Annotated in this window: 53 protein-coding genes and 1 pseudogene (1 of these 54 running past the window's edge); 34 read left to right on the top strand and 20 right to left on the bottom strand. The window is 61.1% G+C overall.

The window, feature by feature from the left end; translation table 11 throughout:
* Positions 1–365: 365 nt before the first annotated feature.
* Complete coding sequence (gene ycaO / locus QY76_RS09405; protein WP_045424498.1) at positions 366–2126, bottom strand: 30S ribosomal protein S12 methylthiotransferase accessory factor YcaO; 1761 nt, start codon at positions 2124–2126, stop codon at positions 366–368.
* A gap of 143 nt (positions 2127–2269) precedes the next feature.
* On the opposite strand from ycaO, the gene ansB reads away from it, so the two are divergent.
* From ansB to QY76_RS09470, 15 genes and pseudogenes are all read left to right on the top strand, one after another.
* A complete protein-coding gene (gene ansB / locus QY76_RS09410; RefSeq protein ID WP_012849011.1) occupies positions 2270–3316 on the top strand; it encodes an L-asparaginase 2 in 1047 nt (348 codons plus the stop codon).
* Positions 3317–3575: 259 nt separating this feature from the next.
* Positions 3576–4667 (top strand): 3-phosphoserine/phosphohydroxythreonine transaminase, encoded by a 1092-nt coding sequence (gene serC, locus QY76_RS09415; RefSeq protein ID WP_045424501.1) that lies wholly within the window; start codon positions 3576–3578, stop codon positions 4665–4667.
* 103 nt (positions 4668–4770) lie between these two features.
* A pseudogene (locus QY76_RS17910) lies at positions 4771–5214 on the top strand (transposase); the annotation flags it as partial.
* Positions 5215–5365: 151 nt separating this feature from the next.
* The gene (gene aroA / locus QY76_RS09420) at positions 5366–6652 is read left to right on the top strand and encodes a 3-phosphoshikimate 1-carboxyvinyltransferase (protein ID WP_045424504.1); all 1287 of its coding nucleotides are present in this window, start codon (positions 5366–5368) and stop codon (positions 6650–6652) included.
* A gap of 304 nt (positions 6653–6956) precedes the next feature.
* A complete protein-coding gene (cmk, locus tag QY76_RS09425; RefSeq protein ID WP_034162464.1) occupies positions 6957–7634 on the top strand; it encodes a (d)CMP kinase in 678 nt (225 codons plus the stop codon).
* A 227-nt stretch (positions 7635–7861) separates the two neighbouring features.
* A complete protein-coding gene (rpsA, locus tag QY76_RS09430; protein ID WP_012849007.1) occupies positions 7862–9535 on the top strand; it encodes a 30S ribosomal protein S1 in 1674 nt (557 codons plus the stop codon).
* Positions 9536–9622: 87 nt separating this feature from the next.
* Positions 9623–9907 carry an integration host factor subunit beta gene (gene ihfB, locus QY76_RS09435; RefSeq protein WP_012849006.1) on the top strand — a complete coding sequence of 95 codons (285 nt, stop codon included), beginning with the start codon at positions 9623–9625 and terminating at the stop codon, positions 9905–9907.
* 226 nt (positions 9908–10133) lie between these two features.
* Positions 10134–12398: a DNA internalization-related competence protein ComEC/Rec2 gene (locus tag QY76_RS09440; RefSeq protein WP_034162463.1), complete on the top strand. Its 2265-nt coding sequence runs from the start codon at positions 10134–10136 to the stop codon at positions 12396–12398.
* A gap of 36 nt (positions 12399–12434) precedes the next feature.
* On the top strand, positions 12435–14189 hold the full coding sequence (gene msbA, locus QY76_RS09445; RefSeq protein WP_034162462.1) for a lipid A ABC transporter ATP-binding protein/permease MsbA: 1755 nt from the start codon (positions 12435–12437) through the stop codon (positions 14187–14189).
* Positions 14186–15181, top strand: a complete 996-nt coding sequence (gene lpxK / locus QY76_RS09450; protein WP_034162461.1) for a tetraacyldisaccharide 4'-kinase — start codon at positions 14186–14188, stop codon at positions 15179–15181. Before msbA ends, lpxK begins: the two co-directional genes overlap by 4 nt.
* A 306-nt stretch (positions 15182–15487) precedes the next feature.
* Positions 15488–15697 carry a cold-shock protein gene (locus QY76_RS09455; RefSeq protein ID WP_005296986.1) on the top strand — a complete coding sequence of 70 codons (210 nt, stop codon included), beginning with the start codon at positions 15488–15490 and terminating at the stop codon, positions 15695–15697.
* A 218-nt stretch (positions 15698–15915) separates the two neighbouring features.
* Positions 15916–16125 carry a cold-shock protein gene (locus QY76_RS09460; protein ID WP_034162460.1) on the top strand — a complete coding sequence of 70 codons (210 nt, stop codon included), beginning with the start codon at positions 15916–15918 and terminating at the stop codon, positions 16123–16125.
* A 294-nt stretch (positions 16126–16419) separates the two neighbouring features.
* Complete coding sequence (locus tag QY76_RS17915; RefSeq protein WP_071844152.1) at positions 16420–16596, top strand: Trm112 family protein; 177 nt, start codon at positions 16420–16422, stop codon at positions 16594–16596.
* Positions 16596–17357, top strand: a complete 762-nt coding sequence (gene kdsB / locus QY76_RS09465; RefSeq protein ID WP_034162459.1) for a 3-deoxy-manno-octulosonate cytidylyltransferase — start codon at positions 16596–16598, stop codon at positions 17355–17357. The genes QY76_RS17915 and kdsB overlap by 1 nt, the downstream gene beginning before the upstream one ends.
* A gap of 126 nt (positions 17358–17483) precedes the next feature.
* Positions 17484–18377 carry a YcbJ family phosphotransferase gene (locus QY76_RS09470; RefSeq protein WP_049648791.1) on the top strand — a complete coding sequence of 298 codons (894 nt, stop codon included), beginning with the start codon at positions 17484–17486 and terminating at the stop codon, positions 18375–18377.
* A 12-nt stretch (positions 18378–18389) separates the two neighbouring features.
* Here the strand turns inward: QY76_RS09470 and QY76_RS18965 are convergent, their stop codons facing one another.
* The gene (locus QY76_RS18965) at positions 18390–18560 is read right to left on the bottom strand and encodes a hypothetical protein (RefSeq protein WP_158409689.1); all 171 of its coding nucleotides are present in this window, start codon (positions 18558–18560) and stop codon (positions 18390–18392) included.
* A gap of 202 nt (positions 18561–18762) precedes the next feature.
* Between QY76_RS18965 and QY76_RS09475 the strand changes: the two genes are divergently transcribed.
* Both QY76_RS09475 and QY76_RS09480 read left to right on the top strand, forming a co-directional pair.
* On the top strand, positions 18763–20169 hold the full coding sequence (locus tag QY76_RS09475) for a nucleobase:cation symporter-2 family protein (RefSeq protein ID WP_034162457.1): 1407 nt from the start codon (positions 18763–18765) through the stop codon (positions 20167–20169).
* A gap of 108 nt (positions 20170–20277) precedes the next feature.
* Positions 20278–21648, top strand: coding sequence for an 8-oxoguanine deaminase (locus QY76_RS09480; RefSeq protein WP_045424514.1), 1371 nt, complete (start codon positions 20278–20280; stop codon positions 21646–21648).
* 2 nt (positions 21649–21650) lie between these two features.
* On the opposite strand, the gene QY76_RS09485 is transcribed toward QY76_RS09480, so the two are convergent.
* Positions 21651–21935, bottom strand: a complete 285-nt coding sequence (locus QY76_RS09485) for a hypothetical protein (protein WP_045424516.1) — start codon at positions 21933–21935, stop codon at positions 21651–21653.
* Positions 21932–22729, bottom strand: a complete 798-nt coding sequence (gene elyC, locus QY76_RS09490) for an envelope biogenesis factor ElyC (protein ID WP_034162709.1) — start codon at positions 22727–22729, stop codon at positions 21932–21934. Before elyC ends, QY76_RS09485 begins: the two co-directional genes overlap by 4 nt.
* Before the next feature lie 181 nt (positions 22730–22910).
* Here elyC and cmoM point away from each other — a divergent pair, with 181 nt between their 5' ends.
* The 7 genes from cmoM (at position 22911) to QY76_RS09525 (ending at position 33771) form a co-directional block, all read left to right on the top strand.
* Positions 22911–23696, top strand: a complete 786-nt coding sequence (gene cmoM, locus QY76_RS09495) for a tRNA uridine 5-oxyacetic acid(34) methyltransferase CmoM (protein ID WP_034162455.1) — start codon at positions 22911–22913, stop codon at positions 23694–23696.
* Positions 23693–25015 carry a chromosome partition protein MukF gene (mukF, locus tag QY76_RS09500; RefSeq protein WP_034162454.1) on the top strand — a complete coding sequence of 441 codons (1323 nt, stop codon included), beginning with the start codon at positions 23693–23695 and terminating at the stop codon, positions 25013–25015. Before cmoM ends, mukF begins: the two co-directional genes overlap by 4 nt.
* A complete protein-coding gene (gene mukE, locus QY76_RS09505; protein WP_034162453.1) occupies positions 24996–25721 on the top strand; it encodes a chromosome partition protein MukE in 726 nt (241 codons plus the stop codon). The genes mukF and mukE overlap by 20 nt, the downstream gene beginning before the upstream one ends.
* Positions 25718–30181, top strand: coding sequence for a chromosome partition protein MukB (gene mukB / locus QY76_RS09510; protein ID WP_045424519.1), 4464 nt, complete (start codon positions 25718–25720; stop codon positions 30179–30181). Before mukE ends, mukB begins: the two co-directional genes overlap by 4 nt.
* A 402-nt stretch (positions 30182–30583) precedes the next feature.
* Entirely contained in the window at positions 30584–32218 is a 1635-nt protein-coding gene (ldtD, locus tag QY76_RS09515) for a L,D-transpeptidase (protein ID WP_045424522.1), read from the top strand.
* 275 nt (positions 32219–32493) lie between these two features.
* Complete coding sequence (locus tag QY76_RS09520) at positions 32494–33042, top strand: YcbK family protein (RefSeq protein ID WP_045424525.1); 549 nt, start codon at positions 32494–32496, stop codon at positions 33040–33042.
* Between the two features lie 81 nt (positions 33043–33123).
* Positions 33124–33771, top strand: coding sequence for an MBL fold metallo-hydrolase (locus QY76_RS09525; protein WP_045424537.1), 648 nt, complete (start codon positions 33124–33126; stop codon positions 33769–33771).
* 79 nt (positions 33772–33850) lie between these two features.
* Here the strand turns inward: QY76_RS09525 and fliR are convergent, their stop codons facing one another.
* The 13 genes from fliR to fliF all read right to left on the bottom strand — a co-directional run bounded on the left by fliR (position 33851) and on the right by fliF (position 44791).
* Entirely contained in the window at positions 33851–34639 is a 789-nt protein-coding gene (gene fliR, locus QY76_RS09530; RefSeq protein WP_034162448.1) for a flagellar biosynthetic protein FliR, read from the bottom strand.
* A 2-nt stretch (positions 34640–34641) separates the two neighbouring features.
* Complete coding sequence (fliQ, locus tag QY76_RS09535; RefSeq protein WP_012848986.1) at positions 34642–34911, bottom strand: flagellar biosynthesis protein FliQ; 270 nt, start codon at positions 34909–34911, stop codon at positions 34642–34644.
* Positions 34912–35058: 147 nt separating this feature from the next.
* Positions 35059–35799 carry a flagellar type III secretion system pore protein FliP gene (fliP, locus tag QY76_RS09540; protein WP_034162446.1) on the bottom strand — a complete coding sequence of 247 codons (741 nt, stop codon included), beginning with the start codon at positions 35797–35799 and terminating at the stop codon, positions 35059–35061.
* Positions 35799–36194, bottom strand: coding sequence for a flagellar biosynthetic protein FliO (gene fliO, locus QY76_RS09545; RefSeq protein WP_045424543.1), 396 nt, complete (start codon positions 36192–36194; stop codon positions 35799–35801). The genes fliP and fliO overlap by 1 nt, the downstream gene beginning before the upstream one ends.
* A gap of 1 nt (position 36195) precedes the next feature.
* Complete coding sequence (gene fliN / locus QY76_RS09550; protein WP_034162444.1) at positions 36196–36609, bottom strand: flagellar motor switch protein FliN; 414 nt, start codon at positions 36607–36609, stop codon at positions 36196–36198.
* Positions 36602–37615: a flagellar motor switch protein FliM gene (gene fliM, locus QY76_RS09555; protein ID WP_034162442.1), complete on the bottom strand. Its 1014-nt coding sequence runs from the start codon at positions 37613–37615 to the stop codon at positions 36602–36604. The genes fliN and fliM overlap by 8 nt, the downstream gene beginning before the upstream one ends.
* Before the next feature lie 5 nt (positions 37616–37620).
* On the bottom strand, positions 37621–38100 hold the full coding sequence (fliL, locus tag QY76_RS09560) for a flagellar basal body-associated protein FliL (protein ID WP_012848981.1): 480 nt from the start codon (positions 38098–38100) through the stop codon (positions 37621–37623).
* 150 nt (positions 38101–38250) lie between these two features.
* Positions 38251–39516, bottom strand: coding sequence for a flagellar hook-length control protein FliK (locus QY76_RS09565; RefSeq protein WP_045424546.1), 1266 nt, complete (start codon positions 39514–39516; stop codon positions 38251–38253).
* A complete protein-coding gene (gene fliJ / locus QY76_RS09570) occupies positions 39513–39953 on the bottom strand; it encodes a flagellar export protein FliJ (RefSeq protein WP_034162439.1) in 441 nt (146 codons plus the stop codon). The genes QY76_RS09565 and fliJ overlap by 4 nt, the downstream gene beginning before the upstream one ends.
* Positions 39954–39983: 30 nt before the next feature.
* Positions 39984–41342 carry a flagellar protein export ATPase FliI gene (fliI, locus tag QY76_RS09575; protein WP_034162438.1) on the bottom strand — a complete coding sequence of 453 codons (1359 nt, stop codon included), beginning with the start codon at positions 41340–41342 and terminating at the stop codon, positions 39984–39986.
* On the bottom strand, positions 41339–42091 hold the full coding sequence (fliH, locus tag QY76_RS09580) for a flagellar assembly protein FliH (protein WP_034162437.1): 753 nt from the start codon (positions 42089–42091) through the stop codon (positions 41339–41341). The genes fliI and fliH overlap by 4 nt, the downstream gene beginning before the upstream one ends.
* The gene (fliG, locus tag QY76_RS09585; RefSeq protein ID WP_012848976.1) at positions 42084–43076 is read right to left on the bottom strand and encodes a flagellar motor switch protein FliG; all 993 of its coding nucleotides are present in this window, start codon (positions 43074–43076) and stop codon (positions 42084–42086) included. Before fliG ends, fliH begins: the two co-directional genes overlap by 8 nt.
* On the bottom strand, positions 43073–44791 hold the full coding sequence (fliF, locus tag QY76_RS09590) for a flagellar basal-body MS-ring/collar protein FliF (protein ID WP_034162436.1): 1719 nt from the start codon (positions 44789–44791) through the stop codon (positions 43073–43075). Before fliF ends, fliG begins: the two co-directional genes overlap by 4 nt.
* A 252-nt stretch (positions 44792–45043) precedes the next feature.
* Here fliF and fliE point away from each other — a divergent pair, with 252 nt between their 5' ends.
* The 5 genes from fliE to QY76_RS09605 all read left to right on the top strand — a co-directional run bounded on the left by fliE (position 45044) and on the right by QY76_RS09605 (position 48514).
* Complete coding sequence (gene fliE, locus QY76_RS09595; protein ID WP_012848973.1) at positions 45044–45358, top strand: flagellar hook-basal body complex protein FliE; 315 nt, start codon at positions 45044–45046, stop codon at positions 45356–45358.
* A 696-nt stretch (positions 45359–46054) separates the two neighbouring features.
* Positions 46055–46459 (top strand): tail fiber assembly protein, encoded by a 405-nt coding sequence (locus QY76_RS19695; protein WP_052365561.1) that lies wholly within the window; start codon positions 46055–46057, stop codon positions 46457–46459.
* A gap of 211 nt (positions 46460–46670) precedes the next feature.
* A complete protein-coding gene (locus tag QY76_RS19260) occupies positions 46671–47141 on the top strand; it encodes a hypothetical protein (RefSeq protein ID WP_235439369.1) in 471 nt (156 codons plus the stop codon).
* 14 nt (positions 47142–47155) lie between these two features.
* A complete protein-coding gene (locus tag QY76_RS19265; protein WP_235439370.1) occupies positions 47156–47854 on the top strand; it encodes a GMC oxidoreductase in 699 nt (232 codons plus the stop codon).
* 363 nt (positions 47855–48217) lie between these two features.
* Positions 48218–48514, top strand: a complete 297-nt coding sequence (locus tag QY76_RS09605) for a hypothetical protein (protein WP_034162434.1) — start codon at positions 48218–48220, stop codon at positions 48512–48514.
* Positions 48515–48821: 307 nt separating this feature from the next.
* Here the strand turns inward: QY76_RS09605 and fliT are convergent, their stop codons facing one another.
* From fliT to fliD, 3 genes are read right to left on the bottom strand one after another with little or no spacing between them, the layout of a single operon-like run.
* The gene (gene fliT / locus QY76_RS09610) at positions 48822–49184 is read right to left on the bottom strand and encodes a flagellar protein FliT (protein ID WP_034162432.1); all 363 of its coding nucleotides are present in this window, start codon (positions 49182–49184) and stop codon (positions 48822–48824) included.
* Between the two features lie 4 nt (positions 49185–49188).
* On the bottom strand, positions 49189–49596 hold the full coding sequence (fliS, locus tag QY76_RS09615; RefSeq protein ID WP_012848966.1) for a flagellar export chaperone FliS: 408 nt from the start codon (positions 49594–49596) through the stop codon (positions 49189–49191).
* A 14-nt stretch (positions 49597–49610) separates the two neighbouring features.
* Positions 49611–51026 carry a flagellar filament capping protein FliD gene (gene fliD, locus QY76_RS09620; RefSeq protein WP_045424550.1) on the bottom strand — a complete coding sequence of 472 codons (1416 nt, stop codon included), beginning with the start codon at positions 51024–51026 and terminating at the stop codon, positions 49611–49613.
* Positions 51027–51308: 282 nt separating this feature from the next.
* Between fliD and QY76_RS09625 the strand changes: the two genes are divergently transcribed.
* From QY76_RS09625 to tcyN, 5 genes are all read left to right on the top strand, one after another.
* Entirely contained in the window at positions 51309–52559 is a 1251-nt protein-coding gene (locus tag QY76_RS09625; RefSeq protein WP_038631134.1) for a flagellin FliC, read from the top strand.
* Between the two features lie 269 nt (positions 52560–52828).
* Entirely contained in the window at positions 52829–54082 is a 1254-nt protein-coding gene (locus QY76_RS09630; RefSeq protein WP_034166004.1) for a flagellin FliC, read from the top strand.
* Between the two features lie 185 nt (positions 54083–54267).
* The gene (locus QY76_RS09635) at positions 54268–54990 is read left to right on the top strand and encodes an RNA polymerase sigma factor FliA (protein WP_034166005.1); all 723 of its coding nucleotides are present in this window, start codon (positions 54268–54270) and stop codon (positions 54988–54990) included.
* Between the two features lie 33 nt (positions 54991–55023).
* On the top strand, positions 55024–55542 hold the full coding sequence (gene fliZ / locus QY76_RS09640; RefSeq protein WP_034166006.1) for a flagella biosynthesis regulatory protein FliZ: 519 nt from the start codon (positions 55024–55026) through the stop codon (positions 55540–55542).
* 123 nt (positions 55543–55665) lie between these two features.
* A protein-coding gene (gene tcyN / locus QY76_RS09645) for an L-cystine ABC transporter ATP-binding protein TcyN (RefSeq protein WP_045424556.1) crosses the window boundary here: on the top strand, positions 55666–56331 show its 5' portion. The gene runs 111 nt beyond the window's last position; only the first 666 of its 777 coding nucleotides appear in the window; the start codon lies at positions 55666–55668; the stop codon falls past the right edge of the window.

A 56331-nucleotide genomic window follows, 5' to 3' on the forward strand; every position in this document is an offset into this window, starting at 1 on the left:
AGCAGTATACGGCAAAAATTGACATGGATCATGCTGAGCGGCGGTGAGGCAGGTAAAAACACCCCAAAAACAGAGGGTTAATAGTAAAACTCATTGAAATAGAAAGGAAAAAAAATTTTTAAATTTTACGCTCTGAGTTGAAAAAATCCGATGGGACAGTCGAAAAAAAAGCGAAAATATCGTTATAGAGGTAATATTCTCGTATATTTATTGCTTTCTTTGTTTTTGTTATGTTGCCAAGGTAAATTTATTGTTATGCCGTGGCGGAATGCCGCCACCGCCCGTTGCCGAGCGGTGAACAGCATAAGGCGCACGGCGCGCGCTGTAAACCGGCGGCCACCGCGGTGGCCGCCGGCCGCTGTATATCAGGCTTGCCAGAAATGGCGCTTGGCCTGCTGTAGCTTTTCATAGGCCGCCAGCATGGCTCGGTGGGCCGGCAGCGCGCTGAACGCGTCGTCGACCGCCGTCAGCCCGTGGAAGCGCAGATCGCCGTTCAGGCTGGCCAGCGCCGTCTCAAGGGTATCTGTGCCGTACATGCGCGCAAAGGCGTCCATATATTGGTCGGGATCGCGCTGCTCCTCCATCGCCAGCAGCAGCAGAGTGTGCAGGCAGCGGTAAAATGCGGCGCGCTCGGCGCTGAAGACGGAGGCGTTGAACTCTTGGGTCCACTCCGTCCAGGTCAGCGCCTGCTCTAGATCGCCGCCGGCCAGCGCCAGCAGCGCCTTCAATTCGCCGATGCGCAGAGTATGCCAGGCGCTGCCGCTGTCACAGACGATGCCCAGCAGCTCCCGCACCCGGGTAAAGTCATCCATCCCCTCGTCATCCAGGCGCGTCAGCAGCTGCAGGTACTCCTCTTCTTCCCATTCGCTGTCCGGCAGCTGCAGCAGGGTGCTGCGCAGGCCAGCGCCCATGCTGTTGTTGGCCAGCAGCAGATCCTCCGCCGGATAGATGTCGGACATGCCCGGTGCCAGGATGCGGCAGGCGTCGACGCCCAGATGCCGGTAGTCGGCGATATAGACCTCTTGACCATCGCGGGTGAACAGCGCCATCAGGGTGGCGAACTCCTGCTCGCTGCTGCCGCTGAAGTTCCAGTCGACAAACGGGTAGTCGGCATCCGCTTTGAACAGATCCCAAGAGAGGGCGCCGCTGGAGTCGATGAAGTGGGTCTCTAGGTTGGTGTGGTCGGCGACCTCTTCATCATCGAAGGTCGGCGCGGCGAAGACGTCCAGATCCTTCAGGCTGCGGCCCTGCAGCAGCTCGGTGACGGTACGCTCCAGCGCGACGCCAAAGTCTGGATGGGCGCCGAAAGAGGCGAAGCAGGTGCCGTTGGCCGGGTTGAACAGCACGACGCAGATCACCGGATAGCGTCCACCCAGCGAGGCGTCATAGGCCAGAATCGGGAAGCCTTCGCGCTCCAGGGAGGCGATGGCCTCGACCACCTGGGGATAGCGCGCCAGCGTCTCCGGCGGGATCGTAGGCAGGCTGATGGCTTCGGCGATGATGCGGTTCTTGACATAGCGCTCGAAGATTTCCGACATCCCCTGCACCCGGGCCTCGCTGGGAGTATTGCCTGCGGCCATCCCGTTGGAGACATACAGATTACCGATGATATTGACCGGAATATAGACCGTGGCCGAGTCGGACTGGCGGATAAAGGGCAGCGCGCAGATCCCGCGGTCGGCGTTGCCGGACTGCAGATCGATCAGATCGCCGGCGGCCAGATCGCTGTCGGGATCGTAGAAGGCGCGCAGGCTATCGTCCAGTAGCCCAGAGGGCAGGCGGTCATCCTCCGGCAGCGGGAACCATTTTTCGTCCGGATAGTGCACAAAGTTGCCGTTGGCGATAGCGCGGCCCAAATAGAAGTCGGCAAAGAAGTAGTTGGTGGACAGGCGTTCAAAGTATTCGCCCAGCGCGGAGGCCAGCGCCGCCTTTTTGCTGGCGCCTTTGCCGTTGGTGAAGCACTGCGGGCAGTCGCGATCGCGAATATGTACCGACCAGACGTGCGGTACCGGGTTCAGCCAGCTGGCCTCTTCTATATTAAAACCCAGCGCCTGCAGCTGTTGCTGAAAACGATCGATCGAATCTTCCAGCGCGGCATCTTTGCCGGGGATAAAGGTCTGTGTCATTTGTGTCACTTTATGCGGAGGTCAAAAGCGCATGATACGTTTTTTTAGCCTATTCCTCCACGTATTCGCTATGTCTGTCTGAGGTCACATTTTTTGTATGGATAAAATAGATAATTCATGCAGTTAACATAAGGAGAATTGGGATGAAGTTAGTCAAGGTTAGCCTGTTGGCACTATTGGTTTCCGGCTTTAGCGGCGCGGCGCTGGCGCTGCCGAGCATCACCGTACTGGCGACGGGCGGTACCATTGCCGGCGGCGGCGACTCCGCCACCAAGTCCAACTACACCGCCGGGAAGGTGGGTGTAGAGGCGCTGGTGGACGCGGTGCCGCAGCTGAAAAACATCGCCAACATCAAGGGTGAGCAGCTGGTGAACATCGGTTCCCAGGACATGAACGATCAGGTCTGGCTGAAGCTGGCGAAGAAAATCAACGCCGAGTGCAGCAAGACCGACGGGTTCGTGATCACCCACGGCACCGACACGATGGAAGAGACGGCCTATTTCCTGGATCTGACCGTGAAGTGTGACAAGCCGGTGGTGCTGGTCGGCGCGATGCGTCCGTCCACGGCGATGAGCGCCGACGGCCCGTTCAACCTGTATAACGCGGTCGTTACCGCCGCCGATCCGGCCTCTGCCAACCGCGGCGTGCTGGTGGCGATGAACGATACGGTGCTGGATGGTCGCGACGTGACCAAAACCAACACCACCGGGGTGGAAACCTTTAAGTCCGTCAACTATGGCCCGCTGGGTTATATCCACAACGGCAAGATCGACTATCAGCGTACGCCGGCGCGTAAGCACACGACCCAGACGCCGTTTGACGTCAGCAAGCTGACCTCGCTGCCGAAAGTCGGCATCGTCTACAACTACGCCAATGCCAGTGCGCTGCCGGTTGAGGCGCTGGTGAAAGACGGCTACCAGGGGATCGTGAGCGCCGGCGTCGGCAATGGCAATATGTATAAGACGGTATTCGACGCGCTGGCCAATGCCGCGCACGACGGCGTAGCGGTGGTTCGCTCCTCCCGCGTGCCGACGGGCTCAACCACGCAGGACGCCGAAGTGGACGACGCCAAGTACGGCTTTATCGCTTCCGGTACGCTGAATCCGCAGAAGGCCCGCATCCTGCTGCAGCTGGCGCTGACGGAGACCAAAAATCCGCAGCAGATCCAGAAAATCTTCAACACCTACTGATAGCGGACGGGGGCATACGCCCCCCGTTTCCCGCCGACCACGCGATGGCGCCCTAGGGCGCCATCCTGCATCTTTCTGCGCCGGATCTTCCGTTTTGGCTACGCTTATGACAGGGGCGCTGCGTCCTCTTGGGGCCATGGCCGACGGCGGCATGGGCTCGGCGGGTGATAACCGTTGCGGCGTCTCTCCTGCGGTGATACAACCAAAGACCTGTCAACCAAACACCTACGGGTGAAATTTAGCGAGAGCGGTGAGTGACATGACTCAGGTTTATAATTTCTGCGCCGGGCCAGCGATGCTGCCGGTAGAGGTACTGCGCCGGGCCGAGCAGGAGCTGTGCAACTGGCACGGACTGGGGACCTCGGTAATGGAGATCAGCCATCGGGGTGAGGCGTTTATGCAGGTGGCCGCCGAGGCCGAGCAGGATCTGCGCGATTTACTCAAGGTGCCGGCGGATTACCGCATCCTATTCTGTCACGGCGGCGCCCGCGGTCAGTTTGCCGCGGTCCCGCTCAACCTGCTGGGGGCTGAGCGGACGGCCCGGGCCGACTATGCCGTCGGCGGCTACTGGGCGCAGAGCGCGGCAAAAGAGGCGCAGCGGTACTGCGATCCCCATGCGATCGATATCGCCTACCGCGTGGACGGTAAGCTGGCGATGAAGCCGATGGCGCAGTGGGATCTGCTGGGCGATAGCGCCTATCTGCACTATTGCCCGAATGAAACGATCGACGGTGTCACGATCGATGAGGAGCCGGACTTCGGCGATCGGGTGGTGGTGGCCGATATGTCTTCGACCATTCTCTCGCGTCCTATCGACGTGAGTCGCTACGGGCTTATCTACGCCGGCGCCCAGAAGAACGTCGGGCCTGCGGGGATCACGCTGGTGATCGTGCGGGAGGACCTGCTGGGGCGCGCGCGTCGGGAGATCCCGTCGATCCTCGATTATCAGGTGCTGGTGGAAAACGACTCCATGTTCAACACGCCGCCGACCTTCGCCTGGTATCTGTCGGGGATGGTCTTCAAGTGGCTTAAAGAGCAGGGCGGGCTAGGCGAGATGGCGCGCCGCAACCAGGCCAAGGCCGATCTGCTGTATCAGGCGATCGACGGCTGCGAGTTTTACCGCAACGATGTGGCGCCCGCCAACCGTTCGCGGATGAACGTGCCGTTCCAGATGGTGGACAGCGCGCTGGATCCGCTGTTCTGGGATGAGGCGCAAAAGGCCGGGCTGCATGCGCTGAAGGGGCATAAGGTCGCCGGCGGCATGCGGGCCTCTATCTATAACGCCATGCCGCTGGCCGGGGTGCAGGCGCTGGTGGCGTTTATGGCAGACTTCGCCCGTCGCCACGGCTGATTTTCTGCGTGCGGCGTAAGCCCCGTATCCGCGGGGCTAATGAGATGGCCTCCTCATCCTGTGAGCGGTACGTTGATAGGGTGTTTTACTTTAGGGCGCCAGCGTGCAAAACGTTGCGCTTATTGATAGCGATCTCGGCGAACCGCCCTTTTACATCCATTGCCAAGATAAGTCTGGCAAGGCGCTTTTGCGTAAGAGATTCACGCGCCTGACGCTAATGCAGTTTCTGGCGACATGTCCATCCTCCGCTGTTGCTATGGCGGCCTGTGCCGGCGCCCATGTTATGGCACGGCGTATCAGCGATATCGGCCATAAAGCAAAACTGCTCTCTCCACAATTCGTGCGTCCGTTTGTCAAAAGTAATAAAAATGACTTTGTCGACGCTGAAGCAATATGTGAGGCCGCATCGCGACCATCAATGCGTATCATCCAGCCGAGAACAGCGATTCAGCGGGCAATGCGAGCGCTGCATCGGGTCAGGGAATCACTCATCAGAGACAAGGTGAAACCCACCATGAATCCAAAATCAGTGTTGCAAAAATGGGGGTGAGCGTAGATTTTTTATTGGCATCGCCGTCGAGCCGGCGCCGATGGGGCGCCGCATAGTGACAGCGCTCAATAAAAACGGTACAAAAATACCCTCAATAGGAAGCGCGGCCATGATGGCGGCGCCGTTTGCCCAGCAGGAGTGATTTAGCATGTCGTCCGCCCTGACGTTACACCCCGTGCGCCGCTTTAGCGGCGAGATTAATCTGCCCGGCTCGAAAAGCGTTTCCAACCGCGCCCTGCTCCTGGCGGCACAGGCCCGCGGCGTAACGCGGCTGCATAACCTGCTCGACAGCGACGATGTGCGCTACATGCTCGATGCCCTTAAGGCGCTGGGCGTGCGCTATCAGCTGTCGGACTGCCGCACCCGCTGCGAGGTGCAGGGACTCGGGGGGACGCTGAGCGCCCACGGCGCGCTGACGCTGTTTCTGGGCAATGCCGGCACGGCGATGCGCCCGCTGGCGGCGGCGCTCAGCCTGGGGCAGCGCGATGTGATCCTGACCGGGGAGCCGCGCATGAAGGAGCGTCCGATCGCGCATCTGGTGACGGCCCTGCGGCTGGGCGGCGCGCACGTTGACTATCTGGAGAGCGAGGGCTATCCACCCGTGCGTCTGCGCGGCGGCTTTAACGGCGGTGACATCAGCGTCGACGGCTCGGTCTCCAGCCAGTTTCTGACCGCGCTGCTGATGGCGGCGCCGATGGCGGCAGAAGAAACCCGTATCACCATTCTGGGGGAGCTGGTTTCCCAGCCCTATATCGCTATTACGCTGGCGATGATGCGGGCGTTCGGCGTGGAGGTGGAGCATCACGACTATCGTCATTTCGTCGTGCGCGGGGGCCAGGTCTATCAGGCCGCGGGTGACTACCTGGTCGAAGGGGACGCCTCCTCTGCGTCATATTTCCTGGCCGGCGCAGCGATCGCCGGCGGCACCGTCCGGGTGACCGGGATTGGCCGTAACAGCATGCAGGGAGATATTCACTTTGCCGATGCGCTGGAGAAAATGGGGGCCCATATTGAGTGGGGCGATGACTATATCGCCTGCACCCGGGATAGCCTGTACGGCATCGATATGGATATGAACGCGATCCCCGATGCGGCGATGACCATCGCCACCACCGCGCTGTTTGCCAAAGGGCCGACGACTCTACGCAATATTTATAACTGGCGCGTTAAGGAGACCGATCGCCTGGCGGCGATGGCCTGTGAGCTGCAGAAGGTGGGCGCCGTGGTCGAGGAGGGGGCGGACTACCTGCGCATCGAGCCGCCGGCGCAGCTGCGGGCGGCGCAGATTGCCACCTACAACGATCACCGCATGGCCATGTGCTTTTCGCTGGTGGCGCTGTCGGACACGCCGGTGACCATCTGCGATCCCGGCTGCACCGCGAAAACCTTTCCCGATTACTTTAGCCAGTTTTCCGCGCTGTGCCACCCGCGCTAAGACGCGTTGGGGGTTAATCTGAAAAGCCGGCGTAGGCATACGCCGGCTTTTTGCTATCCGATCGCCCGCGGGGCGGCGTAGGCAATCGTTTGGGGGCGCCCGGTCTGCGTCTGCCGGCGCCAGTTTTTCCAGCAACCGTCTCCTCAAGGGTAACAGTTCGCCCGGTGGCAGCGTATAATGCCGCCGTATTTCACGCCCGCCGCTGAGCGTGTTAGGGAATGGTGCAGGTCCGGTGACGTCGCCATTCCCTAACATGTTTTCGCCGATCCGCGGGATCGGCGGTTCCAATTGAGAGGAGACAAGAATGACGGCGATAGTCCCGGTCATTACCGTAGATGGGCCCAGCGGCGCAGGTAAAGGAACGCTGTGCAAGGCGCTGGCACAGGCCCTTGGCTGGCATTTACTCGACTCCGGTGCGATTTACCGCGTGCTGGCGCTGGCGGCGCTGCACCATCAGGTGAATATCGATTCAGAAGAGGCGTTGGTTCCGCTGGCGGCGCACCTGGACGTGCGCTTTGACGCCGCCGAGGGCGATCTGCGGGTGATCCTGGAGGGGGAGGACGTCAGTACGGCGATCCGTACGGAAACCGTCGGCAACACCGCGTCGCGCGCGGCGGCCTTTCCCCGGGTGCGCGAGGCGCTGCTGCGTCGTCAGCGCGCGTTTCGCGAGACGCCGGGGCTGATCGCCGACGGTCGCGATATGGGCACGGTGGTCTTCCCCGATGCGCCGGTGAAAATTTTTCTGGATGCCAGCGCGCAAGAGCGCGCCCACCGCCGTATGTTGCAGTTGCAGGGAAATGGCTTTGATGTTAACTTTGAGAGTCTTTTAGCCGAAATTAAAGAGCGCGATTTCCGCGATCGCAACCGGGCCGTGGCACCGTTGGTCCCGGCGGCGGGGGCGCTGCTGCTCGACTCGACGACTCTGTCTATCGAGCAGGTTATTGCGCAGGCCTTGGCCCATGCGCGCCAGACGCTGGCGTAAGCGGGCATTCACGGCGGTGCGGCATAGCCGCAGTCAACGGGGCGGTGCGTTGTGATTTTTACGCGCTGTCTATTGTTGTTATTGATAAATTAGTTCGTTTAGCCGTGAAAAACGTTGTATAATTAGTACCCCTCGCCGCGATGGAATGCAGCCGAGGTATGTTAAACAACCCCGTCTGGCCGGATGCCGGATGGACGTTCAATTAAAGAATCCTGAAGATTATCAACATGACTGAATCTTTTGCTCAACTCTTTGAAGAATCCCTGAAAGAAATCGAAACCCGTCCGGGTTCCATCGTTCGTGGCGTTGTTGTTGCTATCGACAAAGACGTAGTCCTGGTTGACGCCGGTCTGAAGTCTGAGTCTGCCATTCCGGCCGAGCAGTTCAAAAACGCTCAGGGCGAACTGGAAATCGCGGTAGGCGACGAAGTTGATGTGGCTCTGGATGCAGTAGAAGACGGCTTCGGTGAAACCCAGCTGTCCCGCGAAAAAGCTAAGCGTCACGAAGCTTGGCTGATGCTGGAAAAAGCTTACGAAGACGCTGCAACTGTTACCGGTGTTATCAACGGTAAAGTGAAGGGTGGCTTCACCGTAGAGCTGAACGGTATCCGCGCGTTCCTGCCGGGCTCCCTGGTAGACGTACGTCCGGTGCGTGACACTCTGCACCTGGAAGGCAAAGAGCTTGAGTTTAAAGTTATCAAGCTGGACCAGAAGCGCAACAACGTTGTAGTTTCTCGTCGTGCTGTCATCGAGTCTGAAAACAGCGCAGAACGCGATCAGCTGCTGGAAAACCTGCAGGAAGGCATGGAAGTTAAAGGTATCGTTAAGAACCTCACTGACTACGGTGCATTCGTTGATCTGGGCGGCGTTGACGGCCTGCTGCACATCACTGACATGGCTTGGAAACGCGTTAAGCATCCGAGCGAAATCGTCAACGTTGGCGATGAAATCACCGTTAAGGTGCTGAAGTTCGACCGCGAGCGTACCCGTGTATCCCTGGGTCTGAAGCAGCTGGGCGAAGATCCGTGGGTCGCTATCGCCAAGCGTTATCCGGAAGGGACCAAACTGACCGGCCGCGTGACCAACCTGACCGACTACGGCTGCTTCGTTGAGATCGAAGAAGGCGTTGAAGGCCTGGTTCACGTATCCGAAATGGATTGGACCAACAAGAACATCCACCCGTCCAAAGTGGTTAACGTGGGTGACGTTGTGGAAGTTATGGTTCTGGATATCGACGAAGAGCGTCGCCGTATCTCCCTGGGCCTGAAGCAGTGCAAAGCCAACCCGTGGCAGCAGTTCGCTGAAACCCACAACAAGGGCGATCGCGTTGAAGGTAAGATCAAGTCAATCACTGACTTCGGTATCTTCATCGGCCTGGAAGGCGGCATCGACGGTCTGGTGCACCTGTCTGACATCTCTTGGAACGTTGCCGGCGAAGAAGCCGTACGCGAATACAAGAAAGGCGACGAAATCGCAGCCGTCGTTCTGCAGGTTGACGCAGAGCGTGAGCGTATCTCCCTGGGCGTTAAACAGCTGGCGGAAGATCCGTTCAACAACTACATCTCTCTGAACAAGAAAGGTGCAATTGTTACTGGTAAAGTCACCGCTGTTGACGCGAAAGGTGCTACAGTTGAATTAGCTGATGGCGTAGAAGGCTATCTGCGTGCCTCTGAAGCCTCTCGCGACCGCGTTGAAGATGCGACTCTGGTTCTGAACGTAGGCGACGAAGTCGAAGCCAAGTTCACCGGCGTTGATCGCAAAAACCGCGTTGTAAGCCTGTCTGTACGTGCTAAAGACGAAGCGGAAGAGAAAGATGCTATGGCTGCCGTAAACAGCCAGGACGATGCAAACTTCTCCAACAACGCTATGGCTGAAGCATTCAAGGCTGCTAAAGGCGAATAATGATGAGGGCGGCGTTAGCCGCCCTGTAACGGTAGTTAAGCTGCATCGTGCGCTCTCCCGTCATGGGAGACACAGCTTGGAGGATATATGACCAAGTCAGAACTCATTGAAAGACTTGCCAGTCAGCAGCCCCATCTGCCTGCTAAGGCCGTTGAGGATGCGGTAAAAGAGATGCTGGAACATATGGCAGCCACGCTCGCCGACGGTGAACGCATCGAGATCCGTGGTTTTGGCAGTTTTTCACTTCACTACCGTGCTCCCCGCGTCGGCCGTAACCCGAAAACCGGCGAAAAAGTGGAGCTGGAAGGTAAATACGTTCCCCACTTCAAACCGGGTAAAGAGTTACGCGATCGGGCAAACATCTACGCTTGATTGCGGATTGAATTGATTAAAATGGCGCCGAACGGCGCCATTTTTCTTTGTCGTCCCGCGCGCTCGTCCTCTCTCCCGTCTTTCGCTTCTCTCTCGCCCGTGAACGGCGTAGGTTTGCATTGGCGATAACGCTTTCTGCGCGCCGCTGCGCAGGCGTGTGCCTTGCCGGATTACCCAGGGCGCCTTTGCGTGCACACTTCCCGTTTTAACCTGCGGTGGAGTACGGATGGGGCTGCCGACGGCGTTATCTTATCTGGCGTGCGGTATGCTGCCGCTGCTGTGGCTGCCGACGCTGCCGTCGGGGCGCGCATCGGCGCTGCTGCTGGGCGTGGCGCTGCTGTGCCTGCTGCGGCGCGGCGGAGTGAGCCTGCGGATTGGGCTGCTGTGCCTGGGACTGCTGTGGGGCAGTGAACGGGGCCATCAGGCGCTGCGGCCGCTCGCCTACGCCGATCGCGCGGTGACCCTGGAGGGGCAGGTGGTGTCGGCGTCGCTGGCGAGCGCCACGCTGCGTCAGCCGGTTATTCTGCGGGTAACCCGTCTGGAGGGGCGGGCGGTGGCGCCGTTTCGCCTGCTGCTGCACTGGGACAGCCAGCGCTACCCCTTCGCGGCCGGGCAGCGCTGGCAGGTGGATGCGCTGCCGCGAGCGCTGCACGGCAGCCTGAACCCGGCGGGCTTCGATCGTCAGCGTCATTACCTGTCTCAGGACGTGGTGCTGAGCGCGACGCCGCGCGGCTATCGTCTGCTGGATTCCCGGCGCACGCTGCGCCAGCGGATCATCGATCTCGCCGTACGGCGCCTCGCCGGTCATTCAGCCCGACCGCTGCTGCTGGCGCTGCTGTTCGGCGAGCGGGGAGAGATAACGGCAGAGTCACGCACGCTGCTGCGCCAGAGCGGGACGCTGCACCTGCTAGCGATCTCCGGGCTGCATATTGCCCTGGCCGCCGCGCTGGCTCATGGGCTCTGGCGCGGGCTGGCGCTGATGTTACCGCTGCACTGGCAGACGCCGCGCCAGCCTTTGGCGCTGGCGGTGCTGGCCGCCTGGGGCTATGCCTGGCTGGCGGGCGTGCCACCGCCGACGCTGCGCGCCGCGCTGATGGTGACGCTGTATGCCCTGTGGCGCTGGCGCGGACGCCAGTCTACGCTGCGCGATGTGCTGACGCTGACCTTATCGCTGGGACTGCTAAGCGAGCCTCTGCTGCTGCTGTCCTCGGGCTTTTGGCTGTCGGTGAGCGCGGTGGCGTCGCTGCTGTTCTGGTCCGCCTGGCAGCCGCTGAGCGCTCGGCTGCGCGGGCCCTGCTGTGCGCCGCTGAGGTTACTGCACCTGCAGCTGGGGCTGCTGCTGCTGCTGTCGCCGCTGCAGCTGGCGCTGTTCCACGGAATCAGCTGGACCGCGCCGCTGGCCAATCTGGCGGCGGTGCCGCTGGTCTCGCTGGGCGTCATGCCTCTGGCGCTGGCGGGGCTGCTGCTGATGCTGGTCGGTTTACCGTGGGCGGGAGAGGGGGCGTGGGGCATGGCGCAGTGGCTACTCGAGGCGCTGCTGGCGCTGCTGCGTCGCTTGCCCGATGGCTGGCTGATGCCGAGCGGGCTCGCCCTGATGTATAGCGCGCTAGCGCTGGCGCTGGGCCTGCTGTGGTCGATTCGCCAAGGGGGGCGCGATCTGTGGCTGTTCTTGCTGTGCGGGCTGCTGGCCGGCGGAGGGGCGCTGCGTGGGCGCAGCGGCGGCGAGGGGTGGCGGGTCGATATGATGGACGTCGGTCACGGGCAGGCCATCGCGATCAGCCGTAACGGGCAGGCGCTGCTGTATGACAGTGGGGGGCGCTGGCCGGGCGGCGACGCGGCGCAGCAGGTCTTGCTGCCCTACCTGCGCTGGCAGGGACTCAGGCTGAGCGGGCTCATCATCAGCCATGCCGACAGCGATCATGCGGGAGGTCGGCGGACGCTGGTTCAGGCCTATCCCCTGGCCTGGGTCGCCTCGCCGGCACCGAACGATCTTCCGTGCCGGCGCGGTCTGCATACCTATTGGCAGGGGCTACGGATCGACTTCCTCTGGCCGCCGCGGGCGGTGGCCCGCCCGCGTAACAATGACTCGTGCGTCGTGCGTATCAGCGGGCCGGGAGGCGCGCTGCTGCTGACGGGAGACATTGAGGCCGACAGCGAGCGGGCGCTGTTGGCGGCGGGGACGCACCTGCGTGCCGAGGTGATGCAGGTTCCCCATCACGGCAGCCGCAGCTCCTCCGGCGAGGGGCTGCTGCAGGCGGTGCAGCCCGCCCTGGCGCTGGCGTCGGCCGCCCGTTACTCCCCCTGGCGCTTTCCTGCGCCGTCGGTGCGCCAGCGCTACGGTCAGCGGGGGATTGCCTGGCGGGATACCGCTCACGATGGGATGATTCGGGTGGATTTTTCTGCCGCCGGTTGGCGAGTCAGCACCCTGCGGCAGCAAATAGATCCGCATTGGTATCATGCTTGGTTTGGCGTTGACGGTCATAACGGGTAAAATAATCCGCTGTTTCATTCCTAACTGGTTCATTAAATGCTGAATGATAAAGATCTCTCGACCTGGCAGACGTTCCGTCGGCTGTGGCCGATGATCGCTCCCTTTAAAGCGGGGCTCATCGTGGCGTCGGTGGCGTTGGTGATCAACGCGGCCAGCGATGCCTACATGCTGTCGTTGCTTAAGCCGCTGTTGGACGACGGGTTTGGCAAGGCGGGGTCCGATATCCTTAAGTGGATGCCTTTTGCCGTTATCGGGCTGATGGTGCTGCGTGGACTCTCCGGCTTTGTCTCCTCGTACTGCGTGTCCTGGGTATCCGGCAAGGTGGTGATGAATATGCGCCGCGGCCTGTTTTCCCACATGATGGGTATGCCGGTCTCGTTCTTCGACCAACAGTCGACCGGTACGCTGCTGTCGCGTATCACCTATGACTCCGAGCAGGTGGCCTCCTCCTCTTCCGGTGCGCTGATCACCGTGGTGCGCGAAGGGGCTTCGATTATCGCGCTGTTCTGCCTGATGTTTTACTACAGCTGGCAGCTGTCGGTGATCCTGATCGTTTTGGCGCCGATCGTGTCGTTCGCTATCCGCTATGTCTCCAAGCGCTTTCGCAACATCAGTAAGAATATGCAGAGCTCCATGGGGCAGGTGACCGCCAGCGCGGAGCAGATGCTGAAAGGGCACAAAGAGGTGCTGATCTTCGGCGGACAGAAGGTAGAGAGCGAGCGTTTCAACAAGGTGAGCAACCACATGCGTCAACAGAGCATGAAGATGGTGACGGCGTCGTCGATCTCCGACCCGATCATCCAGCTCATCGCCTCATTTTCGCTGGCCTTCGTCCTCTACGCCGCCAGTTTCCCGAGCGTGATGGATACGCTGACCGCCGGGACTATTACCGTGGTGTTCTCTTCCATGATCGCCCTGATGCGCCCGCTGAAGTCGCTGACCAACGTCAACTCGCAGTTCCAGCGCGGTATGGCGGCCTGTCAGACTCTGTTCGCCATTCTGGATCTGGAGCAGGAGAAAGACGAAGGCAAGCGCGTGCTGACGGCCGATCACGCCAAAGGGGATATCCATTTCAAGCAGGTGACCTTTACCTATCAGGGGAAAGAAGTACCGGCGCTGCGTGATATCAGCCTGACCATCCCGGCCAGCAAGACGGTGGCGCTGGTGGGCCGCTCCGGTTCCGGGAAGTCGACCATCGCGCATCTGCTGACGCGCTTCTATGACATTCAGCAGGGGACGATCCTGATCGATGGACGCGATCTGCGTGAATATACCCTGAGTTCGCTGCGCGATCAGGTGGCGCTGGTCTCTCAGAGCGTGCACCTGTTTAACGATACCATCGCCAACAACATCGCCTATGCGCGTGATAATACCTACACCCGCGCGGAGATCGAGCATGCGGCGCGCTTGGCCTATGCGATGGACTTTATCGATAAAATGCCGCAGGGGCTGGACACCATCATCGGGGAGAACGGCGTGATGCTCTCCGGCGGTCAGCGCCAGCGCATCGCGATTGCCCGCGCGTTGCTGCGCGATTGCCCGATCTTGATCCTTGACGAGGCGACCTCGGCGCTGGATACCGAGTCCGAGCGCGCGATTCAGGCGGCGCTGGATGAGCTGCAGAAAAACCGTACCTCGCTGGTGATCGCCCATCGCCTCTCGACCATTGAGAGCGCCGACGAGATCCTGGTGGTGGAGGACGGCTGTATTGTCGAACGTGGCAACCACCGTACGCTGCTGGACAACGACGGCGTTTATGCTCAGCTCTACCGGATGCAGTTCGGCCAATGATCGCGCGGATCTGGTCTGGGCGTTCGCCGCTGTATCTGCTGCTGTTGCCGCTCTCCTGGCTGTATGGTCTGGTAGCGCTGCTGCGTCGCCAGGCCTACCGCTGCGGTTGGCTCCGGGTCTGGCGGGCGCCGCTGCCGCTGGTGGTGGTGGGGAACCTGACCGCCGGTGGCAACGGTAAGACGCCGCTGGTTATCTGGCTGGTCGAGCAGCTGCAGCAGCGTGGCTACCGGGTCGGGGTGGTATCGCGCGGCTACGGAGGCCGGGCCGCGCACTATCCGCTGGTGCTGGGGCCGGATACCCGTAGCGCAGAGTGCGGCGATGAGCCGCTGCTGATAGCCCAGCGCACCGGCGCCCGAGTGGCGGTGGCGCCGCAGCGCAGCGCAGCGGTGCAGGCGCTGCTGGCCCAGGGGCCGCTGGACGTGGTGATCACCGACGATGGCCTGCAGCACTATGCGCTGGCGCGCGATATGGAACTGGTGGTGGTCGACGGGGAGCGCCGCTTCGGCAACGGCTGGTGGCTACCGGCCGGGCCGATGCGCGAGCGGGCCGCCCGTCTGCGCAGCGTCGATGCGGTGATCGTCAACGGCGGTACGCCCCGATCCGGCGAGATCCCGATGTCGCTGGCCGGCCATACGCTGGTCAACCTGCGCAGCGGGGAGCGGCGTGCGGCGGCGCAGTTTGTGACGCCGGCCGTTGCCATGGCCGGGATCGGTCATCCGCCGCGCTTTTTTCACACCCTGACACAGCTGGGGATCCCGCTGCAGGCGACCCATGCCTTTGCCGATCATCAGGCGTATCAGGCGTCGGCGCTGGCGGCGCTGACGCCGCAGGCGCAGCCGCTGCTGATGACTGAAAAAGATGCGGTGAAATGCCGCGCCTTTACCCAAGACAACTGGTGGTATCTGCCGGTCAGTGCCACGCTGCCCGCGGAGGCCGGCGAGCGTCTGCTGGCGCGTATCGCCGCGCTGATGGCGGCGCGGCCGCGCGGTTAGGGCCGTCCGCGGCGCCGCAGGGGCGCCGTCGCGCCGGTCGTTTAGGCGGTAAATATTTTAAAAGGGAAATTTTTAGGCAAAAAACGGCTTGCTCAATCGCGGCGTTTATGCGTAAATGGTCGTGGCCTGTAAAACAGACCCGATTTATGTACGACATGAGAATAAAGCTGTTACTCTTTTAAGACGTTATCCTTGGTGATTCCGCTTGTTCGAGAACCCTCTTCTTAGTGCCACCCATAAGTTAGTTTCTGCATTCGGCCTAACCCCCCGATGGGGCAATTTCAGTTAAAATTTAAGGTAATTCAAATGTCTAAGAAGACTGGTCAGGTAAAGTGGTTCAACGAAAGCAAAGGCTTCGGCTTTATCGAGCAGCATGACGGCGGTAAAGATGTATTCGTACATTTCTCCGCCATCACCGGTGACGGTTTCAAAACGTTGGCTGAAGGCCAGCGTGTAGAGTACACCATTCAGGACAGCCCGCGCGGGCCGGCTGCCGCCAACGTTGTTGCGCTGTAATTACATCGCATAACGTGTGACAATGCACTTATCGTTAGCGCGGCGATGCGTTCGCCAGTGACGTGCATTGTCTCTCGAGAAAGCCCGCCTATTACGGCGGGCTTTTTGTATCTGTAATTCACCAAGGCTCATAGAGGTTGATAACGATAACTTGACAGAGCATGACCACCCCGAGGGCGTATGTCCGCGCGGGTGTACTGATAAGAAGGATAAGTAAAATGACATTAAAAATGGGTTTCGTGAAGTGGTATGACCCGAGTGCGGGTCTGGGCGTAATCTCTCCTCTGGATGGCGGTGACGATCTGTACGTCAGCCGGACCGGTATTGCCAGCGCGCGCAATAAGCTGCTGCGCGAGGGGCAGCGGGTCGAGTTTTCGACGCCGCGCGGTCGCCGCAGCCAGATGGCGGAAGATGTGATCGCCTACTGATGTACCGTGCAGCCAGCGTTTTCCCTACACGTCTCCACGCTGGCTGCTGATAGAGCCTTTCCCCCTCGCTCCCTCGCGCATTGATTCACCTGATTTTCGTCAACAGCTTCATGTTTTCAGATTTTGCGATGGCGCAGCGTCCTGATTTGCAGCATAGTGAATTACGCCGTGGCACGCGGATATTCGCCGGGTTGCGTTCTACGCTCCCGAGCTGTGCCAGCGGATGATTAATTCCCCCGAAGGGGGTATGCTAGCGCTACTTTTGGATAGCAAAATCAGTAGGACCCTTTACGCATGGATCACCGTTTACTCGAGATAGTTGCCTGCCCGGTATGTAACGGAAAGCTCTCTTTTAATCAGGAGCATCAGGAGCTCGTCTGTAAAATTGACCGTTTGGCCTTTCCGCTGCGCGACGGCATCCCCGTGATGCTGGAAAACGAGGCCCGAACCCTGCCGCTGGAAGAGAATTGATGAGTTTTATTGCCATTATCCCATCCCGATATGCATCGACCCGTCTACCGGGGAAGCCGCTGGCGGACATCGCCGGTAAGCCCATGGTGGTACATGTGATGGCCCAGGCCCTGGCCTCCGGCGCAGAGCGGGTCATTGTGGCGACCGATCACCCTGATGTGCAGCGCGCCGTGCTGCAGGCGGGGGGCGAGGTGTGTATGACACGCACCGACCACCATTCGGGGACCGAGCGACTGGCCGAGGTGATTGAACGCTGTGGCTTTGCCGATGACGACATCATCGTCAACGTACAGGGCGACGAGCCGCTGATCCCGCCGCAGATTATCCGTCAGGTGGCTGAGAACCTGGCGCGCTGTGACGCCGGTATGGCGACGCTGGCGGTACCGATCCACGATGCCGCCGAGGCCTTTAACCCCAACGCGGTGAAGGTGGTGCGCGACAGCCAGGGCTATGCGCTCTATTTCTCTCGCGCCGCCATTCCTTGGGATCGCGATCGCTTTGCCGTCTCGCAGAGTCAGATCGGGCAAACGTTTCTGCGCCACATCGGCATTTATGCCTATCGCGCCGGCTTTATTCGCCGCTATGTGAACTGGGCACCGAGCCAGCTTGAGCAGATTGAGATGCTGGAGCAGCTGCGGGTGCTGTGGTACGGCGAGAAGATCCACGTGGACGTCGCGCTGCAGGCGCCGGGCACCGGGGTGGATACCCCTGAGGATCTGGCCTGCGTTCGGGCGATCCTGGCGTCGCAGGGGCAGCACTGACTGTGCCTGCGGTGACGCGAGTTAACCTGAAAGCGTGCGATTGCACGCTTTTTTGATCTCAGCGCGTGTAGAGGAGCACATTCTCGCCCATGATAAAGTAATCCGGTGACGAAAAGGGTATGACGGATGGAGCAACTGAAAGCGGAGTTAAGCGCCGCGCTGGGGGAACCCGTGGGGCGCATGGTGCAAATCAGCGAGCAGCCCTATGCCCGCCTGTATGCGCTTTATACTCGCCAGGGCGCGGCTATCCCGCTGGTGGCGAAAAGCTATCTGTGCGGCGGCGTGGCGCAGCAGGAGGCCTATAAGCTCTCGATGCTGGCCCGTCAGGGGACCGTCCGCCTGCCCGCCGTATTCGGCGTACTGACGACGCAGCAGAGCCCGTTTCAGGAGGTGCTACTGATGGAGCGCCTGTCCGGGGTTGCCGCCGAGGCACCCGCCCGCACCCCGGCGCGCTGGGAGAGCCTGAAAGAGCAGATCGTTGAGGGAGTGCTGGGCTGGCACCGCATCGATAGCCACGGCTGCGTGGGCAACGTCGATAGCGTGCAGGAGAATGGCTGGGCCGCGTGGTATCAGCAGCGGGTGACGGTGATCGCCTCGCTGCTGGACGCGGCGCATATGGGGCCGTTAGCGATGCCCGTGCGACGGGCGCTGGTACGCAGTCAGACGCAGCTGACGGCGCTGTTTGCGGACTTTGATGATGGCGCGGTGCTGGTGCACGGCAACCTGACGCTGCGCAGCGTGCTGAAAGAGAGCCGTAGCGATCAGCTGCTGGCGATGCTGAATCCCGGCATGATCCTGTGGGCTCCGCGGGAGTACGATCTGTTTCGCCTGTGCGAAGACGACATGTCGGCCGATCTGCTGGGCTGCTATCTGCGCAAGGCGCCGGTCAGCGAGGCGTTTATGGCGCATCGCTGGCTATATATGCTGTGGGAGGCGGCCAACCGCTATCTGCACACGGGGGTCCAGGAGCAGGCGGTGCTCACCCGGGCGGCGCAGCAGCTGCTGCCGTGGCTGGGGTAAGATTATTATCGTTCATCGGCGCAGGTTCGCCGCGCCGTCAATCACTTTGAGGCTCTTGCGCATTGAAAATGATACGCCGTCTACCACTTTGATAGCGTGACGCAAACGTTTAACCGCGCTCTCGTCACACAGCGCCGCTGCCGTCGGCGATAAATGTGACGCCTTCCTCAATTCTCGTTTCATTTTATCCTGAATGCTGTTTTAGACGACAAATGCGCATGCTCTGTGCATGGTGATAACGTCAGCGTCCGACGAGTACGGGGCGCGGCAGATGCCATGATATCGGTGCGCACCATTACGGCGAGCACCTGAACCAGGGGAAGCGAATGCCTCTCGAATCGTAGCCGACGGCGGACGCCGTCGCGCCGTAAGGAGTGATGAGTCCATGAGCGTCATGAAGAATCCGCCAGCGGAAAGCGCTGCACAGCCTGTCGATGAAGTAGAGCGTAAGCTGCCTATCGTGCAGCTGTTTACCCTGGGACTGCAGCATGTGCTGGTGATGTATGCCGGCGCCGTGGCGGTGCCGCTGGTGATCGGCGGCAGCCTCGGCCTGCCCAAAGATCAAATCGCCTTTCTGATTAGCTCCGATCTGTTCTGCTGCGGCGTCGTGACCCTGCTGCAGTGCCTGGGGATCGGCCGCTTTGCAGGTATTCGCCTGCCGGTGATCATGTCGGTCACCTTCGCTGCCGTTACGCCGATGCTGGCGATTGGTGCCGATCCCACCATCGGCCTGACCGGGATCTTCGGCGCGACCATCGCCTCGGGGATTCTGGCGACCCTGCTGGTACCGTTAGTCGGGCGCCTGATGCCGCTGTTTCCCAACGTGGTGACCGGGGTGGTGATTACCTCCATCGGCATCAGCATTATGCAGGTGGGGATCGACTGGGCGGCGGGCGGCAAGGGGAATCCGGACTACGGCAGCCCGCTGTACCTGGGGACCTCGCTGCTGGTGCTGGTGTTTATTCTGCTGGTGACCCGCTATGCCAAGGGTTTTCTCGGCAATATTTCGGTGCTGCTGGGCATCGTCTTTGGTTTCCTGGTGGCGCTGTGGCTGGGGGAGGTCAGCTTTGACGGGCTGAGCGACGCCGCCTGGTTCGCACCGATCCACCCCTTTGCCTTTGGCTGGCCCACCTTTGAGCCGGTCTCCATCGTAACGCTGACGGTGGTGATGCTGATTACCTTTATCGAGTCGATGGGGATGTTTCTGGCGCTGGGCGATATCGTTGGCCGCCCGGCCAAGCAGCACGATATCGTGCGCGGACTGCGGGTGGACGGCATTGGCACCATCATCGGCGGTATGTTTAACAGCTTTCCGCACACCTCCTTTTCGCAGAACGTCGGCCTGGTGAGCGTGACCGGGGTCGCCAGCCGCTGGGTCTGCGTAATGTCCGGCGTCATTCTGCTGCTGTTCGGGCTGATCCCCAAGATGTCGGTGATCGTGGCCTCGGTGCCGCAGTTTGTGCTGGGTGGGGCCGGGATCGTGATGTTTGGTATGGTACTGGCCACCGGGATCCGTATTCTGGCACGTACGGATTTCAGCCATAATCGGTTTAATCTGTATATCGTCGCCATCAGCCTGGGGGTCGGGATGATCCCGACGGTATCGAGCCATTTCTTTAGCCAGCTTCCTCCCGCCCTGCAGCCGCTGCTGCACAGCGGCATCCTGCTGGCCAGCGTTAGCGCCGTCGCCCTGAACCTGTTCTTTAACGGCTATCAGCGCGATGAGCGGGTCGTCAAGATGCGCGCCGAGCGGCGGGCGGCTCGTCAGGCCGATTCATCTCGGGCCTCTTAGCCGGCGCAGGCGTTCAGATGCCGTAGGCCGCCGCTGGGGGCCATGGCACCGTTAAATCAGCCGCGGAGCGGCGCACAGCGGATGCGCTTGCCCGCAGAGGGGAAAGCGATGCACACGAAGAAGACGCTGGTGATTAAGAATGCCGATCTGCTGGTCACGATGGATGACCAGCGCCGGGAGATCCGCGGTGGCTGCATGCTGGTGGAGGGATGCCGCATTGTGGCGGTCGGCGGCAGCGAGCTGCTGGCCGCCGGCGCCGACGAGGAGCTGGATCTGCGCGGGCACGTGGTGATCCCGGGGATGGTCAACACCCATCACCATATGTTCCAGACCCTGACGCGTGCGCTGCCCGGCGCTCAGGACGCCGAGCTATTCTCATGGCTGGAGACGCTGTACCCGGTGTGGGGACGTCTGACGCCGGAGATGATCTCCATCTCGGCCCAGACGGCGATGGCGGAGCTGATGCTTTCCGGCTGCACGACCTCCAGCGACCACCTGTACCTGTTTCCCAACGGCTGTCGCCTGGATGACAGCATCGATGCGGCGCGTGAAATCGGCATGCGCTTTCACGCCTGTCGCGGCAGCATGAGCCTGGGACGCAGCCGCGGCGGCCTGCCGCCCGATGCGCTGGTGGAGCAAGAGGAGGCGATTCTGGAGGATTCGCTACGGCTGATCCAGTCCTATCATGATGCGGCGCGCTTTAGCATGCTGCGTATCGCGTTGGCGCCTTGCTCGCCCTTTTCCGTCAGTCGAGAGCTGATGAAAAAGAGTGCGCAGCTGGCGCGTCAGCACGGGGTCTCGCTGCATACCCATCTGGCGGAGAATGATAACGACGTCAGCTACAGTCAGCGCCACTTTGGCATGACGCCGGCAGAGTATGTGCGCGATCTGGGCTGGACCGGCCCGGACGTTTGGCATGCGCACTGCGTGAAGCTGGATGCGCAGGGGATCGATCTGTTTGCCCGTACCCAGACCGGGGTCGCCCACTGCCCATGCTCCAACATGCGTCTAGCGTCGGGGATCGCGCCGATCCGTCAGATGGTGGATGCCGGGGTGCCGGTCGGCATCGGCGTGGATGGCTCGGCCTCTAACGACGGCAGCTCGCTGCTGGCCGAGGCGCGTCAGGCGATGCTGCTGCAGCGGGTGGCCAGCGGGCCACAGGCCATGAGCGCGCGTGAGGCTCTGTGGCTGGCGACGCGGGGTGGGGCGCAGGTTCTTAACCGTGACGACATCGGTGCGCTGGCACCGGACATGGCGGCGGACTTTGTCGCCTTCGATCTGCGCGGCCTGGGCACCGCCGGCGCCCGTCACGATCCGCTGGCGGCGCTGGTGTTCTGCAATCCGGGCAACGTGGCCCTCAGCGTGATCAATGGCCGGGTGGTGATCCGCGACGGCCAGCTACAGACGATCGATCTGCCGCAGGTGATCGCGAAGCACAACCGCCTGAGCACGCTGCTGCTGCACCCCGATCCGCTGTAGCCCTAGCGGGCGCGCCACAGCCAGCGGCGGCACAGCAGGTAGGCCGTCGCCGGCAGCAGTAGCAGGCAGGCGGCGGCGGTCAGCAGCGCCGCCGTAGTGCCAAGACCGGTGGTCCAGGCAAAAAAGAACCCTAGCATGCTGACGGTTTCCAGCGGGCTGCCGTTCAACGCAGCGTTCTGCGGCTTGGCGAGCGCGTCGAACAGCAGCACCTGCCCCTCAAAGGTTAACAGTGCGACGGCCAGGCTGTAGAGGCGAGCGCGCCGCCGCGTTAAGGTCCGTAGGTTCATTTCTCCTCCGTCGGTGCCGCCGTGCGCCGATCCTGAGCCTGTCCCGTGAGCGCCTGCCAGAGGCGCCCCAGCGTTTCATACCCGGCGCGTTCGCTGTGCCCCAGATAGAGCGGAGAGGGGAGCCAGCGCTCCCAGGGATTGAGCGGGCTGGCGATCGCCATCTGGTTGGCCGGCGCCGGAATCGGATCGAGCCCCTGATGATGGAAAAAGCCCAGCGCCCGTGGCATATGGTTGGCCGAGGTCACCAGAATCAGCGGCGCGTTACCGACGACGCCTGCGACGGCCCGCGCCTCCTGGCCGGTATCCCGGGGACTGTCCAAAACGATAATACGCTGTTCATCGATGCCCAGCGAACGCGCCACCCGCGCCGCGACCTCGGCGCTGCTGAGCGGGTTCCCCTGCGCCGCTGCGCCGGTAAAGATAAGCTGCGCCTGTGGGTTCAGGGCGAGCTGGCGAACGCCCTCGATCACCCGCGGCAGGCTGTTGCCGATCAGGTTGGAGCTGGGCGCCCACTGCGGGTTATAGGTGTAGCCGCCGCCGAGCACCACCACATAGCGGGCCTGATGTGGGCCGTTCAGGGTCGGGTAGCGGTTCTCCAGCGGGGCGAGCAGGCGATCGGCCAGCGGTTGCATGCTCAGCAGGAGAATACCCAGCCAAGCGAGCGAAACAAGGACTTTTCCTATTCGCTGACGGCGAGTGAACCAAAGCAGCGCCAGGCCGAGCGCGCAGAGCGACAGGAGCAGCGGCAGCGGTAATAGCAGCATGCCGACAAATTTTTTGAGCTCAAATAGCATGACAACCGTCTCTTTTGGATGAAAAAACGCCATTCGCGTCGAATATCAGGCTGATGATATTCATTCTACGATAGCCTGTGTCAAAATGTACCTTTGATTCTTTGGACCTCGCGCGGCGGCTAACCGCGCGGCCCGAAGGGGGCTGGCCAGCCTAAGTCACCCGGCGTGCGGAGTGGGGAGTATGCAGGATCGTAATTTTGACGATATCGCGGAGAAGTTTGCGCGTAATATTTATGGCACCACCAAGGGGCGTATCCGTCAGGCGGTTCTGTGGCAGGATTTGGAAACCCTGCTGGCCGGTTTACCGCAGCGCCCGCTGCGCATCCTGGACGCCGGCGGTGGGCAGGGGCAGATCGCCTGCCAGCTGGCGGCGCGCGGTCACCGGGTGATCCTGTGTGATATTTCGGCGCAGATGCTACAGCGTGCGGCGCAGCACGCCGAGGAGCAGGGTGTTAGCGCGCGCATGGAATTGGTACAAAGTCCGGCGCAGGAGATGCATCGCCATTTGGCTGAGCCGGTGGATCTGGTATTGTTTCATGCCGTCCTTGAATGGGTGGCACAGCCGCAGGCGGTGTTGGCGGCGCTGGAGAAATGCCTGGCGCCGGGCGGCGCGCTGTCGCTGATGTTCTATAACTACAACGGGTTGCTGATGCTGAATACCCTGGTGGGGAATATGGAATATGTGAAGCTCGGCATGCCAAAGCGCAAGCGGCGTTCGCTCTCGCCCGACCATCCGCTGGATCCCGCGCAGGTCTATGGCTGGCTGGAGCAGCTGGGGCTGACCATCAGCGGTAAGACCGGGGTGCGGGTATTCCATGACTATCTGCGGGATAAGACACAACAAATCGGGGCCTTTGACGATCTGCTGGCGCTGGAGCAGCGCTATTGTCGTCAGGAGCCTTTTGTAAGTTTGGGGCGCTATATTCACGTGATGGCGCACAAAGGTGACATGAAGGATCCATTATGAGCGATTTTTCCCAGACGGTACCGGAGCTGGTTGCCTGGGCGCGCAAAAATGATTTCGCCTTAACGCTCTCGACCGAGCGGCTGGCCTTTTTGCTGGCTATCGCTACCCTGAACGGCGAGCGTTTGGACGGCGAAATGAGCGAGGGGGATCTGGTCGACGTATTCCGTCATGTCAGCAAGACATTTGAACAGACGCACGAAACCGTCACCCAGCGCGCCAACAATGCGATTAACGATCTGGTTAAGCAGCGCCTGCTTAACCGCTTTACCAGCGAGCTGGCGGAGGGGAACGCCATCTATCGCCTGACTCCGCTGGGGATCAGTATTTCCGACTACTATATCCGTCAGCGCGAGTTTTCCACCCTGCGTCTGTCGATGCAGCTCTCTATCGTGGCACAGGAGCTGCGGGCGGCGGGGGACGCGGCAGAAGAGGGCGGCGATGAGTTTCATTGGCACCGCAACGTGTTTGCGCCGCTGAAATATTCGGTGGCGGAGATCTTTGACAGCATCGATCTGACCCAGCGGCTGATGGATGAGCAGCAGCAGGGGGTTAAGCGCGATATCGCCGGGCTGCTCACCCAGGACTGGCGGGCGGCGATCTCCAGCTGCGAGCTGCTGCTGTCGGAAACCTCTGGTACCCTGCGCGAACTGCAGGATACCCTGGAGGCGGCGGGGGACAAGCTGCAGGCCAACCTGTTGCGCATCCAGGATGCGACCCTGGGGCAGGAGGCGCTGGGCTTTGTCGATAAGCTGGTGTTCGACCTGCAGGCCAAGCTGGATCGTATTATCAGCTGGGGGCAGCAGGCGATCGATCTGTGGATCGGCTATGACCGCCACGTACACAAATTTATTCGTACGGCCATCGATATGGATAAGAACCGGGTCTTCGCCCAGCGTCTGCGCCAGTCGGTGCAGGGGTATCTTGAGGCGCCCTGGGCGCTGACCTACGCCAACGCCGATCGGCTGCTGGATATGCGCGACGAAGAGCTGATGCTGCTCAATGCCGAGGTGACCGGCGAACTGCCGCCCGACTTGGAGTTTGAGGAGTATTCCGAGCTGCGTGAGCGGCTGGCGGCGTTGATCGAGCAGGAGCTGCAGGTCTACCGCCAGGAACAGCGGCCGCTAGATCTGGGGCGGGTACTGCGCGAATACCTGGCGCGCTATCCACGCCAGCGCCATTTCGACGTGGCAAGAATTTTGGTTGACCAGGCGGTGCGCCTGGGTGTAGCCGAAGCAGATTTTAACGGATTGCAGGCCCAGTGGCAGGCGATCAATGAGTACGGAGCCAAGGTGCAGGCCCATGTCATCGACAAATACTGAAAATACTATGCCGGCCAAGCTGGCACAGGCGGTGTTTAATCCGCTGTTTCCCGCGCTGGACAGTCAGCTGCGCGCCGGGCGCCATATCGGCATCGACGATCTGGACAATCACGCCTTCCTGATGGATTTCCAGGAGGAGCTGGAGCTGTTTTACGGGCGCTATAGCGTTGAGCTGATCCGCGCGCCGGAGGGCTTCTTCTATCTGCGTCCCCGCTCCACGACCCTGATCCCCCGCTCGGTGCTGTCTGAGCTGGACATGCTGGTGGGCAAGATCCTCTGTTACCTCTACCTCAGCCCGGAGCGGCTGGCCCATGAGGGGATCTTCAGCCAGCAGGAGCTGTATGACGAGCTGCTGACCCTGACCGATGAGAGCAAACTGCTCAGGCTGGTTAACCAGCGCTCGACCGGCTCCGATCTGGACCGCCAGAAGCTGCAGGAGAAGCTGCGTACCTCGCTGAACCGCCTGCGCCGGCTAGGAATGGTGTTCTTTATCGGGAGTGACAGCGCCAAGTTCCGCATCACCGAGGCGGTGTTCCGCTTCGGCGCCGACGTACGCGCCGGCGACGATGCACGCGATGCCCAGATGCGCCTGATCCGCGACGGCGAGGCGGTCACGCTGGAGCCATCGCTGGCGCTCAATGACGGCCCGGCGGACGACGCGCAGGCGGAACACGAATCCGAGGATGCAGAGGATGAACAGGAATGATTGAACGCGGTAAGTTTCGCTCGCTGACCCTGGTTAACTGGAACGGCTTCTTTGCCCGAACCTTCGATTTGGACGAGCTGGTGACCACCCTCTCCGGCGGCAACGGGGCGGGAAAGTCCACCACCATGGCGGCATTTGTGACCGCCCTGATCCCGGATCTGACCCTGCTGCATTTCCGCAACACCACCGAGGCCGGAGCCACCAGCGGGTCGCGCGATAAGGGCCTGCACGGCAAGCTGCGCCCCGGGGTGTGCTATGCCGCGCTGGACGTGGTGAACTCCCGCCACCAGCGGGTGCTGGTCGGGGTACGCCTGCAGCAGGTGGCTGGCCGCGATCGCAAGGTGGATATCAAACCCTTCGCCATTCAGGGGCTGCCGACGGCGTATCAGCCGACCCAGCTGCTGACTGAGACGGTGGGCGAGCGCCAGGCGCGCGTGCTGCCGTTGGCTGAGCTGAAAGAGCGGGTAGAGGCGATCGACGGGGTACAGTTCAAGCAGTTCAACTCGATTACCGACTACCATGCGCTGATGTTCGATCTCGGCGTGGTGCCACGTCGCCTGCGCTCGGCGGCGGATCGCAGCAAATTCTACCGGCTGATTGAGGCCTCGCTGTACGGTGGGATCTCCAGCGCGATCACCCGTTCGCTGCGCGACTACCTGCTGCCGGAGAACGGCGGGGTGCGTAAGGCGTTTCAGGACATGGAGGCGGCGCTGCGCGAGAACCGCATGACGCTGGAGGCGATCCGGGTAACCCAGTCCGACCGCGATCTGTTTAAGCACCTGATCAGCGAGGCCACCGCCTATGTTTCGGCGGACTATATGCGGCATGCCAACGAGCGGCGCAGCCATCTGGATCAGGCGCTGCAGCTGCGTCGCGAGCTGCTCGGCGGGCGGCGACAGCTGCTGAGCGAGCAGTATCGCCACGTGGAGATGGCGCGCGAGCTGGAGGAGCAGAACGGCGCCGAAGCGGATCTGGAGACCGATTACCAGGCGGCTAGCGACCACCTGAATCTGGTGCAGACCGCGCTGCGTCAGCGGGAGAAGATCGAACGCTATCAGGGCGATCTGGAGGAGCTGAGCTACCGTCTGGACGAACAGAGCGAGGTGGCGGCCGAAGCGCAGGAGCAGTATGAGTCCTGGCAGGAGCGCAGCGAGGCGGCGGAGGCCGAGGTCGATGAGCTGAAGAGCCAGCTGGCCGACTACCAGCAGGCGCTGGACGTACAGCAAACGCGGGCTATCCAGTATCAGCAGGCGCTGCAGGCGCTGGCGCGGGCGCAGACGCTGTGCGCTCTGCCGGCGCTGAGCGCCGACGACGCGGAAAGCTGGCTTGAGGACTTTCGCGCCCGAGAAGAAGAGGCGACCGAGCTGCTGCTGCAGCTGGAGCAGAAGCTGAGCGTGGCCAATGCGGCGCACAGCCAGTTTGAGGAGGCCTACCGCCTGGTGGCCCGGGTGGTGGGCGAGGTTAGCCGCAGCGACGCCTGGCAGGCCGGGCGCGCGCTGCTGCGCGAGTGGCCTGCACTACAGCATCAGGCCCAGCGCGTTGCGCCCATCGGCGCCCGCCTGGCCGAGCTGGAGCAGCGGCTGAATGCCCAGCAGGATGCCGAGCGGCTGCTGCAGGAGTGCGTTAAGCGCAGCGGGCGCGACTGTGACGCGCAGCAGCTGGACGCCCTGCAGGCCGAGCTGGAGGCGCAGATCGACACTCTGACCCAGCAGGCGGCCGACGCCGGTGAGCGCAGCATGGCGCTACGTCAGGAGCTGGAGCAGATCGCCGAGCGGGTCGGCGCGCTGAGCGCGCGGGCACCGGCGTGGCTCGCCGCCCAGGAGGCGCTGAATGCCTTGGAATCGCAGTGCGGCGAAACGCTGGAGGACAGCCGCGCGGTGACCGACCAGATGCAGCAGCTGCTGGAGCGCGAGCGCGAGTACACCGTCGAACGCGACGAGGTTGCCGCCCGTAAGGGGGCCCTGGAGCGGGAGATCGAGCGCCTGAGCCAGCCCGGCGGTGCCGAGGATGCCCGACTGATCGCGCTGGCAGAGCGCTTTGGCGGCGTGCTGTTGTCGGAGATCTACGACGACGTCACGCTGGACGATGCGCCCTACTTCTCGGCGCTGTATGGGCCGTCGCGCCACGCCATCGTGGTGCCGGATCTGGCCGCGGTGCGCGCGCAGCTGGCGGGGCTGGAGGAGTGCCCGGAAGATCTCTATCTGATCGAGGGGGATCCGCAGTCCTTCGACGACAGCGTTTTTGCCGTTGAAGAGCTGGAGAAGGCGGTGGTGGTGAAGATCGCCGATCGCCAGTGGCGCTACTCCCGTTTCCCATCGCTGCCGCTGTTTGGCCGTGCGGCGCGAGAGAGCCGTCTGGAGACGCTGTACGCCGAGCGCGAGGCGCTGGCGGAGCGTTATGCCACACTGTCGTTTGACGTACAGAAGATCCAGCGTCTGCACCACGCCTTCAGCCGCTTTATCGGCAGCCATCTGGCGGTGGTATTTGACGATGATCCGGAGCAGGAGCTGCGCCAGCTGCAGCAGCGTCGGGGGGAGATTGAGCGCGAGTTCGCCGGTCAGGACGCCCAGACCCAGCAACAGCGTCAGCAGCTGCAGCAGGCGCGCGAGCTGGCCGGGCTGCTGAATCGCCTGGTGCCCCAGGCGGCGCTGCTGACGGATGAAACGCTGCCCGATCGGGTCGATGAACTGCGTGAGGAACTGGAGCAGGCGCGCGATGCGGCGCGCTATCTACAGCAGCACGGCGCCACGCTGGCGGCGCTGGAACCGGTGATCGGCGTGCTGCAGAGCGATCCGCAGCAGCATGAGCAGCTGCAGCAGGATTACCAGCAGGCGCTGCAGCGTCAGCGCCTGACCAAGCAGCAGGCCTTTGCCCTGACCGAGGTGGCGCAGCGTCGCGCCCATTTCAGCTATAGCGATGCGGTGGGAATGCTGAGCGAAAACGCCGACCTCAACGAGCGTTTGCGTCAGCGTTTGGAGCACGCCGAGGCCGATCGCAGCCGCAGCCGCGAGCAGCTGCGTCAGCATCAGGCCCAGCTGGCCCAGTATAATCAGGTGCTGGCGTCGCTGAAGAGCGCCTTCGATGCCAAGCGTGACATGCTGCAGGAGCTACAGCAGGAGATGCAGGATATCGGCGTAGCGGCGGATGCGAGCGCCGAGGCGCGGGCCCGTACGCGCCGCGATGAGCTGCACGCCGCCCTGAGTGAAAACCGCAGCCGGCGCAATCAGCTGGAGAAGCAGATCACCATCTGCGAGGCGGAGATGGAGTCGCTGATCAAGCGGCTGCGTAAGGCTGAGCGCGATTACCACCTGATGCGAACCCAGGTGACCCAGGCCAAGGCGGGCTGGTGCGCGGTGATGCGTTTGGTGAAGGATAACGGCGTCGAGCGCCGTCTGCACCGGCGTGAGCTAGCCTATATGGATGCAGACGAGCTGCGCTCCATGTCGGATAAGGCGCTGGGCGCCCTGCGTCTGGCTGTGGCGGATAACGAGCACCTGCGCGACGTGCTGCGCCTGTCGGAGGACCCGAAGCGTCCCGAGCGTAAGGTACAGTTCTATGTGGCGGTCTATCAGCATCTGCGGGAGCGTATCCGCCAGGATATTATCCGCAGCGACGATCCCATCGATGCCATTGAGCAGATGGAGATCGAGCTGGCGCGCTTGACGGAGGAGCTGACGGCGCGCGAGCAGAAGCTGGCCATCAGCGCCCGCAGCGTGGCGAACATCATCCGCAAGACCATTCAGCGCGAGCAGAACCGTATCCGCATGCTGAACCAGGGGCTGCAGTCGGTGGCCTTTGGCCAGGTCAACAGCGTGCGTCTGAACGTGAATGTGCGCGACAGCCACGCCATGCTGCTGAACGTGCTCTCCGAGCAGCAGGAGCAGCATCAGGATCTGTTCAACAGCAACCGCCTGACCTTCTCAGAGGCGCTGGCCAAGCTGTATCAGCGCCTGAATCCGCAGATCGATATGGGACAGCGGACGCCGCAGACCATCGGTGAGGAGCTGCTGGACTACCGCAGCTACCTGGAGATGGCGGTGGAGGTGAACCGTGGATCGGACGGCTGGCTGCGTGCGGAGAGCGGGGCGCTGTCAACCGGTGAGGCGATCGGTACCGGGATGTCGATCCTGGTGATGGTGGTGCAGAGCTGGGAGGAGGAGTCACGCCGCCTACGCGGTAAGGATATCTCCCCCTGCCGACTGCTGTTCCTGGATGAGGCGGCGCGTCTTGACGCCAAGTCCATCGCGACGCTGTTCGAGCTGTGTGAGCGGCTGGAGATGCAGCTGATCATCGCCGCCCCCGAGAATATCAGCCCGGAAAAAGGCACCACCTATAAGCTGGTGCGTAAGGTGTTCAACCATACCGAGCACGTGCACGTGGTGGGGCTGCGCGGCTTTAGCGCCGCGGCGGAGGACGAGGGCGGGCGCACGGCGCAGCCGCTGGAGGATACCTCGGCCTGAGGGCGCGCGCTGGCGCACCGCGTCGTCGTCTGACGGCGTCTCGACGGCCCGCCCTGCGCGGGCCGTTATCTTTTGGGCCATAAATGTTGGCGGGGCGGGGAATGTCTGAAAGCGTGGAGGCGTGCTTGTCTTCGGCCGCCTGTGACGGGCATGATGTCATAAAGTGTCATAAATCTTCGCCTGCGATACTTTTTCCCCTCGTCTTTTTTTTTGGCAAAATAGCAACATAGTCATGTTGCCTATGCCTGCGGCGTGGGCGTGACCGGATCGGAACGATGATGGCGCACAGGACGGCAGCGCAGCCTGTTGCCGTAGCGAGACCGCCGAACGGCGGTTTATTCTGTATAATTTGCATTAGGTGCCCGACAGTATCGCTGTGGGCGAAGAGGGAGCAAGGAAGTCATGCTGAGCGCTAAATTCGGTTTTCGCCGGCGTATGGCCGGCACGCTGCTGGCGGTAACGCTGGCACCCTGGGGTACGCCGGCGCTGGCACAACCGGCGCCCGCACACGCGGAGGCGGCCCCGACCGCGTCGGCGCTACAGGCGCAGCTGCCGTTGGGAGTCACGCTACGCTATGGCCATGAGCTGGCGGCGCTGTACGCGGCCCACCGTGAGCAGCCGATGTGGCAGGATAGCGAGGCGGTGCGGGACTTTCAGCAGCAGCTGGCGGAGCTAGCGCTGTCCGGCGTACAGCCGCAGTTTGCCCGCTGGGCCGATGCGCTGACGGATCCCCGCATTCACGACATGGCGCGGGATATCCTGCTGTCCGATGCCATGATGGGCTACCTGCAGTATGTGGCCGGCGTGGCGGCCAACGGCGACGCCTGGCTGTACGGCAGCAAGAGCTATACGCTCGCGGCCCCGCCCGTCGGGCTGATCGATAACTGGCAGCGGGCGCTGCGCCAGGGGACGCTGACGGTCTTTATCCGTTCGCTGGCGCCCTCTAACCCCCAGTATCCGGCGATGCGTACGGCGCTGGAGACGCTGCTGGCCGATACCCAGCCCTGGCCGCAGATGCCCGGCGGGCCGACGCTGCGCCCGGGCGACAGCAGCCCGGCCATCGCAACGCTGCGCGCGATCCTGCTGCGCAGCGGCGCGCTGTCGGCGGCGGATGAGGGCGACGGCGAGGTCTATACGCCGGCGCTGGTGGCGGCGGTGAAGCGTTTCCAGAGCGGCCAGGGGCTGACGCCGGATGGGGTGATCGGTCCGCGCACCTATGCCTGGCTGAACGTCACGCCGCCGATGCGCACCGCCCTGCTGGCGCTGAATATTCAGCGTCTGCGTCTGCTGCCCGCCTCGGTGCATACCGGGATCATGGTCAACATCCCCAACTTCTCCATGACCTACTACCGCGATGGTAAGGACGTGCTATCTTCCCGGGTAATCGTCGGGCGCCCGGCGCGTAAGACGCCGCTGATGAACAGTGAGCTAAACAACGTGGTGGTCAACCCGCCGTGGAACGTGCCGACGAAGCTGGTGCGTGAGGATATCGTCCCCAAAGCTATGCGCGATCCCGGCTATTTTGAGCGCCACGGCTATACGCTGCTCTCCGGCTGGAGCGGCGATGCCCAGGTGATAAACCCCTATATGATCGACTGGAACAGCGTGTCGGCGCGCAACTTCCCTTACCGGGTGCGCCAGGCGCCGGGGGCGGGCAACTCGCTTGGCCGCTTTAAATTCAACATGCCGAGCCAGGACGCCATCTACCTGCACGATACGCCGAACCATGCGCTGTTCAACCAGGATATCCGCGCGCTCAGCTCCGGATGCGTTCGCATCAATAAGGCCTCGACGCTGGCGGATATGCTGCTGGCCGACGCCGGCTGGAGCCCGGCGCGGGTTGCCTCTGCGCTGCAGGCAGGCAATACGCAGTATGTTCCTATCCGGCAGCGCATTCCGGTGCGGCTCTACTATCAGACCGCCTGGGTCAGCGACGGCGGGGAGCCCCAGTTCCGCACAGATATTTACAATTATGATCAGTTGGCCCGCAGCGGTAGCCGCAGCGTGACGCAGGCGCGCCAGCTTTTCCATCTGTAGCAGACGGTTATCCTGCCGCGCGTGGGGCCACGGCCGCCGCCGCGGCGGGGCGATTTTTGTGATGGTCCGCGCCGGGGGGCGCAGGGCGGGTTGACGCCGCCTGGGCGGACGGTTAAGGTGCGCTGAGTGAGGCGTCGCGCAAGCGCTTTTCGTGCTATCGATAGCCACGATCGGTTCGGCTGCGTGGGACGCGAGATAACAGGGGCCGCAAAGGCCCCAATCTGTGCGCTTTGGGCGTGTTATTCAGACACTTTTTGGCCGGGTCATATTTGCTCATGGAACCGATAGATTTTCAGCGCCGTAAATGGCTGGCGCTCGGTGGTGCGGCACTTGGATTTGCCCTGCTGCCGGGCGTCGCCCAGGCGACCCTTTCTACGCCGCGTCCGCGGGTGCTGGTGCTCAATAATTTAAATACCGGCGAGCGCCTGCGCGCCGAGTTTTTTGATGGCCGCGCCTATATTCCTGAGGAGCTGGCGCGTCTAAACCACTTTTTCCGCGACTATCGCGCCAACCTGGTGAAGCGGATCGATCCGCGTCTGTTCGATCAGATCTTCCGGCTTCAGGTGATGCTAGGCAGCAAGAAGCCGATTCAGCTGGTGTCCGGCTACCGCTCGCCCCATACCAACAGCGAGCTGCGCGAGCGCAGCCGCGGCGTCGCTAAGCAGAGCTTCCATACCAAGGGGCAGGCGATGGATTTCCACATCGACGGCGTGGCGCTGGCGAACGTGCGCAAGGCGGCGATGCGTATGCGCGCCGGCGGCGTAGGCTATTATCCGCGCAGTAATTTTGTCCATATCGATACCGGGCCGGTGAGAAGTTGGTGATCGCCGCGCGGATGCGTATGATGGGGTCTGGTAAGGGCGACTGCCGGCCGTGAGCCGGCGTTTTTATGCGCGGAGAGTACCATGAAATACCACATCATTCCGGTTACCGCTTTTCAGCAAAACTGCACCCTGCTGTGGTGTGAGGCGACGCGGGAAGCGGCGATCGTCGATCCCGGCGGCGAGAGTGCCAAGATCCTGCGGGAGATCGGCGCCCGGGATCTGAAGGTGACGCAAATTCTGCTGACCCATGGCCACATCGACCACGTCGGCGCGGCGGCGCGTCTGGCGCAGACCCTGTCGGTGCCCATCTATGGCCCGCAGCAGGAGGACAGGTATTGGCTGGATCAGCTGTCGCAGCAGGCCGATATGTTTGGCTTTACCGACTGTCAGCCGTTTATGCCGACCCGCTGGCTGCAGCAGGGCGACACCCTGGTGGTGGGCGAGGAGCAGCTGACGGTGCTGCACTGTCCGGGCCACACCCCGGGCCACGTCGTTTACTTCTGCGAGAAGGCGCGTCTGGCGCAGGTGGGGGATGTGCTGTTTCGCGGCAGCATCGGGCGCAGCGATTTTGCCGGCGGCAACCACCGCGATCTGCTCAACAGCATCTGGACCCGCCTGTTTACCCTGGGCGATGACGTGGCGTTTATCCCCGGTCACGGCCCCATGTCGACCATCGGCGAAGAGCGGCGCAGTAACCCTTACGTGCGCGACGAGCCGGAAAACTGGTAGCGGCGCCGTTCGGCGCCGCTTTACCCACTCGAATGAAAGACGCCTTAGCGCGTCTTTTTTGATCTCTCATCGCGCGGGATCATGAGATCATCTGCATGCCACCCAGGATCACCGTGAGACGGTCAAACAGGGTCTGCATCAGGTGTTCGACGAAGGGCGCCAGCATCGGCATCAACATGCTAAGCGTCATCATGCCGATGGTGAGGGTCAGCGGAAAGCCGACGACGAAGATGGATAGCTGGGGCGTCATGCGGTTGAGCAACCCCAGCGCCATGTTGAGGGTCAGCAGCAGAGCGATCAGCGGCAGGGCCAGCATCATGCCGTTGAGAAAGATCAGATTGCCGCTCTGGGCCAGGGCCAGGAACCCGTTGCCGTTCAGCGGGTGCGTCGACAGGGGCAGCGTACGGAAGCTATCGGCCAGCAGGGAGAGGGTCCACAGGTGGCCGTTGAGGCTGAGAAACAGCAGCAGAGCCAGCAGGTTAAGCAGGCGCGCCAGGACCGGCATATTGGGGCCGCCGGAGGGGTCAAAGAAGGTGGCAAACGACAGCCCCATCTGCATGCCGATCACCTCCCCGGCCAGACGCACGGCGGCAAAGGCGAGCTGCATGGTCAGGCCGATGGCACAGCCGATCAGGATCTGCTGGATAGCTAGCCACAGCGCGCCGCCGCTGGCCAGTGTAATATCCGTCGGCGGCAGCTGGGGGGCCAGCAGAAAGGCCGTCAGCGCGGCCAGGGCGATGCGCACCTTGCGCGGCACCGCTTTCTCGCCCAGCATCGGCGCGGTGCTGTACAGGGCCAGCAGACGGATAAAGGGCCAGAAAAACTGCCCCAGCCAGAGCGTGAGCTGGGCGGGATCGAAGGTGATCATGGCTAGCCGATCAGGGTCGGCAGACTGCTGAAGAGGGTGCGCATATAGTCCAGCAGCAGGCTGAGCATCCAGGGGCCGGCGACCACCAGGGTGGCAAAGACGGCCAGAATTTTGGGGATAAACGACAGGGTCATTTCGTTGATTTGGGTCGCCGCCTGCAGCAGGCTGATCAGCAGACCGCTGATCAGCGCGGCCAGCAGCAGCGGAGTGGCCAGCGCCAGCCCCACTTTCATTGCCTGATATCCCAGGGCCATTACCGATTCCGGCGTCATGGCGTCCTCCTCGTATCGCCTATCCCAATAGGCGTGGTTGTGACAGCCGCATGGCCCCGACGCGGACGGCGATACCGCCGCCGATGCGGCGTACGCGGTATGCCCGCCGGGGCAGGGCGGCGGATAATTAGCCTAACGCGATGGGCGTTAGGTGTAGAAGCTTTGCGCCAGCGAGCCGAGCAGCAGCTGCCAGCCGTCCACCAGGACAAACAGCATCAGCTTAAACGGCAGCGAGATGGTGGCCGGAGGCACCATCATCATCCCCAGCGCCATCAACACGCTGGCGACGACCAGGTCGATGATCAAAAACGGAATAAAGACGGTAAAGCCGATCTGGAACGCCGTTTTCAGTTCGCTGGTGACGTAGGCCGGCAGCAGAATCCGCATCGGCACATCTTCCGGTCCCTGCATCTCCGGCTGCTTAGCCAGCCGGGAGAACAGTGCCAGATCGGTTTCACGGGTCTGACGCAGCATAAAGGCCCGCAGCGGTTTGGCGCCGCGATCCAGGGCGGTCTCCATGCTGATTTTCTGTTCGCTGAACGGCTGATAGGCGTCCTGGTAGATCTTATCGAGCACCGGCGACATGATAAAAAAGGTTAAAAATAGCGCGAGCCCCAGCAGCACCTGATTCGGCGGCGCAGAGGGGGTACCCAGCGCGTTGCGCAGCAGGCCGAGAACGATGATGATCCGGGTAAAGCTGGTCATCAGCAGCAGCGCGGCCGGCAGGAAGCTGAGCGAAGTCAGGAAGACCAGCGTCTGGACCGGCAGGGACCAGCTCTGCCCGCCGTGCGCCAGTGGTTGACTGATAATTCCGGGCAGCTGGGCCAGTGCCGCGGGCGCGCACAGCAGCAGCCCCGACAGCAGGGTGTAACGCAGAATAGGCCGCATCAGGAGTTCTCTTTACTTCGGCCAAACCGGTGACGTGCGGCCTGGCGCAGCAGGTGCTGGAATGAGGTCGGTCGCTCGGTCGCATCGTGCTCCGTCGTCGCCGGCACATCAAAGGTATGTAGATGGGTGATGCTCTGGGCCGTGACGCCGAGCACCAGACACTGGTTATCCACCTCGACCACCACCAGCCGTTCACGTTGTCCGAGGCTACAGCTGGCGCGGACGTTGAGCAGACGCTCTCCGCGTGGACGGGTGGCGAATCCCAGGTGCTTGACCAGCCAGGCCAGCGCCAGGATCAGCAGCAGAATGCCGCCCAGCGTACCGCCCACCTGGGTCAGTACGCTTTCTGTCGGCAGTGCGGGGGCGGCGGGGATCGCCGCGACGACGCTGGACATATCAGCGGCTCAGACGACGCATGCGTTCTGACGGAGTGATGATATCGGTAATGCGGACGCCGAATTTATCGTTGACCACCACCACCTCTCCCTGGGCTATCAGATAGCCGTTGATCAGCACATCCAGCGGCTCCCCGGCCAGGCCATCCAGCGCCACCACGGATCCCTGCGACAGGCGCAGCAGCTCCTTGATGGTCATCTTGGTGCGGCCCAGCTCCACGGTCAGCTTGACCGGGATATCCAGGATCAGATCGATATCCTGACCGCTGCCGGCGCCCAGCGTCGGCGTCTCGTCCAGATTCTGAAAAATATCGCCGTTATTCTGTGCGGCGGACTGTTGTTCTCCCATTGCTTCCGCCCACAGGTCGGCGGCGTCATCCTGAGCGTCAGCTGACGGCTTGTTGGCGTCACTCATCGGAATTTCCTCGCGAAGTCGCATCTAAAATAGGGTTAATCATTTTTTCTACGCGCAGTGCATACTGGCCGTGATAGCAGCCATACTGGCAGGTTAACACCGGCACACCGTCTACGTTGGCCACCAGGCGGTCGGGCCGGTCGATAGGCAATACGTCGCCGATCTGCAGCTTAAGAACGTCAGACAGACGCAGCGGAACGTCGACAAAATTGGCCACCAGCTCCAGCTCGGAGTGCTGTACCTGCTTGCTAAGGGTATCGCGCCAGTGCTGATCCTCCTGTTTGGAGTTCTCCAGCGGCGGGTTGACCAGCAGCTCGCGCAGCGGTTCGATCATTGAGAAGGGGATACAGATATTGAACTCCCCGCTCAGGGCTCCGACCTCAACGGTAAAGGGCGTCGTGACCACGATATCGTTAGGGGAGGTGGTGATATTGGTAAATTTCACCTGGATCTCTGAGCGGACATATTCGACGTCCAGCTTGAAGATAGCGCCCCAGGCATCGCGATAGGCATCCAGCGCCAGTCGCAGCATGCGCTGGATCACCCGCTGTTCGGTGTGGGTAAACTCACGGCCGTCCACCTTGGTGGGGAAGCGGCCATCGCCGCCGAACAGGTTATCGACCGCCATAAACACCAGGCTGGGCTCGAAGACCATCAGCGCGGTGCCGCGCAGGGGCTTCAGGTGTACCAGGTTCAGGTTGGTCGGCACCGGCAGGTTACGGGCAAACTCATGGTAGGGCTGAATACGCACCGCGCCTACCGTGATATCCGGACTGCGGCGCAGCAGGTTAAATAGTCCCATACGGAACTGACGGGCGAAACGCTCGTTGACGATCTCCAGCGCCTGCAGACGTTCGCGTACGACGCGTCGCTGGGTGGTGGGATCGTAGGGACGGACTTCGCCGTCGTGGGTTTCCAGTGACGCATGCTGCTCGCTGGGCGCGGCATCGCTGTCGCCATTGAGCAGCGCGTCTATTTCGGCTTGAGACAGAATGCTATCGGACATAACGGTTACCGCAGGATGAACGCTGTGAACATAACGTCATTGACCATCTGTGCCGGCTGGCCGCTGACGACCGGCGCGCGCAGGGTGGATTTAATTTCGTCCATCAACGCTTTTTTACCCTGCTCGGAGGCCAGCGTTGCAGCCTGCTGGCGGGAGAGCAGCATTAACAGACGGCTACGTACCTCAGGCAGATAGTCGTTTAGACGCTTACGAGTACCCTCATCAGGCAGACGCAGGGTAATGCCGACATACAGGACGCGGTCGCTGTCGTCGCCGTTACTCAGCAGGTTAACCGTAAACGGATCCAGCGCCATAAATACCGGCAGCGGAATCGGCGCCTGCTTGACGGTGTGCTGCTGTGTCTGTTGATAATAGTGCCAGCCGAAGTAGCCGCCGCCGGCGGCCAGCGCGGCAAAGAGCACCAACAGGATCAATACCCATTTGCGCCGTTTAGCGGAGCGGTTTGGGAGTGACATATCAGACATAAGGGGGATGATTCCTGTAGCTGTGTGCGCAACGCGCATGGAAATTCGCTAAAGCTATTATCCCTGCCGTCAGGCCGGAACAATGGCGGGAATAACGTCAAAAAACGGGGCTAATCGGGCGATTGCCCCGTTCTGTTTCTGTCAGGCGTGCTAAACGCTGATATCGACGGCGCCCAGAGGGCGGCGCACCGTGGTCGGCGCAACGGCGTCCAGCGGCGTCGGGACCGCATTGTCGGCCACGATAAACGGCGTGGCATCCGGCTGCGGGGCCTGCCCCTGCTGCTGGCCATTGCCCCACTGCGACTGGGCCTCGCTGCCGATGCTGCTCTGTCCCAGCTGAATACCGCTTTCCGCCAGCGCCGTGCGCAGATGCGGCAGGGCGGCCTCCAGCGCGGCGCGGACCTGACCGTGCGCGGCGGCCATATGCAGCTGCGCCTGATTATCGTCCAGACGCAGCGTGATCTGGACGGCGCCGAGATCCTGCGGGTGCAGGCGCAGCTCGGCCTGATGCTGGCCGTTACGGGCAAACATCAGCACCTGCTGTCCCAGCGCCTGCTGCCACTCACCGCTGCCGAGGGGCGCGTTGAGCAGCGGCGCGCTGGCCGTGGCGGCAGAGGCCAGCGGCGTAGCGCTGAGCTGGGGCGTCGCCGGCGTCGGCGCGGCGTGCAGGGCGGTCGGCGTAATGGCCTGTGCGCTGTGACCCGGCTGGAGGTCATGCGACAGGCTGCGGCGCTCCGGGGTATTCAGGCTGACCAGTGAACTGGCGGTATCCAGCGTGTTGATCCCCGGCGTCGTGGGCGATGCCTTGGCGCTGAGCAGCGGAGCGATGTCGGCGCGCTGCGTTAGGGCGTCAGGGCGCGCGTTAGTCGCGTTAGCGTTGCCTAACAGCGAGGTCAGTGAGCTTTCCGGCGCTCCCCGGCGTGGGGAGAGCAGGCGCATCAGGTCGTCGCCGTCGCCGGTGCGTACGCTGCCCGGCGTAAAGGTCTGGGACGGGGCGTCGGCGCACGGCGGCAGCATCGCCAGCAGGGCGGCGATCGCCTGCTGGGTCGTCGCGTCGGCGGTTTCCGGCACGATTTTCTGCGGGTGATCCGGTATCGTCAGCGCCGGGGTCTGGCGCGCCGCCGCGACGATCTCCGCCGGGTCAAGCCGCTGGTCGCGCTGATTCTCTAGGCTGGCCAACAGCGCCTGACGCTGCGTGGCGCTCATCTGGGACAGGCGGCTGAGCAGGGCGCTGTGCGGCCCGGTCGGCGTCTGGCCTTCCGGCTGCTGCAGCGCCTGGATCAGCGCCTGCTTGCTGCCCGGCTGGCTGATCAGCGCTAGTATATCGGCAAACGGGAAGCCATCGCCGGCGTCCGCCGCCGGGCTATCTATCGACGCGGAGGCGGTGTTAAGCGTGATGGCAACGGGCGTTGTCATGATTTTTCTCTCCTTTGGCTGGCACGCTGGGCGTACTCATCCATCCGTTTTTGATCCTGTTTATTCAGTATTATCTGGCGCTGCACCTCGGCGCGCTCGTGCAGGGCGCTGAAGGCGCTCAGGCGCTGCTGCTTCAGCTGCCAGCTGTGGGTCGCGTGCTCCAGACGGGAGTGGCACTGATTCAGCTGCGTCCGGTGCTGCTCGATGGCCTGCTCCAGCGTCAGGATAAACTGCTGATAGTTATACCAGCTGGCCGCGGCGATCCCGCCGCTCATCCCCTGATTCAGGCGTCGGCGATACTCATCCTGGTAGTTCAGCAGCATCTCCAGTTGCTGCTGGGCCTGTTGACAGGCCTGGCGGGCATGACCCAGCGCTCGGGTCGCCTGATCGACATCCTGCTGCGCCAGTTCGCGTAGGGTGTTTAATGCTGATGACATGCCAACCTCCCCTTAGGCCATCGGCGATGGCTATGCGCTGAACAGCGCTTGCAGCGCCGTACAGGCCTGTTGATAGTCGCTGCGCTCAAAAATGCCCTGCTGCAGAAACGCCTCAAGCTGCGGATAGAGCGCGATGGCCTGATCCAGCAGCGGATCGCTGCCGCGCGCATAGGCACCGACGCTGATCAGATCCCGGTTGCGCTGATAGCTGGAGAGCAGCTGTTTGAAGCTGCGCACTCGCGCATAGTGCGCCTCATCGATCAGCGAGGTCATGGCGCGGCTGATGGAGGCCTCGATGTCGATGGCCGGGTAGTGGCCGGCCTCCGCCAGACGGCGCGACAGCACCACGTGGCCATCCAGGATGGCGCGCGCCGAGTCGGCGATGGGATCCTGCTGATCGTCACCCTCGGTGAGGACGGTATAAAATGCGGTGATGGAGCCGCCGCCGCTGATCCCGTTGCCGGCGCGCTCCACCAGGGCGGGCAGCTTGGCGAAGACCGACGGTGGGTAGCCTTTGGTGGCCGGCGGCTCGCCGATGGCTAGCGCGATCTCACGCTGGGCCATGGCGTAGCGGGTCAGGGAGTCCATGATCAGCAGCACGTGCTGGCCCCGATCGCGGAAGTCTTCGGCGATACGGGTGGCATAGGCGGCGCCCTGCATGCGCAGCAGCGGCGAGACATCCGCGGGGGCGGCGATCACCACCGAGCGCTGACGTCCCTCCTCGCCGAGGATATTCTCGATGAAGTCTTTGACCTCGCGGCCGCGCTCGCCGATCAGCCCGACGACGATCACATCGGCCTGAGTGTAGCGCGCCATCATCCCGAGCAGCACGCTCTTACCGACCCCGGAGCCGGCAAACAGCCCCATGCGCTGGCCGCGCCCCACCGTCAGTAGGGCGTTAATGGCGCGTACGCCGACGTCCAGCACCTGGGTGATCGGCGTTCGCTGCAGCGGGTTGAACGGTTGGCTGCTCAGTCCGCCGTGGTCGCTCTCATCCGGCGGCGGCAGGCCGTCGAGGGGGCGGGCGCTGCCGTCGAGTACGCGGCCCAGCAGGGCGGGGCCCAGGGGAAGCTGCTTGCCGCTGTTTAAGGCGGCGGCCGGCGCCCAGACGCGGGCGCCGGGCACAATGCCCTCGACCTCTTCCAACGGCATCAGGAATAACTGCCGGCCGTTAAAGCCGACCACTTCGGCCTCGACGTCCAGCACCTGGTGGCCATCGTGGCGCTCGACGCGACAGGTGGCGCCGATCGGTAGCTGCAGGCCGGTCGCCTCCAGCACCAGGCCGGTCGCGCGGGTCAGCTTACCGTAGCGGCGCGCCTCCGGCAGGGCAGGGATACGGCGCTCAAGGCTGGCCAGCGCGCCAAGCCAGGTGTCAAGCCGACTGCTCATAGCGGCAGCTCCGGCGCGGCCAGCTTGCACAGCTCCTGCCAGCGGGTCGCGATGCTGGCATCCAGCTCACCGCCCTCGGCGCTGATCTTACAGCCGCCGCGGTGCAGCTGGGTATCTGCCAGCAGCTTCCAACCCTGCTGCTCCAACTGAACCCCCAGATGCTGCTGTACCAGCGGCAGATCCTGCGGGTTGACGCGCAGCTGCAGATTGCCGCTGAACAGCGGCTCCTGGTGGATCAGCTGCTGGATTTGCTGCAGTACCCCGCTGGCATCGCACAGCGGGGTCTGGCCGATGATCTGTTTCGCGGCGGTCAGCGCAAGCTGCATCAGGCGCGCGGCAATGACACTGTCGAGGGAGTTGAGGGAGCGCTGAAACTCGGCTGACAGGGTACGCCAGCTGTCCAGCATCGGCTGCTGCTCGGCCATCGCCTGCTGCATGCCCTGGGTGCGCCCCTCCGCCAGTCCCTGTTGAAAACCGGCGTCATAACCCTGTTTTTCCCCCTGCTGCAGGCCGATCTGCAGCCCCTGCTGTTGAGCGTCGTGACGCAGACGCTCCGCTTCGGCCTGTGCGGCCGCCTGGGCCGCGGCGCTGCTGGCGGCGCCGTCGCTCTGCTCGTCCGCCTCAATGCGTGGACGCAGCGGTCGGCGCGGCGCGGCGAAGTCATGCATCTCCCAGGGCTTCCAGCGCGGATCGCTGGCTTCGGGGCTGCCCTTGGGCAGCACCTGTTTACGGAACGGAGAGTTAGACATAGGTATCCTCGCCGCCGCCAATCACGATCTCGCCGGTCTCCGCCAGACGGCGGACGATAAGCAGAATCGACTTCTGCTCCGCCTCGACCAGCGACAGGCGTATCGGGCCGCGGGTCGCCAGGTCGTCGCGCAGGATATCGGCCGCACGCTGGGACATATTGCGCATGAACTTCTCGCGCAGCGCTTCGTCCGCGCCCTTCAGGGCGATCAGCAGCGACTCGTTTTCGACCTCCTGCAGAATCCGCTGGATACTGCGATCGTCGACGTCCACCAGGTTTTCGAACAGGAACATCTCGTCGATGATCTTCTGCGCCAGCTCGCCGTCGTGGGTGCGCATGGCATCGATGACCGACTCTTCCTGCTGGCTCTTCATCAGGTTGATAATCTCGGCCGCGGTGCGGATTCCGCCCAGCTTGCTGCGCTTGAGATTCTGACCGTCGAGCAGGTTGTTGAGCACTTCGGTCAGCTCCTGCAGGGCGGTCGGCTGCACGCCGCCGAAGGTGGCGATACGCAGCATGACGTCGTTGCGCTGGCGTTCATCGAACTGCGCCAGAATATCGGCCGCCTGGGCACGCTTCAGGTGCACCAGGATCGTGGCGATGATCTGCGGATGCTCTTCGCGGATGATATCCGCGGCCGCCTGCGGTTCCATAAAGTTGAGGGTTTCGATACCGTTGGCGGTATCGCGCGACTCCAGAATATCTTCCAGCAGGCTGGCGGCGCGCTCCTCGCCCAGGGCTTTGACCAGCACCGTACGCAGGTAGTCGCTGGCGTTGACGCTCAGGGCGGCGAACTGCTCCGCCTCATCCTGAAACTCGCCCAATACCTCGGTCAGCTGCTGATGGGAGACCTGACGCATGCCGGCCATGGTGGTACTGAGCTGTTGTACCTCCCGGGTAGAGAGGTGTTTAAACACTTCGGCGGCGCGGTCTTCGCCGATGGTCATCAAAAGTACCGCGCTTTTTTCGGTTGCAGTCAGGCTCATTGTTGTTCTGTGCTCATCCATTGGCGGATCACCAGCGCCACGACGCGCGGATCCTGTTCGGCCATTTCGCGTACGCGCTCGGTCTGCGCTTCGGCGGTGCTGCGCTGCTGCAGCTTACGACGCTGCTGCAGCTCCTCATTGCTCGGCTGTTTGGCCGGCTGCACCGAGAGCGGCGGGGCGTCGACGCGCTGCTGCGCGGCGGCGGCGGCCAGCTGCTGTTTGGTCAGCATCGGTTTAACCAGCTTGCGCCACAGCAGCCAGGCGACCAGGGCGACCAGCAGATAGCGTCCCAGCGTGGTCAGCAGATCGATAAAGGACTGCTTCTGCCAGAAGGGTAGTTCACCGCCGTTGTCTTCCACGCTGTTAAACGGCGTGTTGACGACGCTCAGGGTATCGCCGCGGCTCTGGGAGAAGCCCATGGCTTCCCGCACCAGATTGTTGATCTGATCCATCTTCTCTTGGCTGAGGGCGATCTCTTTACCCTTGGTGTCGGTGGCGTAGTTAACCACCACGGCGACCGACAGACGCTCGATATTGCCGGCGCGCTCCTGGGTATGGCGAATCGTCCTGTCCACCTCGTAGTTGGTGGTCTCGTCGCGCCGGATATTTTCATTGCGGCTGGTCAGACGGCCGTTGTTGCTGATGGCGCTGCTGCGGCTCGGGGTCGGCGCATTGCGGCCCGCGGTGCCCTGCGCGCTGCGCGGCTTGTCGATATTGCCGGTGGCCGGCGGCGCAGGCTCATTGGACAGGGCGCCGGGAACGCCGCCGTTCAGCTGTCCGCCGGACTGATCGCTCTGGCTTATCTGCTGGCTGCGGATCGCGGCCTGGTTGGGCAGCTGGTTGGGCTTGTACTCCTCGTCGGTCTGCTCCCGGCTGGCAAAGTCCAGCTGGGCCGTGACCTGGGCGTGCACGTTACCGCTGCCGAGCATCGGCTGCAGGATGGTTTCGATCCGGCGCTGCAGGCGACCCTCTACCTCAGAGGTAAACTTCAGCTGGGCGGCGTTCAGATCCCGTCCGGTACCGTCCGGCTGAGTCAGCAGGTGGCCGAACTGATCGACGACGGTGACGTTGCCCGGCGGTAGGCCGGCGACGCTGCTGGAGACCATATAGACGATGGCGTTGATCTGGCCATCGTCCAGCGCACGTCCCGGTTCCAGCGTCAGCGTGACGGAGGCGGAGGGCTGCTTCTGCTCACGGACGAACAGCGACGGCTTAGGCATCGCCAGATGCACGCGGGCGCTGACCACCGGCCCCAGGGTCTCGATGGTGCGCGCCAACTCACCCTCCAGCGCACGCTGGTAGTTGATCTGCTCGCTGAACTGGCTGATGCCGAACTTCTCCTGATCGAGCAGCTCAAAGCCGACGGCGCCTCCCTTGGGGAGACCTTGCTGGGCCAGCTTTAGACGCGTGTCATACACCTTGTCCGCGGGCACCATCAGCGTGGTGCCGTTATTGGCAAAGCGATAGGGGATATTCATCTGGGTCAGCTGTGTGACAATGGCGCCGCCGTCGCGATCGCTAATGTTGCTGTACAGTACCCGATAATCGGGCGCGCGCGCCCAAAGCGCCAAAACAACCACGATGGCGATGGCGACGGCGCTGGCCAACAGTAAGGGAATTTTGGGATTGGCCCGCACGCGCTCCAGTATGGCTTTAATACTATTCTCAGCGCTTTTTGCTGCGGTGCCAGCGGTACCGGTGGCTGAAGCGTTCATGGGCTTACCTTATTGTTCAGTTGCGTCCGGACTTGAGGCCGGTATGAATGGATGTGTAACAAATCAGACTCCCTGACGCGGCAATGCGAATCGCGGAAAACCTGCAAAAGCAGGCACTTTATTATTGGCGCACGCGGCAAAATCGATGGCGGGAGAAAGGGACATTTTTAGCGTTATTTACCCGCTTTGGGTTTCACGCCTTATGGTAGGTTGTCATGCAATTGGTAGTGTTCAATCATTAAGGAGCCTTTCGTGGCAGTCACCGGCATCGAGAACGTTTTACAGCAGCTTCAGGCCACCGCGCTTTCCGCCGCCAACCGCACCCCGCAGGATGGGGTGGCGCAGGGGACGTTTTCTTCCGAGCTGAAGTCGGCGATCGACCGTATCAGCGACAATCAGAACCATGCTCGCTTGCAGGCCCAGCAGTTTGAGATGGGGGTTCCCGGCGTGGCGCTGAACGACGTGATGCTGGATATGCAGAAATCCAGCGTGTCGCTGCAGATGGGGATTCAGGTGCGCAACCGCCTGGTCGCCGCCTATCAAGACATTATGAACATGCAGGTGTAGAAAATTTAATTATTTGATAAATAATTAAATTGTTCTCTTGTTCACGATTCGTGGGATATCAGTGGGGCATCCGTAATCAGGCTCTTATTAAGGGTGGCCAGCTGCTCGCAGGTTTTATCTGGCACATCAACCTGATACCCCCTCTGCGTATCGGCATGACCGAGTCTGTTGGCGATAAACGTAGGGGGGACTCCGGCGTGTAACGAGCCGTGCGCAGGTATGGGGCGCCAGTGCGGCCGCGGCTCTCACCCCGCGGTTTCCCTACGTGGGTGAGTTGACGTTACAGTATCATTCTGTCCCGCCAGGCCATTATACTTAATATAGTGGCCGCTCCATTCAATTAGTGGCGATTTGTCATCTCGCGCTGGCACACGGGAAGGGGGCGACCATTCCATTCACCGCGCCGCCGGGGATCAGCAGAGGCAAGGATAAATGGCGCTATTGTCGCAAGGCTGTTAGCGTTAACCCGTCATTCCATTCTGGCTCACCCTTATCTATTCATCGGCGCACCCAGAGCAATTTATTCAGTAACCAAGACAGACGGGGTCACCGGTTCAATGAATTGGCCGGCGAGCGGTGATGATAAAGTATTTTAAAGATGTGCATGATGCAGTATATGCCGATGTATTCGATGGCCGCCGGGATCAGTATATAAGCGAGGGACTGACGCCAATCATGTAGCGTGAGGCAATGGCAATGGGGAATTCACCGCTAACGCACGACGATCCCGTTATACAGGCCAACGCAGACAGGCAATCGTTGTTAGATGAATCTAATGCTGTAACCGCCGGCTGGCGGAGTGAGCCTGCGTTGGGTGCCATCAGTGATGTTGATAAGGCGAAGCTTAGCGCCGGAATAGAGTATATCAAGGCCGTGAAAACGGTAGATATGTCTACCTCCCCCCTATTGAATGGCCTGTTCCTGCGGCGGTGTAGGCCGGGCGGGGCTATTGTAGCAGCGCGTATCCGCACAGCTCGGTATTTTCCCATTCAGCGAGTGCCGCCATTTCCGTTAGGGGCGCTGCCCAGCATTAACCGCGTCCTGACATCGCGACAAGGCGCCATTCAGCTCGCAGGTAGAGGGAAATGTCCTAAATTATAAAGGATAAGGGATTATATACCATTAATCTCTCTATATACCGACATCCAAGGATTAATATCCCTGGCGCTGATAACGTTAGTTAGGTTATTTTATCGTCCAAGTGAGTTAATTACGCATGGTTCAGTTACATGGAAAAAGAATATTTTGATGCCATTGTTATTGGTTCAGGACCGGGGGGGCATCGGCTTCTCTTGAGCTTAGCCGGAGAGGAATGAAGGTACTGGTGTTAGAACGCGGCGGGGTCAATAAATCCAGCGGTTCGTTACTCAGCTTCATTGCTAAGGCCGCGATTCCGAACAAACATGTGTTTTTGACCCATGATTGGTTGGTTATCCTGCGAGCTCTGACTTTGGGCGGCAGCGGTTTTATCAATTATGCTACGGCAAAGGCGCCGCCATTAGATCTTTTTCAGCGTCATCGCATTGATCTCAGCTCAGCCCTATCTTCCATTCAGCGTGAGTTGCCTATCGCTAAACTCTCCTCTGACTTAGTTGGAGCGAGGGCTCGTTTAATTTATGATGCGGCCTCCGCGCTGGGGATACCCTTTGAGCCATTAGATAAGATGATCTTTCAGTCATCATGCCGGCGTGGATGTGATCTCTGTACATATGGATGCCCGTATCACGCTAAATGGCATCCTGGACTGTGGGTGGATCAGGCATGTGAGCGGGGGCGCGATTAACAGCCAATGCGTGTGTGTCTCATATTCTTCATAAAAACAATCAGGCATATGGCGTAGCCTTTAGGCGCTCTGGCGTTGAATCATTCGCCTATGCTCCCAAAATAATCGTCGCGGCAGGCGGTATCGGTACGCCTGTTATTTTACGTAACTCGGGATTAAACGAGGTCGGTGATAGATTGTTTATCGATCCGGTGATTGCGGTGATGGGAGTAGCGAATACGGCGGTGGTCAGTAAAAAAGAAATCGCCATGGTTTATGGCTATTATAATCACGAAGCTGGCTATACCCTGTCTGACTTGGCATTGCCGTCAGCGCTGCAGCACCTTTTCTCCTCGCTGGTCGGCAAGATGGCGAATCCAGCGAAAACATTATCTATCATGGTGAAATCAAGAGACAATATGTCGGGATGCATCAATGCGAAAGGACTCCCGGAGAAAATTATGACCGATGATGATGTCGTCAGGTTAAATAGTGGATGCCAGCAAGCCGAGTCTATCCTCAGAGCGGCCGGAGTGAAGACGTTGTTCCGTACCCGGCCGTTTGCCGCACATCCCGGTGGAACGGTCGCCTTGGGGACCCATTTAGATACAGATTTACAGACCCGCATATCAGGGCTGTATGTCTGCGATGCCTCCGTCATTCCAGAGCCTTGGGGGATGCCTCCGACGTTAACGTTATTAACCTTAGGCCGTTATATGGCAGGACGCTTATGAGCGGGGCGGTGTTGTTGAATAAATCTGATTTGGGGTAAGTATCCCGCCGCCGGTTGTTGCTGTTCACCTTGTACAAAGCATTTCGGGTTAATGGCTAACGGCCTATCAATGTGTGGCGGTCATGCCATGGGAGATGACCGCCTTTGGGGATATAACCCTTAGGGGCGGCTTGTTGGCGTAACGCCGGTGGTTCACTTTCCAATAATTCCTGCGTTACACTGATGTCGGCAAGACGGCGCAGTGTGTCGCCATGTGCGTCGAGTGGCTATCGAGCGCGGCGCCGTTGCCGCACCCTCCAGTCCTACGAGCGCGGTGGGGAGCTATGCCGCCGCGCGATCCGATATATCCCGTAAGGAGAGTATTATGCGTTGGCTCGGCCTATTCGTGCCGCTGCTCGCCGTGAGTGCCTGCAGCAGCACGCCGGGGCATTTTGTCCGCAGTGAAGAGGATCCGGTATCGCATTCGCTGGTATACCGCTTCGATCCCGAGGTGGTCGATCGGGCCGCGATGCAGGCCGATGCATTGGCCTACTGTCGCCGCTACGGTTTCGATCGTGCCCATGAGGTCGGCACGCTGAAGCCGAGCGCGACGGGGCTGACGCGGGCGGCCTTCCTGTGTGTTTATCAGCCGGTGCGAGCGCCGGAAACGACGCAAAAGTAATCAGACGTTCTGTATGCGTCAACGCTGGCGATCGGGAGTTAAACGTTGTATAGTTATATATATAGCGATGGCTGATACCGATTGCTCACGGCTACTCGCTCACATTGTTTTTAACAGTCTGCTTTATTTTTGCTTTCACTCCCCGCGCTTTTGGCGCGGGTTTTTTTATGGCCGGAAGAAAAGAGGCGGGAAGGGGAGTGACGCCCGGCGCACCACCTATTGTCGTGGTCGAATACTATGACAATGTGGGACGCCAGCGGGCAAATATAAGGAAGGTCAGCCAGAGGCAGTGATGTTCAGCGTATGATTATAGGTGCTCGCCGGGCAGCAGGATCTCGCCGGTGAACTGCCCATAGGCATGGCTTAACGCCTGCTGACGGCTGCCGTTGCCGATCAGCTGGCGTAGCTCATCCATTCGTGCTTGGAGCCGCTGTTTGACGTGGGTTTCGTTGAGCAGAATCTGTTTAAGCGTCTGGCGCAGATCATCCTGCTGCGTTGGCGTAGGATTGGCCTGGGACATCAGTTTGGCTGTGCTTGACACCGCCGTCAGGTACTCCATTTCCAGCGCAACCAGCGCCTCCCACTCGTCGCGCTGTGCCAAATCGCGCATGCGCTCGCTTATGGCCAGAACCTGGTGGTAGGCCTGGAGTAGCGGCGGTAGTCCATACATATTGTTACCCCTGCTGGGTGGTTGCAGAATGTGGACCTATCTGGCGCCAGGCATCTGCAATATTGTCGAGTAATTCCGTGACGTGACGTACGGCGTCGGCGTCGTTATGCAGGTTAGCCTGCAGCAGGCGTTGCACCATATAGTCATACAGCGCACTAAGGTTTTGCGCTACCTCGCCGCCTTTGTCCAGATCCAGTCCGGCCTTGAGGCCGTTGTCGATAATGTTGATGGCCTTGCTGAGAGCCTGCCCCTTCAGCGGGATTTGTCCCGCATCGATATGCAGCGCCGCGCGAACCAGGGCGCTATGCGCCCCGTCAAACAGCATGACAATCAGTTGATGCGGACTGGCACTCATCGCGCCGCTCTCCAGTCCGACTTTGGCATAGGCCTGCGTGCCCATTGCGTTATACATAGTGGCGGTTACCCTTACTTACTATTACTCATGGCGTTAAACTGTTGGGTCAGGTAAGAGCTGGTGCCGTTTAACTTGGCCATCATCTTGTCGAGCTGGACAAACTGCGCCTTGTAGCGGTTGATGGTTTCATCGATGCTCTGGTTGACGCTATCGATGCGGTCGCTCAGGTGCTGCAGGCTGTTATTGATGCTCTTGGTGGTGGAGTCGATGACGCCGTCGTTTTTGATATAGCTCTGGATTTCGCTGTGCACCATGTTGGCCATGCCGGTGTCCTTGCCGTTGCCGACAAAGAAGTTCTGCACCTGCCCCGGGTACTCATCAATGGCTTTCTTCAGCTTGCTGTCGTCGATGTTCAGCTTGCCGGTCTGCGGGTCGGTGCTGATGCCCAGGTTGCCCAATCCTTTGAGGTTGGGGTTGTCCTGCGCCGAGCTCATGACCCCTTTGACGCCGGACTGAATGGCGCGCAGGGTATTGTCGCCGAGCAGCGGGCCATTGGTGAAGTTTTCGGCTTCTCCCTTCTTGACCGGGGTAAATTTGGTCAGGGAGGCAAAGGTATCGATCAGCGAGTTGTAGCTGTCGACCCAGTCGTGGATCTTTTTGCTGACGCCTTCGCTATCGCTGCTGATCACCAGGTTTTGGGTATCTTTGGTGACCGCTTTCAGCTCCAGGGTCACGCCCTGCGGCGCATCGGTGATCTTATTGCTGCTGCGGGTGATATCGATGCCGTTGAGTGTCATTTTGGCATCTCTCCCTTCTACGGTCTGCGCCATGCCGTTGGCGGCGCTGTCTTTATAACCATCGTAGTTCAGCATCCCCGCCAGCTTGCTGTCGCCGCTGACGTTCATCTTTATATTGCTCTTCGCGCCGGTATCGGCGGCGGTCACCGACAGGGTGTACTCCTTGTCGGAGATCTGGATCACGCTGGCCTTGACGCCGGCGTTGGATTTGTTGATGGCGTCGCGCAGCCCGGTCAGGGAGGTCTGCTCGTCGCTGAGGGAAATCTTGGTCTCTTTGGGCGGCTCACCGACGGTAATGGTCAGCTCACGTCCGCTGGCGCCCGCGCTGCCCTGCTGATCGGTCTGGCTGGTGGCGTGGGTTTTGGCCGTCAGGCTCTGTGCCTGAGCCAACTGGGTCACATTGATGGCATAGTTACCCGGTACCGCGCTGGCGCTGGTGGTGATGTTGAACTGATCGTGACTGCTGGCCTTGGTGATGGTAAAGGCATCGGTTTTAGCCAGATCCTTACTGACATCATCAAACTTTTCCAGCGCCCCTTTCAGGGTGCCATAGGCGGTCAGTTTAGCCTTGTAGCTGCTCTGTTGAGTGGTGTAGGGGGTCAAACGCTGCTTCTCGACCCCGGTCAGCTTGGTCAACAGGGAGTTGAGGTCGAGCCCAGAGCCGATCCCCAGTGATGAAATGGTTGCCATGAATATTTCCTTTCTTAATGACGAGTGCGCTATACGCGTTATCGGCTCTGTTGGGCAAAAGTTTACAGAAAAATAATAAAAAACGATGGGCCAATAGAAGCAGGAAAATGGGGGCTTTTTCACCGATTGGCACGAGGGTAAAAAAAATTAAAAAATTTACTAAAGGTTGCCAAGGGGAGCGCCGATACCTGAGGGGACGGTGGCTGATGACGCCGTAGGGCAATCAGGCCCGAACGATTAACCGTGATGCGCAGTGGCGCAACATTCGAAGGAAAGCACACTATGGCACAAGTAATTAATACCAACAGCCTGTCGCTGATGGCACAGAACAACCTGAATAAATCCCAGTCAGCGCTGGGCACCGCCATCGAGCGTCTGTCTTCCGGTCTGCGCATCAACAGCGCCAAGGATGACGCCGCCGGTCAGGCGATCTCCAACCGCTTCACCGCCAACATCAACGGCCTGACCCAGGCATCCCGCAACGCCAACGACGGTATCTCCCTGGCGCAGACCACCGAAGGCGCGCTGAACGAAGTCAACGACAACCTGCAGAACATTCGTCGTCTGAGCGTTCAGGCACAGAACGGCTCCAACTCCTCCAGCGACCTGCAGTCCATCCAGGACGAAATCACCCAGCGTCTGTCTGAGATCGACCGTATCTCTCAGCAGACCGACTTTAACGGTGTGAAGGTGCTGAGCAAGGATCAGAAGCTGACCATTCAGGTCGGTGCCAACGACGGTGAAACCATCGATATCGATCTGAAAAATATCAACGCACAGAGCCTGGGCCTGGATAAGTTTAACGTGGCTGACAGCGTTGACACGACTAAGGTTGCCGCTGCCGCTCCGGCGAAAGTGAAGACCAATGTTGATGTTGCTATCACCAACGATCCGGCATTGAAAGCTGGCGGTAAAGATATTGCCAGCTATGAGCAGAAGGGTGATGATCTGTATGCGAAAAATGCCGATGGCAAGCTGTTTAAAGTAACTACTATCGATACCACTACCGGTAAAGCGACGGCCATTGATGCTACAGAGTACACCGCTGGTGGTACTACAGCCGTAACCTCTATCAAGAAAGAAGTTGCCCCGACCGGTCCGGAAGCCGCTAATGTTCGTGCATACACCGGTACCGAAAAGGGCGCTTCCGCCTATGTTATTCAGGAAGGCACTGGCGCTGACGCTAAATACTTTAAGGCTAGCGTTGCCGAAGACGGCACCGTGACCAAAGGCTCTGCCCTGTCTACCACTGCCAAGACTGCCGATCCGCTGGCAACCCTGGATAAAGCCCTGTCTCAGGTTGATGACCTGCGCAGCGGCCTGGGTGCGGTACAGAACCGTTTCGATTCCGTAATCAACAACCTGAACAGCACCGTGAACAACCTGTCCGCTTCCCGTTCACGTATTCAGGACGCTGACTACGCGACCGAAGTGTCCAACATGAGCCGTGCGCAGATCCTGCAGCAGGCCGGTACCTCCGTACTGGCTCAGGCCAACCAGTCTACCCAGAACGTCCTGTCCCTGCTGCGTTAATCGCGCATTGCAGCGTGCGTGGCCCACGTTGCCGCGCGCTCCAAAACCCGCCCATCGGCGGGTTTTTTTGTCTCTTTTCTCGCGGACTGGCGCATCACTCGCCAGGTGGGGGGCGGGCAGGGACGCGATTTAGCGCGGTGGTCATATCGTCGCCTATCGGAATTAACTGCCGGTAAATTATACAAAAAAACAAAAACTCCGCTAAAGCTTTGCCGCAGGGGGTCGATAAATAGATTTGTATAACCAATCATGTAGTAAGGAAATTTATCATGGCACAAGTAATCAACACCAACAGCCTGTCGCTGATGGCTCAGAACAACCTGAACAAATCCCAGTCAGCCCTGGGCACCGCCATCGAGCGTCTGTCTTCCGGTCTGCGCATCAACAGCGCCAAGGATGACGCCGCCGGCCAGGCGATCTCCAACCGCTTCACCGCCAACATCAACGGCCTGACCCAGGCATCCCGCAACGCCAACGACGGTATCTCCCTGGCGCAGACCACCGAAGGCGCGCTGAACGAAGTCAACGACAACCTGCAGAACATCCGTCGTCTGACCGTACAGGCACAGAACGGCTCTAACTCCTCCAGCGACCTGCAGTCCATCCAGGACGAAATCACCCAGCGTCTGTCTGAGATCGACCGTATCTCTCAGCAGACCGACTTCAACGGCGTGAAGGTACTGAGCAAGGATCAGAAGCTGACCATTCAGGTCGGTGCCAACGACGGCGAAACCATCGATATCGATCTGAAAAACATCAACGCACAGAGCCTGGGCCTGGATAAGTTTAACGTGGCTGACAGCATTGACACGACTAAGGTTGCCGCTGCCGCTGCGACTAAAGTCAATGGCCCGATGGTGAATATTGACACGAACGGTAAAGATGCCGGTGGTAAGGCAATTACTGGTTATGTCAAGGATGATAAGGGCGACGTATACGGCGCTTATGATGATGCTGGTACAACTAAGTATGCTAAAGCCACCATTGGCGATGATGGTAAGGTTACTGCATTCGATACAGCATCATCTACGCCGTCAGGTACTTCCGCAGCTGTAACTCAGGTTCAGTCTAAAGTTGCACCGAAAGGGGCTGACGCGGCTAACGTCTATGCTTACACCGGTACCGAGAAAGGGGCTTCTGCCTATGTCATCAAAGAAGGCACTGGCGCTGACGCTAAATACTTTAAGGCTAGCGTTGCCGAAGACGGCACCGTGACCAAAGGCTCTGCCCTGTCTACCACTGCCAAGACTGCCGATCCGCTGGCAACCCTGGATAAAGCCCTGTCTCAGGTTGATGACCTGCGCAGCGGCCTGGGTGCGGTACAGAACCGTTTCGATTCCGTAATCAACAACCTGAACAGCACCGTGAACAACCTGTCCGCTTCCCGTTCACGTATTCAGGACGCTGACTACGCGACCGAAGTGTCCAACATGAGCCGTGCGCAGATCCTGCAGCAGGCCGGTACCTCCGTACTGGCTCAGGCTAACCAGTCTACCCAGAACGTCCTGTCCCTGCTGCGTTAATCGCATCCAGAGCCAGGCCAAACCCCGCTGCGGCGGGGTTTTTTTTACCTTTACTGCGCGCTATGTCAGCGCGTTACGCAGAACAAAGCGGCTAAAAGGCCACTTTTTTACCGACTTATCGCGGCATTGGATTGGCATAGACACGGGATAATAAGCGGGCATTCATCAACCCGAGTTCTGTCGACGTGACTGATTTGTATACCGCCGAAGGCGTGATTGACAAAAATACGTTATGGCAGCGCTATGCGCCACTGGTTCGTCATGAGGCGCTGCGCCTGCAGGTTCGCCTTCCGGCCAGCGTAGAGCTGGATGATTTGCTGCAGGCGGGCGGTATCGGGCTACTGCATGCGGTCGAGCGCTATGACGCCATGCAGGGGACCGCGTTTACCACCTATGCCATTCAGCGTATCCGCGGCGCGATGCTGGACGAACTGCGCAGCCGAGACTGGGTGCCGCGCAGCGTACGGCGGAATGCTCGCGGGGTATCTGCCGCCATGCAGCGCGCCGAGCAGCGTCTGGGCCGAACGCCGGGCGACAGCGAGATAGCCCAGGAGATGGGGATTCCGCTGGAGGAGTACCAGCAAATCCTGCTGGACACCAACACCAGCCAGCTGTTTTCCTACGACGAGTGGCGTGAGGAGCACGGCGATAGCGCTGAGCCGCTCCTGGAGCAGAGCGAAGAGGCCAACCCGCTGCGTCAGCTGCTGGAAAGCGATCTGCGCGGCCGGGTGATCGCCGCCATCGAGGCATTGCCAGAGCGTGAAAAGCTGGTGCTGACGCTGTACTACCAGGAGGAGCTCAACCTCAAGGAGATCGGCGCGGTGCTTGAGGTCGGCGAATCACGCGTCAGTCAGCTGCATAGCCAGGCGATAAAACGCCTGCGTACTCGTCTGCTCAGCCAGCGGTAAGTCGCCTTTCTGCCATAGCTATGGAGTGCAGAGATGCCATTGACCCCTTTCCCCTCATCCCCCGCCGGGCGTAGGCCGCTGAGCCGCTATCTAAAAGACTTTAAACATGCGCAGTGCTGCTGCTCACACTGCGGCCGCCCGCTGGATCGCATTTCGCTAGTGCTGGACGGCACGCTGCTGAACCGTGCGCGCCAGGCGCAGATGGAGCGGCTGATCGACGCCGCCGGCTGGGCGGCTCTGCAGCAGGGGCTGCTGGCGCTGTGCCGTTTCTGTAGCGATGTCTATTGCCATGCGCAGAGCAGCCGTTTTGACATCATGGGGTTTAAACAGTACCTGTGCGAACAGACCGACATGCGCCACAGCAGCATCCGTGAATATGTGGTGCGTTTGCGGCGTTTGGACGAGCTGCTGGCGCGCCATACGCCGCCGTCGGCGGCGTATGGCGATCTGTCCGATCGCTGGCTGGCGGCGCTGCCTCAGTGCAGCCAGAACAACTATCGTATCGCGCTGCGCAAGTATCAGCAGTATCTTCAGTTCGCGCAGGCGGCCTGACGCCCGTTGGCGGTTATTTCCCACAATTATTAGCATATTACTTTTTATTCCTTTCCATGCCGTCACGCCTTGCTACAGTGACGGCATGGAGCGTCGGCGTGCGGCGCGTAGGGGGAGAAGAGCGTGAGCGCCATCGAACTGACACAGCTGGTGAAATCCTTTCACCATCAGCAGGTCCTGCACGGCGTCGATCTGTGCGTTCAGCCGGGCGAGGTGGTCGCGATCATTGGGCCGAGCGGCTCGGGTAAGAGCACCCTGCTGCGCTGTATTAACCTGCTGGAGACACCGGACGCGGGGACCCTGCGGGTCGGCGATATCCGCGTGGACGCCAACCGCTCGCTGGCGCGTCAGAAGGCACAGATCCGTCGTCTACGCCGCCAGGTCGGCTTTGTGTTTCAGAATTTCAACCTATTTCCGCACCTTACGGCGCTGGAGAACGTGACCGAAGGGCCGCGGGTGGTTAACGGGGTTGCGCCCGCAGAGGCCGAGCGTCAGGGGCGGGTGCTGCTGGCGCGGGTCGGACTGGCCGATAAGGCCGATGCCTATCCCAAACGGCTCTCCGGCGGTCAGCAGCAGCGGGTGGCTATCGCCCGGGCGCTGGCCATGCAGCCGCAGGTTTTGCTGTTCGATGAGCCCACCTCGGCGCTGGATCCGGAACTGGTGGGCGAGGTGCTCGCTACCCTGCGCGGCCTGGCGCAGGAGCAGCGCACCATGGTGATCGTCACCCATGAGATGCGCTTTGCCCGCGACGTGGCGCAGCGGGTGATCTTTATGGACGGCGGTCGTATC

The sequence above is a fragment of the Edwardsiella sp. EA181011 genome (assembly GCF_000800725.1).
Classification (GTDB): domain Bacteria; phylum Pseudomonadota; class Gammaproteobacteria; order Enterobacterales; family Enterobacteriaceae; genus Edwardsiella; species Edwardsiella anguillarum.

What these genes read in the sequence shown, in the direction of transcription:
- ycaO (WP_045424498.1), bottom strand. Translation starts at nt 2,126, where the DNA reads ATGACACAGACCTTTATCCCCGGCAAAGATGCCGCGCTGGAAGATTCG.
- ansB (WP_012849011.1), top strand. Translation starts at nt 2,270, where the DNA reads ATGAAGTTAGTCAAGGTTAGCCTGTTGGCACTATTGGTTTCCGGCTTT.
- serC (WP_045424501.1), top strand. Translation starts at nt 3,576, where the DNA reads ATGACTCAGGTTTATAATTTCTGCGCCGGGCCAGCGATGCTGCCGGTA.
- aroA (WP_045424504.1), top strand. Translation starts at nt 5,366, where the DNA reads ATGTCGTCCGCCCTGACGTTACACCCCGTGCGCCGCTTTAGCGGCGAG.
- cmk (WP_034162464.1), top strand. Translation starts at nt 6,957, where the DNA reads ATGACGGCGATAGTCCCGGTCATTACCGTAGATGGGCCCAGCGGCGCA.
- rpsA (WP_012849007.1), top strand. Translation starts at nt 7,862, where the DNA reads ATGACTGAATCTTTTGCTCAACTCTTTGAAGAATCCCTGAAAGAAATC.
- ihfB (WP_012849006.1), top strand. Translation starts at nt 9,623, where the DNA reads ATGACCAAGTCAGAACTCATTGAAAGACTTGCCAGTCAGCAGCCCCAT.
- QY76_RS09440 (WP_034162463.1), top strand. Translation starts at nt 10,134, where the DNA reads ATGGGGCTGCCGACGGCGTTATCTTATCTGGCGTGCGGTATGCTGCCG.
- msbA (WP_034162462.1), top strand. Translation starts at nt 12,435, where the DNA reads ATGCTGAATGATAAAGATCTCTCGACCTGGCAGACGTTCCGTCGGCTG.
- lpxK (WP_034162461.1), top strand. Translation starts at nt 14,186, where the DNA reads ATGATCGCGCGGATCTGGTCTGGGCGTTCGCCGCTGTATCTGCTGCTG.
- QY76_RS09455 (WP_005296986.1), top strand. Translation starts at nt 15,488, where the DNA reads ATGTCTAAGAAGACTGGTCAGGTAAAGTGGTTCAACGAAAGCAAAGGC.
- QY76_RS09460 (WP_034162460.1), top strand. Translation starts at nt 15,916, where the DNA reads ATGACATTAAAAATGGGTTTCGTGAAGTGGTATGACCCGAGTGCGGGT.
- QY76_RS17915 (WP_071844152.1), top strand. Translation starts at nt 16,420, where the DNA reads ATGGATCACCGTTTACTCGAGATAGTTGCCTGCCCGGTATGTAACGGA.
- kdsB (WP_034162459.1), top strand. Translation starts at nt 16,596, where the DNA reads ATGAGTTTTATTGCCATTATCCCATCCCGATATGCATCGACCCGTCTA.
- QY76_RS09470 (WP_049648791.1), top strand. Translation starts at nt 17,484, where the DNA reads ATGGAGCAACTGAAAGCGGAGTTAAGCGCCGCGCTGGGGGAACCCGTG.
- QY76_RS18965 (WP_158409689.1), bottom strand. Translation starts at nt 18,560, where the DNA reads ATGAAACGAGAATTGAGGAAGGCGTCACATTTATCGCCGACGGCAGCG.
- QY76_RS09475 (WP_034162457.1), top strand. Translation starts at nt 18,763, where the DNA reads ATGAGCGTCATGAAGAATCCGCCAGCGGAAAGCGCTGCACAGCCTGTC.
- QY76_RS09480 (WP_045424514.1), top strand. Translation starts at nt 20,278, where the DNA reads ATGCACACGAAGAAGACGCTGGTGATTAAGAATGCCGATCTGCTGGTC.
- QY76_RS09485 (WP_045424516.1), bottom strand. Translation starts at nt 21,935, where the DNA reads ATGAACCTACGGACCTTAACGCGGCGGCGCGCTCGCCTCTACAGCCTG.
- elyC (WP_034162709.1), bottom strand. Translation starts at nt 22,729, where the DNA reads ATGCTATTTGAGCTCAAAAAATTTGTCGGCATGCTGCTATTACCGCTG.
- cmoM (WP_034162455.1), top strand. Translation starts at nt 22,911, where the DNA reads ATGCAGGATCGTAATTTTGACGATATCGCGGAGAAGTTTGCGCGTAAT.
- mukF (WP_034162454.1), top strand. Translation starts at nt 23,693, where the DNA reads ATGAGCGATTTTTCCCAGACGGTACCGGAGCTGGTTGCCTGGGCGCGC.
- mukE (WP_034162453.1), top strand. Translation starts at nt 24,996, where the DNA reads ATGTCATCGACAAATACTGAAAATACTATGCCGGCCAAGCTGGCACAG.
- mukB (WP_045424519.1), top strand. Translation starts at nt 25,718, where the DNA reads ATGATTGAACGCGGTAAGTTTCGCTCGCTGACCCTGGTTAACTGGAAC.
- ldtD (WP_045424522.1), top strand. Translation starts at nt 30,584, where the DNA reads ATGCTGAGCGCTAAATTCGGTTTTCGCCGGCGTATGGCCGGCACGCTG.
- QY76_RS09520 (WP_045424525.1), top strand. Translation starts at nt 32,494, where the DNA reads ATGGAACCGATAGATTTTCAGCGCCGTAAATGGCTGGCGCTCGGTGGT.
- QY76_RS09525 (WP_045424537.1), top strand. Translation starts at nt 33,124, where the DNA reads ATGAAATACCACATCATTCCGGTTACCGCTTTTCAGCAAAACTGCACC.
- fliR (WP_034162448.1), bottom strand. Translation starts at nt 34,639, where the DNA reads ATGATCACCTTCGATCCCGCCCAGCTCACGCTCTGGCTGGGGCAGTTT.
- fliQ (WP_012848986.1), bottom strand. Translation starts at nt 34,911, where the DNA reads ATGACGCCGGAATCGGTAATGGCCCTGGGATATCAGGCAATGAAAGTG.
- fliP (WP_034162446.1), bottom strand. Translation starts at nt 35,799, where the DNA reads ATGCGGCCTATTCTGCGTTACACCCTGCTGTCGGGGCTGCTGCTGTGC.
- fliO (WP_045424543.1), bottom strand. Translation starts at nt 36,194, where the DNA reads ATGTCCAGCGTCGTCGCGGCGATCCCCGCCGCCCCCGCACTGCCGACA.
- fliN (WP_034162444.1), bottom strand. Translation starts at nt 36,609, where the DNA reads ATGAGTGACGCCAACAAGCCGTCAGCTGACGCTCAGGATGACGCCGCC.
- fliM (WP_034162442.1), bottom strand. Translation starts at nt 37,615, where the DNA reads ATGTCCGATAGCATTCTGTCTCAAGCCGAAATAGACGCGCTGCTCAAT.
- fliL (WP_012848981.1), bottom strand. Translation starts at nt 38,100, where the DNA reads ATGTCTGATATGTCACTCCCAAACCGCTCCGCTAAACGGCGCAAATGG.
- QY76_RS09565 (WP_045424546.1), bottom strand. Translation starts at nt 39,516, where the DNA reads ATGACAACGCCCGTTGCCATCACGCTTAACACCGCCTCCGCGTCGATA.
- fliJ (WP_034162439.1), bottom strand. Translation starts at nt 39,953, where the DNA reads ATGTCATCAGCATTAAACACCCTACGCGAACTGGCGCAGCAGGATGTC.
- fliI (WP_034162438.1), bottom strand. Translation starts at nt 41,342, where the DNA reads ATGAGCAGTCGGCTTGACACCTGGCTTGGCGCGCTGGCCAGCCTTGAG.
- fliH (WP_034162437.1), bottom strand. Translation starts at nt 42,091, where the DNA reads ATGTCTAACTCTCCGTTCCGTAAACAGGTGCTGCCCAAGGGCAGCCCC.
- fliG (WP_012848976.1), bottom strand. Translation starts at nt 43,076, where the DNA reads ATGAGCCTGACTGCAACCGAAAAAAGCGCGGTACTTTTGATGACCATC.
- fliF (WP_034162436.1), bottom strand. Translation starts at nt 44,791, where the DNA reads ATGAACGCTTCAGCCACCGGTACCGCTGGCACCGCAGCAAAAAGCGCT.
- QY76_RS19695 (WP_052365561.1), top strand. Translation starts at nt 46,055, where the DNA reads ATGGGGAATTCACCGCTAACGCACGACGATCCCGTTATACAGGCCAAC.
- QY76_RS19260 (WP_235439369.1), top strand. Translation starts at nt 46,671, where the DNA reads ATGAAGGTACTGGTGTTAGAACGCGGCGGGGTCAATAAATCCAGCGGT.
- QY76_RS09605 (WP_034162434.1), top strand. Translation starts at nt 48,218, where the DNA reads ATGCGTTGGCTCGGCCTATTCGTGCCGCTGCTCGCCGTGAGTGCCTGC.
- fliT (WP_034162432.1), bottom strand. Translation starts at nt 49,184, where the DNA reads ATGTATGGACTACCGCCGCTACTCCAGGCCTACCACCAGGTTCTGGCC.
- fliS (WP_012848966.1), bottom strand. Translation starts at nt 49,596, where the DNA reads ATGTATAACGCAATGGGCACGCAGGCCTATGCCAAAGTCGGACTGGAG.
- fliD (WP_045424550.1), bottom strand. Translation starts at nt 51,026, where the DNA reads ATGGCAACCATTTCATCACTGGGGATCGGCTCTGGGCTCGACCTCAAC.
- QY76_RS09625 (WP_038631134.1), top strand. Translation starts at nt 51,309, where the DNA reads ATGGCACAAGTAATTAATACCAACAGCCTGTCGCTGATGGCACAGAAC.
- QY76_RS09630 (WP_034166004.1), top strand. Translation starts at nt 52,829, where the DNA reads ATGGCACAAGTAATCAACACCAACAGCCTGTCGCTGATGGCTCAGAAC.
- fliZ (WP_034166006.1), top strand. Translation starts at nt 55,024, where the DNA reads ATGCCATTGACCCCTTTCCCCTCATCCCCCGCCGGGCGTAGGCCGCTG.